Raw genomic sequence first — 57,671 nt, forward strand, 5'->3', positions numbered from 1 at the left:
ATCATAATTAATGACATGGGTAATATTATCAATATCAATTCCCCTTGCAGCAACGTCTGTCGCGATCAAATAGCGAAATTGGCCCTTTTTAAAATCATTCATAACTGCTAATCGATCGTCTTGTTCCATGCCGCCATGGATTTTATCACAGCTATAGTCTAAATCCGTTAATTCATCACACAACGTATCGACTCTATCTTTTGTTCGACAAAAGATAATGCAGCTATCTGGATTCTCAACAACCGTTATGTCTCTAAGCAAAGAGAGTTTATCCTTTTCAGGAACTTCATAAAGAAAATGTTCAATTTTATCCGTCGTCAGTCCCGTCGCTTTTATTTCAATATCAATTGGGTCTTTCATATAGTTATGCGCTAAGCTTTTCACTGCTTCAGGTAAGGTAGCAGAGAATAGCAGGGTTACTCTTTCTTTTGGTAACTTATTGATGATTGCTTCTACTTGTTCAATAAATCCCATATTTAACATCTCGTCCGCTTCATCAATGACAAGATAGCGAATCTTATCTAGCGCAAGTGTATCTCTCTCGATATGATCCATTACACGTCCAGGGGTTCCAACTACAACATGTGTTTTTTGTTTCAGTTCCGTTTTTTGAATGGCAATCGGCTGTTTCCCATAAACAGCGGTTGCTTTAATCCGTTTAAATCTCCCTATGTTAGTCAAGTCGTCCTTCACTTGAACAGCTAGTTCCCTCGTCGGAGTTAAAACCAATGCCTGTGGCTTGTTTTCCAGCCAATCAACCAGCTCACAAATTGGAATTCCATAAGAAGCTGTCTTCCCACTTCCTGTTTGCGATTTCGCTACAAGATCATGCTTCTGTAATACATACGGAATAACCTTACGTTGAACCTCTGTTGGCTGATCGTATCCTAATTCCTTTAATGCGTTTGCTATATCAGTACTTAATTTATAATCCGTGAAACGCTCTTGCGTCATATTTTAACCTCTTTTATATTATTTCTCTTTTTTATTTCTGATTCTATGCTATTTTAAAGCAGCTTTCTAAAGGTTGGGACTACGATTACTCGTCCCACCAACTAACTTTGCTTAGAAGAGCAATTGCTCTCAGGCCAGTCGCTCCGAAAATACACTTCGCTTTCCGCGGGGGGCTGGTGAGCCTTCTTGTGCTATCGCACTTCGAAGTCTCACCTAGGCCCTTCCTCCCGCAGGAGTCTTCGTGTACTTTCTCCGCTAGGATTGAGCAAAATCTATTATACGGGATTGGCTAATGCACTAACTATCGCCGTTGATTGCAGCGGAGGACAGGAGACTCCTGCGGGAACAGCTCGAGCCCTAAGGTGCGCGACTGTCCGAAGCGGAAATCAAATTTGCGCCTATTTCGCATTTTATCTATAATGTAACTAACGATTAAAAATCATCCTTATTTAAAGTTTAGTATAACATGAATGATACCTGACCATTCATTTTTCTCGGTGGGTATAAAAAAAGAAGCAGGTCGCACAAAAATGTAATTTTGTGCGACTGCTTTACTAATAAATTGATAATAATTGATTAGCTATTATGCTATGAAATTTTCTCATCATTGGAATTGTCATCTTTTTTCAGCTTATATCCATTAGCCCAAAAATCTGCATTCTTAATCCCAAGCTTCGTGGAATTGAAGGTCGGATCCAATCCCTGTCCTTTTTGGTGTTCATAATCCTTTAAAGCGATAATTGCTGGCTTCGCTAATAATAAAATTGCAATATAGTTCAGCCAAACCATTATACCAAGTCCAATATCACCAAATATCCATGCGAGCTGTGATTCCTTTACAGCCCCGTAAAAGGTTGCAGCAAGTAGTGCTATTTTTAAGATACTCGAAGCGATGCCACTGTATTTTCCCTTTATTAAATAAGCTAGATTTGTTTCGGCGATATAGTAATAGGACATGATAGTTGTAAAAGCAAAGAACAATAGCGCAATCGCAACAAACCCAGAGCCGAATCCAGGTAAAATAGTATTGACTGCTGCTTGCGTATAACCCGGTCCTTCCTCTACCCCGGAAATATTCTGAACGATATATTCTCCCGATTGCTCATCAATAGTATTAAACTGGCCTGTAAATAAAATCATAAATGCAGTAGCAGTACAGACTAAGAAAACATCTAAATAAATCGAGAATGACTGGACAAGCCCTTGCTTCACCGGATGCGATACTTCCGCAGCTGCCGCAGCATGTGCACCCGTACCCTGCCCTGCTTCACTTGCATAGAGCCCACGTTTCACACCCCAAGCAATTGCAGCCCCAAGAATACCGCCGAATACCGAGTCTCCCCCAAATGCGCTGGAGAAAATCAAGGTAAATACGGCCGGAATCTTCTCGAAATTCATTGCAATTGTCAAAATCGCTACCAATATGTATCCAATAGCCATAAACGGTACAATAAATTGCGCAACATTTACAATTCGTTTAATCCCACCAAAGATGATTAACCCAAGAATCGCGACAAGGATAATACCCGTTACAACTGTGCTCGCCCCAAATGCATTGTCAAGTGATATTGCAATTGAGTTCGATTGGACTCCAGGCATTAAGAGTGCCATCGCAATCAATGTTGCAACAGCAAAAATAATGGCATACCATTTTACGCCGAGTCCTTTTTCAATATAATAGGCTGGTCCACCACGATATTGTCCATCCTGCTTTTCTTTATATATTTGTGCAAGTGTAGATTCAACAAATGCTGATGCAGAGCCGAAAAAGGCAATGATCCACATCCAAAATACAGCTCCAGGTCCACCAAATGCGATTGCCGTTGCTGTACCCGATATATTTCCTACACCCATCCGACCAGATAATGCTAATGATAAAGCCTGGAAAGAGGAAACTCCTTCATCAGAGCTTTTTCCTTTAAATAATAGCCCAATCATATCTTTAATATGGCGGACTTGGAGAAATCTAGATTTTAATGTTAAGTAAAGCCCTACCAATACACAAAACGTAATTAGAATCGGACTCCATAAAAAATTATTAATATTATTAAATATTTGCTCTATCAAAGAAAACTCCTCCTCTTATTAGAGGACAGAAAAAAAGAACAAATCACGCTCTACCCATTCCTCTGTCCTTTTACCTGAAAGTTTCATCCTAAAAGATAGGATATTCCCCATTGGTGGCGTTCAATTAACTACGCGCTCTCCAGAGTTACGTCCGACTGTGATCCTTTTACCTGAGAGATTAATTTCAAGGGTTTTCTTGAATCTTGCTCCTTCGGTGGCTTTAATTCTTGCACTCTCTCACAGCTTTCATCCGCATATTCATTTAATTTTTGCTGAAAACGTCAATTTCTAGCTCCGCCCCTCCTTTATAAGCATAAAGAGCTAAGGGGTAGTATATCCCTTAGCTCTGCCCAGGCGAACGGCTATTCAACGAATGTGTTCCCTCACGGTGGTCCGTGTTCGCCAGTCACACATTGTCTTTTCTATTAATATTATCGTAGCAGAAATCCCATCATGCTTCAATCTTTTTTTCAATTAATTCCCATTATTGAACCATAAACGACGGCAGAATAATGCTTGCTAGTACAATTTATGCAACTTATAAGATGTGATTATTACAATATAGCGGATTTTGCCGAATATCAGCGCTTTTCCAATTATATCGGTATTTTCCAACCCAAAGCGTCAATTATTAGTTCTTCCATTACCTGTAAAAACGGAAACTTTTTACAAATACATCATTAAAAGAGATGAAATAGTAGCGTTTATAGTATAATAATGATACAACATGATTTAATAAGTAACGGAGGAAAATAAATGAAAAAAATTTTAGCAGCATTACTCGCAGTAACACTCGTATTCTCACCAATAGGCAACTTACTTTTGCAGGATGAGCCGACAAGTGTTGAGGCAAAAGGTTATAAATCCGGAAAGAAAAGCTTTAATAACAACAATAGTACTAATTCGAACAATAGTTCATTTTTCCAAAACAATAAGAAAGACTCTGTTTCAAATAATAAATCTACAACCAATACAACAAGTAATAAAGGTGGATTTATGTCAGGCGGTCTAATGAAAGGACTAATGCTTGGCGGTCTTGCTGGATTATTATTCGGCGGGCTATTTGGCAATATGGGTATGTTAGGTTCTATGCTAGGACTTGCAGTTAATATTCTTGCAATAGTCGCTATTATCGCGATCATAGGCAAAATCTTCTCCTTCTTTAAAAATAAGAAGAAAAAGGATACAAATCCATGGAGAAGCTAGTCATCCCTGAACAAGATATTATCAACGCGATTTGTGTATATATCGCTAGGAAAAAACAAGTTACACCAGAAGAGGTCGAAGTAGAACTCATGTATGATGATGATACTGGGTTCTCTGCAGAGGCTTTTGTTGCTGGTCGGAAGCAGGTTCTCATTACAGGGAATATGATTGAGGCGCTACGGATATGGCTAGAAGAGTTTTTGAATGAGGATCCATTTTCAGGAATCAAGCTCGAGCTTGATGATGAAGAAGGTATCATTGCCATTATTAGATAAGTAAAGCGGTCATAGGTTTAACGCCTATGACCGCCTTTTTTTATATTACTTCTTTAATTTGCTTCGTATAGAAATAACGGACGAAAAAGAAGTAGATAATCTGAATACTCAAGAATGTTCCTAGCACCATCACGGATTGTTTAAACATATTATAGTAGAACATATGAGATAATGCCGTTAGTGCAACTGCGCCATGAATGAGCGCAACAACAATCGGTGCGAAAAAGAGAATTGCTGTCTGTCTGTTAAGCACTCTTTTCAATTCTTTTTCTGTTAATCCCATTTTAGAAATGGATTTGAACTTTTGTTTGTCTTCGTCTAAATCAGCGTAAAGTCGGAAATAGAGAAAGCTTCCAGCAGAGACAAAGAAAACAACACCAATGAATAGTCCGACAAACAATATCATCCCATATGCTTTATTCACTTGATACACATTATATTCACCCGATGTAATTCCATATGGTGGGAGTTCCGCATATAGCTTCTCGGCAGCATCTAGCACATGCTCTTCTCCATCTGTTGCCTGCCATGCGTAAAAATTCCACTCATCATTTGCATGCGGTAGTGCCTCATAATCCTTATCTGAAACAACATAATACGAATCAAATGCTGGTAAAGCTCTAGAATAAATAACTTCCTTCGGGTGTGGTTCCAGCGTGACCCCTGTATTCAGCTCCACCGCTTGTGTCAATAACTCCTGTGTCTGTCCATACGGCAGCCCTTCAAACTCAACAACAGTCATCTGACCATCCTCAATATCAATCGTGTCCTCCCCAATTAACGCGGCAAATCGATTGAAATCCGATTCCTTTGCGATTAGAATACTCGGATCCTCACCTATTTGGAAATAGCGAAGCATCATCTGCTCCATATTTGCCTCTATGTTTTCATCCTGTAGTGTTTGATTGATTAAAGCAATATCCTCTGCTTTATCACCATCATATGCATCATATGTGAATGTATTCGGATTGGATATTTTCATCCCATCTGTAAGATAAGATTGAAACCCGAATAATGTGCCAATCGCACTAAATGCTACCGTTGAAATGATCGCGACCATAAAAAACGTCCGCGCATTATCCTTCATCCGGAAAGAAAGATCGGAGAAGAGAATCATATTGGTTTTATGCCAAAAGATGTTTTCCTTCTTCTTAAGTTTGCGAATGATGTAAACACTTAATTGCGTAAATAGGAGATAGCTACCAATAATAACAACCACGATTACAGGGATCATAACAGCGATTACTGTCACTCCTTCCACAAGCAGTGCAACTGCATATCCTGAACCGAGTAACAGCACAGCAATAATCGACAGGAAAATATTTGCTTTCGGTTCACCTTTTGATACCTTATTCGCTTTAATTAAATCGATAAGCTTCTTACTTCTCAACACATAAGCAACGAAAAGGGAAATAAAGAAAAACAAAATAATAAATGAAATAAAGGACAAACCAATTGCCTCTAATGGAAAATAAAAATTCAGTGCTCCGTCAATAACTAGCACGTTTTCTGCTATTAGTAAAATCCCTTTAGCAAACACGATTCCAAGAATAATACCACCTAGTGTTGCAAACAAACCAATTACCATGTTTTCTAAAAATACCATGGACCGAATTTGCCGCATTGACATACCTTGCATCATCAATAATCCGAATTCTTTCTTACGTGACTGAAGGAAGGAGCTCATCGAATATAAGACAAAGAAAAAAGAAAAGACATAAATAATTCCCCCAGCGACATACATCCCTTGCTGGACACTTCCATGTATATCATCGCCAGCCAATTCTGGATGGAAGGCGAAAATCACGAATGTGAAAAATACCATTACGGTAAACATACTGCTTAGAAAATATGCAGCATATAGTCGTTTATTACGGACGACATTATTAAACGCGAATTGACGAAAAGTCATTTGCATCGCCCCCTAATAATGAAAGTGTATCGATAATCTTCTGGAAAAAGGCTTGGCGATTATCCCCACGATGGATTTCCGAATAAAATTTTCCGTCACGGATGAAGACAACACGATTACAGTAGCTGGCAGCTTGCGGATCATGAGTTACAAGCATCATTGTTGCCTTGTCCCGCTGATTAATTTGCTCAAGCATGCCCATTACATCTTTAGACGCCTTAGAATCAAGGTTTCCCGTCGGTTCATCTGCCAGTAATAGCTTCGGCGTATGAATCATGGCTCTTGCTACTGCTGCACGCTGGGCTTGCCCACCAGATATTTCATACGTGCGTTTTTTCAAAATCTGTGTTATTCCTAGTCTTTCAGCAATTTCACCTACCTTCAGCTTCATCTCTTTCACACTTTTCCCGTCCAAGGTCAATGGCAGGACAATGTTTTCTTCAACCGTTAACGTGTGCAGTAAATTAAATTCCTGGAAGACAAAGCCTAATTCACGTCTGCGGAACTTCGCTAATTCCTCATTTTTAAGACGATTGGCATTTTTCCCGTTAATTAGGATTTCACCTGTTGTTGGTTCATCAATCGTTGCGATCATATTTAGCAACGTTGTTTTCCCACTTCCTGAAGGACCCATAATCCCAACAAATTCGCCATCTTCAATTGTTAAATTAATATCAGTTAATGCACGGTACGCAATTTTACCTTCATAAATTTTACTTACTTGCTTTACATTTAGCATCACAAGATCTCCTTTCAATTAATGTTTACTTTGATCTGTGATTAGTATAGCGCCTATCACTCTTCCTGAACTATCGATTCGCCTTTCAATTACCTTACAGTACTGTAAGGTTCTGTGTTTCTGAGAAGATAATTCGGATGCTTGTCCCTTGATTAACCTCTGATTCAAGCTCAATGTGATGACCTAAATGGTCCGCCGCTTCCTTCAGTAAATATAGCCCCATTCCCGTAGATTCTCGGTACTTCCTTCCGTTTTCCCCAGTATAAAAGGGATTGAAAATTCGTTTTTGATCCGTATTCGGAATACCAGCTCCAAAATCCTTTACTTCTAGCACGGCAGCTTTATCACGTTCGTAAATGGAAATCACAATGCTGCTGCTTTTACCTGCTGAATATTTTACTGCATTGCTAATAAGCTGTGAGAGCATAAAAAACAGCCACTTCTCATCGGTTTCCACCTTGATACCTTTCGTTTTCTCCTGCAGCTTAGGATAGACTTGGTTACGTATATAAAAGCGTTTATTCTCCCCATTTACTTCATTCACAATATCAGCTAAAGACACCTGCTTTATATGAAAATCCTGCTCAATCGTTCGGAGACGCGCCATATAAAGGATGGTGTTTAATCCGTTTTTCATTCGTTCTGTTTCTTCACGAATATTGGAGGATTCCGGCTCATCCAGATTTTGCGCGGAAAGTTCTATAACCGACAGTGGCGTCTTCATTTGATGTACCCACTGATCCATAAACTTCCGATGCTCCTCCTGCTCAGATTCTAAATGCTTGATTCCCTTTATGTAGTGACGATATTGATCCTTTAATAACGAATCGAGGGCTTTAGAAATAGGTGATAAATCTGTATCCTGGTAGGAATCGTCCAATTTTTCGAGTGGTTCACTAAGCCGCTGGTAGAATTTACGCCGACTATAGTAGTTATATAGGAGATAACAACTAAGAAAAAAGAGTACAAGGAAAATCGCATAAATTGCTGCGCTAATCTCATGATACCCATCAAGCCAGTAGATCGATGCAATAATGATAAACTGGAATACTTGCAGTACAATCAATGGTGCATGTTCATTGAAAAAGAGCTTCATTACTTGTCCTCCTTCGTCCAGGAAACATGTAGACGATAGCCTGCACCACGGACGGTTTCCACCGCATCCTCAATCCCAATCAATTGGAATTTCTTCCGTACTCTTGTAATATTCACGTTAAGCGTATTTTCATCGACATATGCTAGATCATCCCATAATTTTTCCAGTAAATCCTCACGTCCAGCCACCCGTGGATAACGATCCAGCAGACTTTCAATAATGTCTGCTTCCTTTTTAGATAGGGATGCAGCTTTTTCGGCAAAAGTAAGCTCTAATCTTTCCGGGAAGAATCGAAGTCCATCTCTTTCCAGTACCCTCTCTTCCACTTTTGCTGCATATTCCCCATATGCACGGCGGAGTTGGCTGCGAATCTTTGCCATCACAATTTCCGGATGAAATGGCTTTGTGATAAAATCATCGCCGCCATTCTCTATGGCCATCACCTGATCCATTTCACCAATCCTAGCTGAAATAAATATAACCGGACAAATCGATTCCTTACGAATTTGCCTGCACCAATAGTAGCCATCGAAGCTCGGAAGATTAATATCAAGCAATACAAGATCAGGCGAATATTGATGGAAATCCTCCATTACATGGTCAAAAACCATCACCTTCATTACCTCGAATTCATATTTTTGGATATGATTTCGCAAATGATCCGCAATCTTCGGATCATCCTCTACAATCATAATTTTATTCATTACGCCCACTCCCTATAGTTTTTTAAGGTGCCTGTTCCCCCGAAGTTTGTCGAAAATCGGCGGAAGCACGAGGGATATCAGCCACTTTTCATCATATATCAGCGTGTTCACCATATATATCAGCGTGTTCCCAATTATATCAGCATTTTCGAAATTATCACCCCAAATCAATAGAACTTATCGGAAAATTACATTATAATGATTGCAATGATCGAAGGGGGATTATAAGAAAATGCCAATAAAAATTCCGAAACAGTTACCTGCACGTGATATTTTGGAAAAAGAGAATGTATTCATCATGGATGAGAATCGAGCGAATACCCAAGACATCCGTCCGTTAAAAATTGTTATCGTTAACCTTATGCCCGAAAAGGAGCGAACGGAGACGCAATTAATGCGACTATTAGGTAATTCGCCGTTACAAGTCAATGTGACACTAATACACACCGCTTCCCATGATTCAAAAAATGTGAGCCAATCCCATTTGAACCAATTTTATGACACATTTGATAATATACGTGAAGCTCGATTTGATGGGATGATCATTACAGGTGCTCCCGTTGAGCAGCTACCATTCGAGGAAGTGGATTATTGGGAAGAACTGAAGGCAATTATGGATTGGTCGGAAACACATGTTACATCTGTTTTGCATATTTGTTGGGGGGCCCAGGCTGCTCTCTATCATCATTATGGAATTGGGAAATTTGAGTTGCCTCGCAAGTGCACTGGAGTGATTAATCATGCAATCTCAGACACGACTGTAAGACTTGTACGAGGATTCGACGATGAATTCTTAGCACCACATTCTCGTTACACAAGTCTCTCCATTGAGGAAATAAATGCTAATGAGAAACTGATTCCCCTTGCTCTAACGGAAGATGGCGAACCATTTCTTATGTTATCTAAGGATGAGAAGCATGTAATGGTAACCGGTCATTTAGAGTATGACAATAAAACCCTTGCAGATGAATATTATCGTGATATAAATAAAGGGCTAGAAACAGATATTCCGAAAAACTATTTTCCAAACGATAATCCAGAAGAGAAGCCATTGAATCGTTGGCGCTCACATGCCCATTTATTATTTTCCAATTGGCTTAATTACTATGTATATCAGGAAACACCGTATGAATGGAAATAGGTTTTTCATTACTAGCGCAGAGTACCTTGATTCAATTACAAGGTACTCTGCGCCTTTTTTTGCTTGTTGTTACATCCGTATATTTCCGTTAGAAAAATGCAGTTTGCACAGAAAAAACTTTATTAAAAAATACTAAGTAAAAACTTGACAAAACACAAAAAAGCTTGATGCTTTTTTGCTTCATTTGAGAATACATGTTATACTAATTTAGGTTGTTTTTTGTGAAGCAGAGCACAAAAAACATAAATATAACTTGTGAAATTATTAACAAAGAAGTGGAGATGATATTTATGAGATCTGTTGAATATACAGATCACGGAGTAGAGGATAATGGAAGTGACGATTATTCATTAGATAGGGTCCCTCGTGATAAGAGAAACATGGGCTGGCTAAGTATTACCAATATCACTTTTGGTATTGCAACAGCTATTTTTTATTTCCAAATGGGAAGTGTAATGGCACTTCAATTTGGTGCAATTAATGCAATTATTTCTGCCATTTATGCAATCATTGTTGCTGGTATATTAGGAACATTTATCGCTTACTTATCTGCAAAGTCAGGCATGAATGTTAATTTATTATCCAGAGGCGGTGGATTCGGCTATATTGGTGCATCATTAACCTCGCTTATTTACGCTACTAACTTTATTATGTACTGTGCGTTAGAAGGCATGATTTTAGTCACTGCCGTTCACGAATTTTTTCCAGTAATCCCACAATGGGCATTAATTATTGTCTTCGGTTCCATTGTTATTCCATTAAATTGGTTTGGAATTAAACAATTGGATAAACTGCAAAAGTGGTCATTGCCACTATTCTTCATTTTCCTAATAGCAGCTATCATTATGGCTACACGCATACCTTCTGCTTATGAAGGAAGCTTCTGGTCTTACATGCCAGAGGGCGTTCAAGTTGGCGGAAGCGCATTATTACTATGCATTGGCATGCAGCACGGTATTATGGGCTTAACACCATTACTTGCTTCTGACTATGCTCGTTTTCTTAAACCAAAAGATATGAAAATTGGCATATTCGCAATTGGATTCGTCCCACAAATCTTCTGTTTCGGAGTCATGGGAGGTCTAGGAATATGGTTTGGTGTTCGTTTAGGTGAGCCTAACCCAGGAATATATATTGTAATGCTTCTTGGTATTTGGGGAGCATTATTCACAATGATAACACAAGTAAGAATCAACATAACGAATATTTATAGTGGTTCACTATCACTATCAAACTTCTTTGAAAACATTTTCAAATTTAAACCAGGACGCCGTTTTTGGGTTGTTGTCACAGGCGTCGCATCGATAGTCTTAATGCTTGGCGGCATCGTCAATCACCTGGAAACAGTAATGACATTCCAAGGGGTATTTCTATTAACATGGGCAGCGATTCTCGTAACGGATGCTCTATTCGTTAAACGCATCCTGAAGATTGGGCCCGGCTATTACGAAGACCAACAACGGAATTTATATAAATGGAATCCGGTTGGTGTTGTTTCCCTGATTGTCGCAAGTGGATTAGGTACGATTGCCGCACTTGGTTTCTTAGGTACATTTTTGCAAAGTACTGCCGCATTCTTTGCAGCGATTCTTGCAGCGATTCTCACCGTTGTTATCGCAATCGCTACGAAGGGGAAATATTATATTAAAGCGGAAGACAGACACATTGAAAGAGAAGATTATATTGCGTAATATATAAATAGAAAGTGAAAAACGCTCAGAATATTATCTGGGCGTTTTTCACTTTCTATTATTTGCCATCACATTTAGCTACTCCAAAACCCTGCTTGCTTGTTATGAACGCAGTATATTTTCCAAGGTCTTCTTCCAATAGCTTTAAGAACAAAAGCTTATAGCTAGTTTGAGCCATGTACGGACTGCGCCTCACGGACATGAGGTAGGTTAGACGTTGCCACAGGACGAGGCGAACTTAGTCGAACTTCTCCTTGCCTTTTGAGATAAAGGAAACTCTTTGGGAGCGTAAGCGGTTGACTTAGTATACGGAGGTGAGGGAAGTCTCGCTACAGCTTTAGCGCTGGAGCTGGACGTGGCTGTTCTCGGTAATTTAGTTATCTACAGCGCCCGATTTTATAGTTTCCTAAGCTATTAGAAAGCTTCTATCAGCACCAAGATGTGATGCTACTTTTTTAACACCTTACATATTTACGTTTAAACCCAAGCTTCCCTCTATCAACTTCCTTTTGAATACTTTCATAAGCATTTAAGATACTGCTCTTTTTCTTCCCTCGTTTAACTTCTACTGTACCAACTTCCTTTGCGGTACCGACTGCCTTATCATGCAGTGGCAAATATGAAATCCCCACGGTGTAGAGAAAATTATTCATTGCAGCTTTCGTTCGTTCTGGCGCATCATAAATCGTATCTTTCACAATATCAAGCATATTGGAAATTTTGCTTTTGGAAAATTCGTTGTCAGGACGATTTCCTAAAAGCCAGCAGTAGCAACTCCATCCTCCCGACATTCTCAGCTCATCACCACTTGCAATCCATTTATCAGCAACATCTTGTGCAATACTTGACTCTGACAATGTTACTGCAACCACATAATCGGACAGCATATAAAAATACGCAGCATCCATCCAACGATCAAAATCCGACTCCGTCATGGCTTTTGGATCTGCAATAATGCCCGCAAAGTACATTGCATCATAGTTACCTGTATCATACAATTTTTCAGCTAAAGGTTGATCTACTTTTATTTTCTTTGCCATCGGTTTCATGGCACCTGTTGCCACGCCAAAGAGCGGTTCCACAGCACCATTGGATATGTACATTTTTTTCATTCGTTCCTTGTTTAGGGCTTCAAGCTCTTGCATCACTGTTTCGACATCCACCGCTTTGCACATCCTTCCTCATTTTAATACGCATTTCAATGTAATCAAATCATTATTTATTATTTGAGTCATCCGACTCAATTCGCCCAATAAACTCTTCCGCCGCACTATATCCCTGCTGCTTCAAATACCAATTATTTGCCGCAGCTTCAATCAAGCCTGCCACATCACGTCCTGGCTGGAGTTGAATTTCAATATGTGGAATCGGCACACCCATATACTCTGTATAGCTCGTTTCTAGCTCCAATTCATTGTTCAATGTATGCTTTTTCCACTCTGTTAGTTCAATATCGAGCGCAATCCTTGTCTCATCCTGAAAAGCCTTTCTCCCATATACACGTACCACATTCAATAGCCCGATACTTCTCAGCGCAAGAAACTCCTTATTCATCTGATTATGTGTACCAAGAATCGTTTTATGGCTGAGCTTCTTCAGAACAACCATATCATCAGCCACGAGCCGATGCCCTCTGCCGATTAACGTATGTGCCGTTTCACTCTTACCAATTCCAGACTCCCCGCGAAGTAAGATGCCAATCCCAAATACATTGAGACAAACACCATGCACCGCGATCTCTGGTGCTAAGGACCTTGTCAAATATGCATCGACTTTTGCAATAAAATCTGTCGTATCTTCCTTGGTTCGCAGCAGCGGAATTCCCTCTTCAATACAGAATTGCTTGAGGTACATCAATCCCTCCTGTTCTGCTGTTACAATAAAGCACGGGGGATGATAATGAACAACATTTCTAATCCGCAGCTGACGTTCGCTATGACTTAACTGATGCAAATATGTAATTTCCTTCAAACCGAGTATTTGAACCCGTTCCATTGGAAAGAAGTCGAAGTAACCAATAAATTCCAGACCCGGACGATGTGTCTGTGAAGTTGTAATCTTTCGGTCAATTTGATCTTCTCCTGCTAATATTTCTAGTGAAAACTCACGAACCAAATCCTTAACCACAATTGATTTCACTCCCGGTAACACTTCCTTTCCAATCTAACTATCTCTACTTATTATACTGTAAAATGAATCACTCTGTGAAAAATCACACTTATTGGCTTAGAATTGCCGAATCAAGTTGCTTTTGTCAACGTTCGTGAAGCAGTAATACCAATTATTTACGAATATCCGTTAAATAAGATTGAATTGAATTAGGCAATGATTTATAAAATAATCCTTTATATTTAATATCAAGTAGTCCAGCAATGAATATCAAAATGATTAATACTAAAGCTGGTCTCTTATTCGCTTTCAATGTTGTCTTCAATTGGCACTCCTCCTTGGAAAATCTACATTCTAGTCAGCGATTTAATGTTATATGGTTTGCTCTTCCCCTTCATATACTCCGCTTATTTCTCCCTAGAAATTTCAATCAAACTAACCTGACTTTGGTTTAGAAATCGGATTGGCGCCATACTTGTACCAAGTCCACTATCAATATAGAGAAACTGGTTTACACCAATTTCAAATATCCCTTTATCCATTTCAGGAAAAAATCCCTCATCTGGTGCAACTAAAGCACCAATCAATGGAAGCCTTACTTGCCCGCCATGAGTATGTCCACTGAGAATTAAGTCAGCTGGGATAGCCCTGTATCTATCCAAAATGCTTGGTGAATGGGAAAGCAATATCGTATAGCTTGCTTGATCTACATTAGCAAATGCTAGGTTGAGGTCCTCATGTTTCGTTGCAGCATCATCGACTCCTACTAGATTCAGTGTTACGTTTCCCACTGTAAGTTCAGTACTTTGATTGTTTAAAATCGTAACATTTCGCTGTTCAATACCCTCTATAAAGGCTTCAGTAGACGCATTTCCCCACTCATGATTACCAGAAACAAAAAATACATTCGGATTAATTGCGGTTATTCTCTCAACAAGTGAAAAAACATGACCAAAATCATTTGTACCTCTGTCAATCAAATCACCCGTCAGTACAATAATGTCCGCGTTTGCCTGCTTCACAGTGTCGATCAATGTTTCATTATCTACTCCAAAGACTTTGTTATGTAAGTCACTAAGCTGAAGAATGGTGAGCTTGGAATCCAATGGTATTTTGTTACTATAAAACTCAATTCGATTTACTTTAAAAATATTCGTATCGATATATGCCTTCGTTGATAATCCAATGACACATAGCATACCAAAGATCCACATATATCTTGTCTTCCCAAAATGTGCTACTTTATGTTTCTGCTTCTTTAATTTATTTGCCACAAAATCCCATCCCCTCAAAACCACCTAACTTCTAGTTTAATCGAAATGTCAGATAATCTCACTAAAATGCAGTTCTTTTTTAAAAATCTTTTTATTGCTCCAAAATGCTAATTTGCGACAAGTTAAATTACGGAAATATAAATTTGCAGAAACAAACTTCCATTTTCTACTTGCAAACCGCGATTTTGTGTTACAAACATAGGCTATATAGGATTTTGACTTATCCATCATCATGTTCTATTCTCTATTTATTGTTATTTTACAGAATAATACTGTAAAATAAAGGAGATGGTAACTAGATGAAAATACAAAGTCCACATGATAAGATGTTTAAAGAAACGTTTGGAAATGTCGAGGTAGCCCAGAGTTTTTTAGCACATTATTTACCTCATAATCTACTGAAAATAATTGATGTGACTACATTTGAGCTGCTAAAAGACAGCTTTATTAACAAGGAACTGGCAGAGGACTTTTCAGATTTACTCTTCCATGTCAATATTGAGGAGAAAGACGGATTTATATACTTTCTTTTTGAGCATAAAAGCTATAGCAGCAAGGATATCTCCTTTCAATTATTACGCTATATGATCTCTATTTGGGATGCTAAAATCAAGAAAGAGCAAATTACTGAACTACCCGTAATTTTGCCGTTGGTCATTTATCATGGAAAGGAAGACTGGAATAGCACGCTCACATTGGGGGAAATGATATTAGGATATCAGAGGCTTCCAAAAGAAATTCAAAAGTTTATTCCTGATTATGAATATTTACTGTATGATCTTTCAACATATACAGATGAAGAAATTAAGGGAATGGCACAATTGAGGATTGTCCTCACTTTGTTTCGGGATATAATGACAAAGGATGGAGAAGATCTCATAATGTCGATTGAACGAGCTATTTCCTACTTATACGAAATAGACGATTTGCAAACAGGGATGGATTATTTCCAGACGATGATGCGTTATATTTTTGGCGCTAAAACAAATTTCACTTCAGAGGAGGTAAAGACTATTATGGAAAGAATTGAAAAAGACTATCCTGAGGGGAGTGAGGTAATAATGAGTATCGCTGATCTTTTACGGGAGGAAGGCAGAGGAGAGGGTAGAGAAGAAGGCAGAGAGGAAGAAAAAGTTGAACTAATAATGAAGGCCATTAACGAGGGTCTAAATTTAGAACTGATTGCAAAAATAACAGGACTTTCAATCAAAGAAGTAGAAAAAATAGCGAATGAACGAAAAGATTAGCCCTTCAATTTCTGGCATCCACCTTACAACCTTATTGCCCCTAACTTTATTTTCTTTATATAATAATCCAAGAACGACAGAGAGCACATTGATTGTTTCTAATTTACAGTTGATATAACCATTTGCCAATTCTCCCCACTAATGGCTGGATTGCGGGAAAATATAATAAAGACACCCAGTTCCAAGAGATACGATCGACACGATTATTCCTGACGCTAAGAACCCTGAGCAAGTACGAAGCAATTTGAAAACACTTGATGTTACGTTAACAAATGATGAAACAAAAGCAATCGATCGCATCTTCCAATAATATTCTTCATCATTAAGAGGCCAAACCCGTACCACATGCCCCTTCAAATGATACAATAATAAAGTACAGAATCTAATTTAGACAAGGGGATTGTTAAACATGGAATTGAATAAAGATTGTATGTATTGTATGGAAGATGAACGACGAGACGACCTGATGATTGAAATTGGCAAGCTCGATGTTTCTACGGTTTTTCTGTTTAAAGAACAAACCTATGCTGGCAGATGTAATGTTGTATATAAGGACCATGTTAAGGAATTATTTGAACTTGATCAGGATGAGTTAGCAGCATTTATGAGCGATGTAAAGAAGGTTGCAGCAGCTGTGGACAAAGCATTCCATCCTGACAAAATCAATTACGGGGCATATGGAGATACATTGCATCATTTACATATGCATGTTGTTCCTAAGTATGAAGGCAAGGAAAATTGGGGATCTACCTTCGAAATGAACCTAGGCAAGACTTACTTATCAGATGGGGAATATGATGAAGTAATTAATAAGATTAAGGAAAACTTATAATAAGCAACAATAAAACTCGGCTGTGAACACAAATCGTTCACGTCGGGTTTTATTTTTTTATTGAGCAAAGTGAGTTGTGTTCCCACTAATTTCAGGGGATATTTGTCTTATAACCTAAAAAGGTCAAGATTGCTGTAATGGGTTATTTATAATTTTTCGCATGTTTCTCTTCGACTTAACTTAAGTCAATGACTCGCCCCACCATCTTCAATATAATGAAAATAAAGAATGGTATATTGGAGGGTAACTTATGACTATCACTGAAACAGAACAATCAGATCGGCGTAAAACTGCATTCATTATAGGTGTCTCGCTTATCATTATGGCAATTGTCTCAGGCTTTTCCTACGCATTTGTCCATGAAAGTCTTGTAGTGCAAAGTGATCCAAGCACAACATACCAAAATATCATGGCATCAAGGAATCTTTTTAAAGCCGAAATCTTTGGTTGGCTTATCATCCTAATTAGCGATATAGTGGTTGCCTGGGCTATTTATATATTCCTTGCGCCAATCAATAAAAGCCTTGCACTTCTCAGTGGGTGGCTCCGACTCATTTATTCAGCAATCTTGGGTATTGCCATTCTTAATTTAATATTTGTATTGGTGCTCTCAAGCTCAAACGTTATAGATTACTTATCACTACTCGAAACGGAACAAGTTCAAGCACTGATGATGATGTCTCTCGAAGGGTTTGAATTGATTTGGTCAATTGGAATAGTTATTTTCGGTGGGCATCTCTTAGTTGTAGGCTACGTGGCTTTAAAGTCAAATACCATTCCTAAGATTATCAGCATTTTATTATTGCTAGCTTCGATCGGCTATATTGTTATTCATCTGTCCGAAACGTTTCTTCCGCAGTATGATAGTTTCATTGCAATACTTAATTTTATATTTATTTTGCCGATGATTGTAGGAGAGCTGGGCTTTGGAATATGGCTGCTGATTAGAGGGGAAGAATCTAGACCCTTACTACCATAAAAAGAAGAAGCATAAAGGCCAAAATGGCAGTTTATCCCGAATTGCCTGGCTGTAAGACACTTAACGAAAAGAATCCGAGAACAATCAAGAATTGTAAGTGGGGAATCAACAGAAAGTCAAAATTCCGATTCTGTTCAACTAACATTAAGTGGGGGCGGATATTACCCCCACTTCACGAAGTTTCACTTTATGCTTCTTGTAATGTGTCTTTCTTCTGTTCTACTTGTTTCCCTTCCACATCTAACCCTAGCGCATGTGCTGTTGATGCATGGATTTCACGGATAAGCTCCGGGTTTTCCAATAATGACAGGCCGTATGAAGGAATCATTTCTTTGATTTTTGATTCCCATGCATTGATATATTGCGGGAAGCATTTCTGCATTATTTCAAGCATGATCGACACCGCCGTAGACGCACCCGGCGAAGCCCCAAGCAATGCAGCGATTGAACCATCGCTTGCAGTAACGACTTCGGTACCAAATTGAAGGGTTCCCTTACCACCGGCCTCGGTATCCTTAATTACCTGCACTCGTTGACCTGCTACCACGACATCCCAATCCTCGCTTTTTGCAGTTGGAATAAATTCACGCAATTCCTCTATACGCTTCTCACTCGACAGCATCACTTGTTGGATCAAGTATTTCGTCAATTTCATCTCTTTAGCACCTGCTGACAGCATCGTCAAGACGTTATTTGGCTTCACAGAACCAATTAAATCAAGATAGGAACCAGTCTTGAGGAACTTCGGCGAGAATCCGGCAAATGGACCAAATAGCACCGATTTTTTGCCATCAATATAGCGAGTATCCAAATGCGGAACAGACATCGGCGGCGCACCGACCTTCGCCTTTCCATAAACCTTTGCATGATGCTGCTCGACAATTTCTGGTTTATCGCTTACCAGAAATAGCCCACTTACAGGGAAACCACCGATATGTTTTGACTCAGGAATATCTGTTTTCTGAAGTAGTGGCAAACTTCCACCACCTGCGCCAATAAATACGAAATCCGCTGTATGGTATTCCAGTCTTCCACCACCCGTATCATGTACCTTTACTTCCCATGAACCGTCCACAGTGCGCTTCATATCCTCCACACTATGTCTATAGTTGACCTCAACACCATGATTGGTTAGATGATCAAATAACATACTGGTTAGTGCGCCAAAATTGACATCTGTGCCAGAATCTACCTTTGTCGCGGCAATTGGTTCACTCAATGTACGTTCTTTCATAATAAGGGGAATCCACTCCATCAGTTTTTCCGGATTATCGGAAAACTCCATTCCCTCAAATAATGGATTGTTTGATAGCGCTTCAAAACGCTTCTTTAAAAAAGCTACATCTTTTTTCCCCTGTACCAGGCTCATATGTGACAATGGCATGATAAAATCCTGTGGATTTTCGATTAGTTTATGATTTACTAGATATGACCAAAACTGTTTGGAAACCTGGAACTGCTCATTGATTGTTAATGCTTTGCTAGTATCGATTGATCCATCCGACATCTCCGGTGTGTAGTTTAGCTCACACAACGCGGAATGCCCCGTCCCCGCATTATTCCAGCCGTTTGAACTTTCCTCCCCAGGTGTTGAGAGTTTCTCGAACACTTTGATTTCCCACTCTGGTGCTAATTCCTTTAGTAAGGTGCCCAATGTCGCACTCATGACCCCGGCACCAATTAAGATAACGTTTGTTTTCTTCGGTTGTCTGCTCATTTATATCTCTTCCCTATCCCATGATATTTACAGAAAAGATGTAGCCACTTCCGTTTAAGCGTTTACATCAACATTTGAAGTGTAGCGCCTTTTCTGAATCAGTTATAATATTCTAACTTAAATTATATCACTAATATTGAAGTTTAGTATCTTTTTAGGCACTTTTAACATTAAAAGAAATGATGCATTGCAGTAAAGAAACAATCCTGGCAAAATTCATTGGGAATCGTTATGATAGAATATAGAAATCAATAGATGAAATGAGGAATAATGATGAATGAATATCCTAAAAAAACGTGCTCCATTGAACGGCTAGTCACGATACCAGCGGATATCCAAAAAGTATTAGACGGAAAGAAAACAGCTACACGCAGGAATGGTGTCTATGCATATCCAGGTGAAATTATGGAGTTGGATGGTAAAACGTTTGTCATTGATGCACTATATAGACAGACGCTTGGCGAGCTGACGGATGAACAAGCACAGCAAGAGGGTTATACAAATCTAGATGCATACAAAGAAACGATAACGTCCATGCATGCACACGCAAAAATGCCTTGGCTTCCGGAAATGAAGGTTTGGGTACACGAATATAGTCCCGTTGATAAATAATACTTTTTAATAGAGCAAGCCACAGGGACAACCTTGTCCCTGTGATCCTCAGATATATTAATTAATGAGAAGTTTGACCACCATCTACTGTAAATACTTGTGCATTTGTGAAGCTTGCCGCATCAGATGAGAGGAAAACAACCATCTCTGCGATTTCTTCTGGTTTTGCTGCACGTCTCATTGGGACATTTGATGTAACTTCTTTCCATTTATCTGCATCATCTTTCCAAACTTGTGTCATCGGCGTTTCAGTTAATCCAGGTGCAACCGCATTAACACGGATATTTTGGTCTGCATGATCGAAACCTGCTGACTTACTCATACCAACTACTGCATGTTTTGCAGTTACATATGGTCCCATATCAGGGTCAGCAATCAAACCAGCAACAGATGCTGTATTGACAATTGTCCCGCCGCCGTTTTTTAGCATATGTGTTAATTCATATTTCATGGAAAGAAATACTCCCTTAACATCTACCGCAATAACTTTGTCAAAATCATCTTCTGGAATATCGGCAAATTTATTAGGTTTGCTTAATACACCTGCATTGTTAAACGCATGATGTAGTCCGCCGAAGTGTTCGACAGTATTCGCAACTAATGCTTGCACTTCTTCAGAGTCAACTACATTTGTTTTGAAGAATACTGCTTCTCCGCCTTCTTCTTCAATGAATTGAACCGTTTCTGCTGCACGTTCATCAACATCACCAATAGCCACTTTAGCACCACGACGTGCAAAAGCAAGTGCTGTTGCTCTACCAATACCTGTAGCTGCCCCAGTAATTAAAACTACTTTGTTTTCGAAGTCTTTTACATTTGTCATTTCATTACCTCCAGTATAGATTGAAATAGAATTCTATCTCATCTATTATTTTAACTTTGTTATAGGATTTCCTCTAATGATAATATCAATCAGGGGTGAATATTCTAAAATAATTGAGTTGGATTATATAAAGTGAGACTTCAATCAACAGGGTTCTTACAGCCAGTTAATTCGGGATTAAAACATGCAAATAACAAAAGAGGCAATCATCAATAACACTAATGATCGCCTCTTTTCCTATAATATCTATGGCATTACAATCCCCTTGCCTTCTTTCTCGCAGATGCCTTTTTGCCATGGACAACATAGTAGACAAAGAGACAAATAAGGATAATAGCAGCCATACTTGCATATAATCCGCGGAATCCAATCAATGGCAGAATAAATCCTAGGAGAAATGGACCTACCCCTATCCCTGTGTCAAAGAACACAAAATAGGTTGAAGTAGCTAAACCGATTCGATGTCTTGGAGCCTCATTAATGGCAACCGTTTGAGCACTCGACTGGAACGTACCGATTCCAACTCCGATAATTGCCCCAGCTAGGAGTAATGTGATTCCAATACTTGCCTGACTTAGAGTGAACATTCCGATTCCAAACAGAAGAATCGACGGATAGATAACAGCATTTTCACCCAATCGATCAAACATTTGGCCAGTAAATGGTCTGGAAATCAGGAGAAATACTGCGTACATTACAAAGAAGAAGCTCGCTGCATCAACTAAGTTTATTTCCGCGGCATAAGCAGTAAAGAAGGATAGAATGCTGGAATATGAAAACCCAATGATAGCAACAAGAATACCAATCCCAATCGTGCTTTTCTCAAAGTAATCGCTTAGTCGGAAGCCCCTTTCAGCTTCGCTTTCATCTGGTACAAACGCAAGTTTTGGAACACGTAAAAAAAGCGTTGCAACTAAAGCAACAACAGAGAAAACCGTCGTGGAAATAAAGATCATATCATATTCAAAGTTTTGGCTAATATACAGCCCTAAGAATGGGCCAATTGCCATAGCCAAATTGGTACTTGTTGCAAAATACCCCATACCTTCCCCACGTCTTTCAGGTGGTATAAGATCTGCAACGATTGTTCCGGTTGCCGTTGTACTAATCCCAAAAGCAAATCCATGGATAAAGCGGATGAGTAATAATAGAGCCAAATTATTCACTGGAAAATAAAATAACATCATGACTAAGAATAAAATCAGACCAAAGAGCAGTAACTTCCTTTTACCAATCTTTTCGATTGTTTTCCCAGCAATCGGCCTTACGAGTACCGCCCCAATGACAAAAATACTCGATGCAAGACCTGCTTGACTTTGCGAGGCACTAAATTTCTCAATCGAGTATACAGCTAATGTCACCATTAACATATAAAATGATATAAACAGTAAAAAATTCGAAGCAGAGACCATGACAAAGTCTTTGGTCCATAATTTAGGTTTTTGTTTCATTTTTTCTCTCCTTACTAACATTAAAATAAATCCATACTTCTTCCCTGATAAGTATAATGATGGCAATCCACCTAAAAGCTTTGCGTTGTTTAAGTGATCTAAAGCTTTTCCTTTAATAATTGAATCGTTCGAAACGCTGTATCTATATCTGCTTCCGGTATCCCCGCAATTAATGACTTTTCGAATTCACTTACAATAAGGACGGCTTTCTCATATACTTCCAATCCTTTTTCAGTCAGCTGAACCACCCGCTCACGCTTGTCATTGCTTGGTACTTCTTCAATCAACCGCTGCTCTGCTAGTCGATTTACCGTACGTGATATCGTTGGCTTCTCCACGTCAAAATGATTACTTATCTCCACAAGTGTGACTGGGCCTATTTGTTTTAAACAATAAACAATACTCCACTGCGAATAATATAATCCTATCCCTACTAACTTTCCATTCAGTTTTTTCGTATATGACCTTGAAAACTGCAGGTTTCTTTGAAAAAACACAGATTCCTCCAATTCGAACCACCTCTTGAAAAAAATAGTTACCTAGGTAACTATACTGTATTCTTCAATAGAAGTCTATTGTCCGGCATATTTATATCACAAAACTGTAATTTTTACTGACTTACTTTTAAATTTTGGTTAAATGCTTCTGAGCCTTGGAAAAGGGATAGATGGTTAGGAGTTATCTCATTTATAGTTCATTTAAATACATCATATATTAATGCTGTTTTGCAATTTCTGTCACGATTTGTTATAATCATCTTACAAAATGACCAATTCGCTTATTCGGTCAGAATTAGAGGGGTGGAAAATGGCTGTCGATCGTAAAAAACTAATCATTGATGCTGCAACAAAGTCCTTTTCTTTATTTGGTTATAAAGCGACGACAATGGATCAAGTTGCCAAGATTGCCAACGTCGGCAAGGGCACTATTTATACGTATTATGCAAATAAAGAAGACTTATTTAAAGAAATCATAGGCAAAATGATTGAAGAGATGGAGAACGAAGCACTAGCTGCAATTAATCCAGAACTTTCATTCTCAGAGAATCTTCATCTTGTTCTCTACCAAGTGTTAGAATTTAGGCGTGAACATCAATTGATGGTTAAACTATTTCAAGAGGAACAGGAAATGAGAACACCGGCTGTAATAGAAATGTTGCAAGAAGTAGAAAACGCAATTATCGCTTTTATTTCTTGGAGACTAAAGATAGCAATCACCAAAGGGTATATCAAGGAATGTGATCCCCAGTTGACAGCGTTTATTATGCTTAAAATGTATATTAGTTTAATTGTTGATTGGGAAAGAACGCATAGACCTTTAGATAAAGAAGCGATTGCAGCGTTGTTTGAACTATATTTAATTAAGGGATTATCCCTATAGAAGGAAATAAAATATGGATAATCCTTATTTTATTCGTAAATTTGACCAATTGAACAAAACGGTCAATTCGAAATAAGGAGAGAAGTTATGTTTAAAAAAGAATGGAAATCCATTTTCAAAAATCCAAAATTGGTCATTTCAATTATTGGAATCCTATTTATTCCTGTCCTATACGGTGGAATGTTTATCTGGGCTTTCTTTGATCCATATGGTCATCTCGAAAATATGCCAGTAGCCGTCATTAATAATGACGACGGTGCAGAAATGAACGGAGAATCATTGGAACTCGGAGAGGAATTGGTCAACAATTTAAAGGAGAATAAAGAATTCAATTTTAAATTTGTCGACCATGAAACAGGATATAAGAACTTAGAGAATAAGGAATACTATATGCTCGTGGAAATTCCGGCATCATTTTCCGAAAACGCGATTACCTTACTCGATGACCAACCGAAGAAGCTTGAATTGAAATATGTGCCAAACGAGGGCTATAATTTCTTGTCATCTCAAATTGGAAATTCTGCCATGCAACGGATTCAAACTGCTATTCAGGAACAAGTGACACAAACCTATGCAAAGACAATGTTTGATAGCATTACAAAGATGGCTGATGGCTACCAAACAGCAGATGAGTCTTCTGGGGAATTGTTAGCAGGAGCCGAGGATTTAGATAATGGTGCAGCAACACTGAATGAAAATTTAGAAACCCTGGCAGAAAAACAAGTGGGATTTTCCCAAGGAGTGGATACTTTAGCAAGCGGGAGCAATGAGATACAAACAGGAGTACATTCCCTTGTAGACGGGCTCGGTCAACTTGCATCCGGACAAACGCAACTTATCGATGGTTCCACGCAAGCAGAAAGCGGCTCTGAGAGTTTACAAACAGGGATAGAGCAAGTGCATCAAGGACTCACAGCAGTTTTAGAAAAGATGGGAGAGGCTACAGCGGGTACCCAACAACTAAAGGAAGGTTCGGATGCCTTGGCTACCGGCCTTAATCAACTGCAAACGGGTGCAAATGATGCTACCCAAGGTGCAACAGATGTTAAAGATGGCATCGCTGCCTTAAAAGACCAATTAGCTTCAGTACTTGCAACATTGCCTGAGGAAAATCAGGCTCTACTTAATCAGGCGATAGACCAATTAGCATCAGGAATAGCTACACTTGAAGCAGGTAATCAAAGTATCGCTGCAGTTGCAGGAGAGCTTGCTTCCGGGTCAGAAGAGATATCCAGTAATCTTTCTGCCTTAAATCAAGGTCAACTTGCGATTCAAAGTGGGGTAGAAGAATTAAATGGTGGGGCAGCTGAATTAGAGGCAGGAGCAGGTAAGCTAGTTGATGGTCAACGCCAACTTACTTCAGGCCTTACAACATTTTCAAACAAATTAAATGAAGCCAAAGCTGGCGGTGATCAGCTCTTAGCAGGAACTGGAGCGTTAACTGGCAGTGTTGGTCAGTTGGAAGATGCTTCTAAAGCATTAGCAGATGGATCATCGCAATTAGCTGACGGGTCATTACAACTCGCTGATGGAACTTCAAAACTCAAAGACGGTACACAAGAATTTAATAACGAGTTACATGACGCTGCCTCAGAATCAGATGGGCTACACCCAACTGAGGATACGTATAATATGGTTGCAAGCCCAGTAAAAGTGGGAAAAGAGGAAATTAATGCCGTTCCAAACTATGGAACAGGATTCACACCTTACTTCTTGTCAATTGGGCTATTTGTTGGAGCACTAACACTAACCGTTATTTATCCACTGAGAGACCCAGTAGGTATTCCTAGATCTGGTTTCTCCTGGTTCTTAAGCAAATACAGTGTCTTCCTTATCGTAGGGATCATTCAATCACTCCTTGCTTCTGGTCTTATATTGCTTCTTTTAGATATCGAAGTATCGAGTGTCCCTTTATTTATCCTATTTACGATCATTACGAGTTTGGCGTTCATGGCACTCATTCAATTCTTGGTTACAACTATGGATAATCCTGGTCGCTATCTAGCGATTATCATCATGATATTGCAATTAACTTCAAGTGCTGGAACATTTCCAGTAGAGTTAATTCCAGAACCGTTACAAACTATTACCAACTATTTGCCCATGACATATGCAATCAGAGGATTTAAAGAGGTCATCTCAACTGGCAACTTTAGCTTAATGTGGGATAATGCTTTCGTATTGATAGGTTTTATGATTGTCTTCTTGCTCCTTACTTTTTTGTATTTTATAATCAAATACAAAAAAGATTACTCGCTTAATAAAAATGAAACAGAAGAAAATGATTCAGACCAAAAACCTGTTCTTTCATAAGAGATGTTTATAATTTGCTAGTTAAGTAATAAGTATTTAAGCCCAGAACCCTTCAACTACTAAATAGTTAAAGGGTTCTGGGCTTTTATTATATTACTAGTTAAGTAAGACTATCAATGAATCATGTATTAATTGATTTGATGCGACCAACGTATCATCACTTAAGCGAAATGATTCGCCTTCTCGATTGGTTACTGTTCCACCTGCTTCTTGAAGAATGATAACACCAGCTGCGTCATCCCAAGGATGGAGCCCATCGTGGAAGAATCCGGTAAGCTGCCCCGTAGCTACCATACATAAATCGAGGCTTGCTGCGCCGAAAATCCGAACACTTCTTGATTTCCCAATAAGATTACCAATTTGCTCCAATACAGCCGAGTCTGAATTCCATTCCGGAGCTTGAAACCCTGTTACAAGCAAAGCATCACTTATATTACTTTCACTACCAACTCGTATCGGCTCCCCGTTCAAATAAGCGTTTAATCTCTCAATGGCTACTTGAATTGTCCAAACACCACTTGAAATGAATCCGAGATTTACAACTCCTGTATTGAAAGCATCTTTACCAGGAGCAGCCGTTGCATCACTCACAATATAAACTTCGAAACCTTAAGATTATCAAAGGTTGAATGTTTACTACTAATTCTACACCCTTGGATGAATCAGATTATTTCACAGAAACGTTACCTTGGATTCCAATCTTAACATCTGCTTTTTTCAATAGATTTCCGACTTCGCACCCTTTATCTGCTGCTTCTGTCGCTCTGATTGCGGATTGGATTTGTTCTTCTGTTGCATCTTCTGATAAAACGATCTGAGGATAATGGATAATTTTAAATTCGTTATCAGATATAGTAGCCTCAGAATTCACTGTAAGTTCAGCAACAGGCAGTTTTCTGCTTTCAAGCACAAATGTAAGAGTTGCTGTATAACAAGTAGTTACTGAAGAAACGAGAACCTCTTTTGGACTTGCTCCATTACCACTACCACCTAATGATGTTGGAATAGCGATTTTTGTATCAAGAAACTCCGATTTAAGGGTTCCATTTCCTGTTACCCCACCATCCCAAACAGCATTCACATTTATTTTCATATCAGCCAAAATTAACACTCCTCCAAATAAATTAATTGTATTTCGCTTGCTTACTCACGTATGTTTTTACCTTACGTGAAAATATTAAAAAAGTAGTGCTATGATTCATCAGTACCTACCAGTCGGTACAAACCGCATGTTAACATACTCTATAAAAAATTGGCAAGTAAACTGTTTATATTTCCTAACAAAATTGTGCTACTTACAAATTACATCATCGACGTGATCATAAATTGGATACAGCTTGCTTTATCTTTAAAACGCATTTTTGGATTATCTTATATAAAAGGTATATTCTATCGTTAAGGGATTTGGACTCCCCCTCGGATCAAATTCGCTTTAAATAATAAACGACATTCTTCCGTTTATTATTTGCTGTGGGCTTTTTAATTGAAAACTGTTCACTGAATCCGAATAGTCAATTTTTAATTCATCGTCAAAGAATATTAGCTCTGATTTCTCCATATATACAGGACGATTATTAGTCTCAAATACAACGTCTTTGGTTTCATCTATTAATGGGACAAAATACAAAGTAGGTACCCCGGCCCCACAAGCAAGCCCTTCCGTTACATTTTTGACTTTAAGATATCCCTTTTGATCGCCAATCTTTTTGTTCAGTTCTTCAGCTGCACTTTTTGTGATAGTTACTGTCATTTGATAAACCTCCATTATTCTTTTCTATTGAATAATATACAAATAAATTAAAATATTTGTACCTACTGTTTGGTACAATTTTTATTATACGCTATACATTCACATACTGACAAGCAATTAGTTCTCATTTTTAGTCCTAATCCTAACCACTATTCAGAAAAGTCGTACCCAAGGTATTATTCTTGAAAAAAAGTGATATGCTCCCTAGCCTGTTTCATCGCACTAATAACCTTAAGTACATATTACCTATAAAGAGAAACTTCATTAAGTGGGGGTTTTACATCCAGTTAATGCGGGATAAAAAGCACCCCAAAAATTAAATCTTTTGAGGTGCCGTACACTAGTTATTCTCTTTAATTGTGTTTAATTAACAGATTGTTTACTACTTACTAACCCGTGCTCTTGGACGAAATCCTTTAATATATCACTTAAATTAGGACCATCTATTTCATCTAAATCATAATATACACGTGTCGTCGGTTTATTAATCGAAATGACGCGAGTTAAGTCGATTGGTGTGCCAATAATCACTGCATCACAGTCTGCATTATTAATTGTTTCCTCAAGATCCTTCAATTGCTGTTCGCCATATCCCATTGCTGGAAGGACGTTCTCAATATGCTGGTATTTGTTGAATGTATCGGTTAGTGTACCTACCGCGAATGGACGTGGGTCAATAACTTCCGCCGCACCTAAACGCTCCGCTGCAACTGTACCAGCGCCAAGCTTCATCTCTCCATGTGTAAGTGTCGGACCATCTTCAACGACTAACACACGTGCTCCTCCAATAAGCTCTGGATGATCAACTGTAATCTTTGATTCGGCTTTAATAATTATGCTGTTTGGACTTGCGAGTTTTATATTATTTTCTACAATTTGCACATTTTCCTCTGGTGCACTATCGACTTTATTAATGACCGCAACATCAGTCGTTCTTAGGCAAACTTCACCAGGATAGTATTTCAGCTCATGGCCTGGACGATGCGGGTCCAAGACCGTAACAGCTAAATCAGGCTCGTAGAAAGAGAAATCATTATTTCCTCGATCCCATAAAATTACGTCGCAGCCGTCTGGATCATTTTCAGCAGCTGCTAAAATGTCTGCATAATCAACACCTGCATACACAATATTTCCACGTGAAACATGTGGTTCATATTCTTCCATTTCCTCAATCGTACAATGATGTTTCTTCAAATCCTCCACCGTCGCAAAGCGCTGCACACGTTGTGCATTTAAGTCCCCGTAAGGCATTGGATGTCTCACAGCAATGACTTTTAAATCATCTGCTAGCAGTGATTCAATAATTTTACGGGATGTTTGGCTTTTCCCTGTCCCAGTTCTTACTGCACAAACGGAAATAACAGGCTTATTACTTTTTAGCATCGTACTGTTTGGACCGAGCAATGTGAAGTTAGCACCCGATGCATTTACAATCGCAGCTACGCCCATCACATCTTCATAATTAACATCACTATACGCAAAAACACATTCGTCGACTTGTAAATCCTTAATCAACGCTGGCAATTGATCCTGTGAAAAGGAGACACGGGGTCAGGCACTTTGTCCCACGGATAAGTAATGGGACGTGCCTATCCCTGCGTCCCTATTTATTTTGTTTTTTATCCAATATGGAGCGTAATTCCTTAATATCCTTTTCCGATAATGTATCATCCTGGATAAATTGAACAACCATCGATTTTAATGCCCCGCCATATACGCGTTTAATGAAGGACTGTGTTTCTGCCTTTCGACATTCATCCTGCGTATATAACGGGAAAAAGGTATAGACCCTCTGATCCGTATTTACACCAACCACCTGCTTTTTAGCCAGGCGATCCAAAAGCGTGCGTACGGTTTTTGGCTTCCAATCGGTATGCTTCTGGATTGAGGAAGTAACTTCATTGGCAGTTTGCGGTGCCTTCTCCCAGAGTACGTTCATCACTTCCCATTCCGCTTCTGAAATATCGGGTATTTTTTTCGGCACTGTTTATCCCTCCTGACGATCAATAAATTCCTTTATCCTTTAAAATTGATAAGGTTATTTCTGCTGCTCTGCTTCCTAGAGCATGATCCTTATGCTGTATGTTTGTTGCAAAGAAGTAAGTATTGTCTTTCTCCTCCACATAGCCTATGAACCAGCCGTTTATGCTGCGGCCATTTACGGTTCCAGTGCCAGTTTTTCCAGATAGCTGCAAATCATCATTATCTTCCAGCAGCAGGGTATCTTTTACAGTTTGAACATGTTTCTCCTTAAATCCAAATTTATTGCTATAAAAAGCTTCCAGCAATTGTACTTGTTCAACAGGAGAGATTTTAAGTGACGATTCCAGCCAATATTGTTCTATACCCCCGGAAACATCGTAATTACCATAGCCTATTTTTTTCAAATTTGACTGGATTGTACGTAATGGCATTTTCTCATCTAATTCCTGAAAGTACCAGGTTACCGAATCAGCCATCGCTGTATCTAAATCCTGATCCATATTCCAGGAAGCGTATGGATACTTTTCACCATTCCATCTCAAGGTGGAATTTCCGTCAGTTATAATATTAGATTCCAAGCCAAACAAAGCACTGTATATTTTATATGTTGAATTTGGTGAAACCCTTAATGTACTCTGATCTTCATTATAAATATGATACTTATCTGCTTGCTTATCGTATAATACAAAGCTTCCTTCATATTCATTGAAATAATCGCTAAGATCTTCATACGTAACCTTTCCGCCATCAAAATCATAACGATTATTAGCTTGGCCCATGGCAGAAACGAAGGGAATCTGGGAAACTAACAGCAAAACTCCTGCCATCATAAAGATTACTGCACTCTTAAGCTTTTGCAGCCTTAGATCCCTTTTAAAAGATGCAATTTTTTTGATGCGTTTTTCAACTTGTTTTTTGGAGCCATTCAGCTGATTAGCCAATGTAAAGTTTCGTTGCTTCGATGACCCATCAATAAAATTAAGAATCGTATGTCCATAATCGGTATAGCAATCCTCATCCAGTGCATGCAGCACAGCAGCATCACACGCTATTTCGCGGTCCAATCTCATTTCCTTAAAGGCAAACCAGACAAGTGGGTTAAACCAGTACAGGATTTGAAAAATGGCCGCTGCATAATTGATTAAAATATCTTTAGATTTATAGTGCGTTAACTCATGCAAAAAAATATACTTGATTTCCTCTTTTGAAAGCCATTCATCAAAACGTTCCGGCAGCACAATGTACGTCTTCAATAGACCGAACGTCATTGGTGAGTTAACAAGCGCTGATTCTCCAACAATCAACTTCCCAGAAATATCTAACTGCTGTTTGCACTGATTAAATATTATGAGAGCCTCTTCGTCTTTCAGTTTAGCCATTGTGCCTTTAATCCGTTTTAATTTCAAACCTGCATGCAGCATGACAACAGCCAGCACGATCATTCCGGAAATCCATATACTTGCTGCAGCGATATTCAATATTGCTGAACTGGAACGCTGGACAGATAAGGTAAAGTCTTCCATCCAATTTGCATTGTTTACAGCTGCCGTCTTCTCATCTTTAGCAGCAGTAATAGCAGACATATCATTCATATCCACTGAATGAAAGTGGGTATCGAAATGGATGGAATCATTAGGAAGAAATGGAAGCAGCAGCACAAGCAGCAACAGAAACCACAGATTGTATTGCCATTTTGCTGATAATTGCTTGTGAAAAACCTTCTTAATCAGCATAATAATCCCTACAGTAAGGGAAGATAGAATAAAATTTATTATAAAATCTGAAACGGACATGTAAATCGTCTCCATTTCTTAAGTGCAAATTATTAATTTATATATTTCCAAAGATTACACATGTAGTACCTAAATATTATCACTTTAGCTGTCTCATATCAAACGAACATATTGTTAACTTGTTTTGGGTTGACATTTTTTGACTACAGTTGTAATATTTGATTACACATGTAGTCGCATGTGCATAAATAATTATTTTACTGGAGGCTATGCTTTTGAAAAAATTAACTCACACCATATTACGTGCACGTAAACTTGAGATTACCATATTGCTATGTTTACTGGCGATAATTGCTTTAGCCGGATGTGCAGACAAAGGAGAAAAGGAACAAAGTGCATCCGAAGCGCCATCCAAGGCAGAAAACCACAAAACAGAGAGTTCGAGTGCAGATAATGAGTTCGCTAAGTTGGAGGAAACATTCGATGCACGGCTAGGTGTATATGCCATTGATACCGGGTCCGGACAAGTCATCTCCTATCAGGAAGATGAACGCTTCGCCTATACATCTACCTTTAAGGCACTAGCATCAGGTGCATTACTGCAAAAGAATGAAATAGAAGATTTAAATAAAGTCATTACTTACACAGAGGATGAGTTAATCACGTATTCTCCTGTTACAGAGAAACATGTCGATACAGGGATGACGCTTAGAGAAATAATCGAAGCGGCTGTCCGTTACAGTGATAATACTGCAGGAAATCTATTATTAAATGAACTTGGAGGTCCCGAGGGGTTTGAGGAAGCATTGAGAGAGATTGGTGATGAAGTTACAGAAGCTGACCGTTTTGAACCAACCTTAAACACAGCCGTACCTGGTGATTCACAGGATACAAGCACACCGAAGGCAGTGGCCACAAGTTTAAAGGAATTTGCAGTCAGTGATCTGCTCTCTGAAGAAAAGCGTGCAATCTTTAATGATTGGCTAAGCGGGAATGCCACTGGTGACAAACTGATTCGCGCTGGTGTGCCAGATGACTGGAAGGTCGGCGATAAGAGCGGCGCTGGCGGTTACGGCACACGAAATGATATTGCTGTCATTTGGCCGCCAGATAGAGAACCCATTGTTATCGCAATCCTTTCGAGTCGCGATACGGAAGATGCCACATATGATGATGCACTGATTGCAGAGGCAGCCAAAGTTGTAGTCAATGTACTGATGAAGTAAACCGGAAAACTAGATGGGTCAATTCTTTTTCCGGCAGATAAGGCCGTAGCTTAAGGGGCCTGGCTAAGCCTTGGAAATTATCATGTAGAATGGGCACATAAAAAAACGGGACAGTGCTGTCCCGTTTTAAAACTTTTCCTGCATCATTTTTTAACGTTTTTCCCCTTTCCAGGTTGTTTCTCTCCACCAACTTTCACAATCACCGCAGTTAGGGGATCGATCGTAATCGCATCTGGAGACAATTTAAATCCAGTTGGGTTTCTCACCTCTGTAATCCCTGCTTCATCACTGTCTACCATTATTTTTCCGTCGCTTAAGTCATAGTCAGTAAGCGTCAGTGTACGTGCTTTATCGTCCGCATTGATGAATACATAATATGCTTCTTTCCCCTCGGGCGCTTTGGCACGATAGCCAATAATCAAATCCTGCTCCTGTATTTCTGGAGCTTCGATTAGATTAACGTTGGTATTCACTTCATCCCTTGTACTCAATGTAAATGCATCGGTGGAACGACGCAGTTCAATGAGTCCTTCTGTATAGTTCTTTGTCTCTGTATGAACTGGATTGACTTTTGAATTTGTTGCCTTTTCCCAATCAAACTTATTCACCTCATCCGTTGAATCATAGGAATCATGAATAAAATATGGATACTCAAATGGATTACCCTCTACATCAGTCATGAACGTTGATTTATATGGTGGATTAGCTACCGATCCCTTGTAATCCTCGTGCCGGAATTGTTTTGTCCGACCATATTCCTGACCGGAATGCAGGAAGGCTGTTCCCTGGGATGTCAATACAAGTGTATTCCCAAGCCGAATGCGTTTATGAATTTCTTCTTCATGGTCTTTTGGATCTTTCTTAATCGACTGTGCGATAACGTCATGAAGGGTCAAATTGTCATGTGCAGCAATATAGGATACGACATCACCAGGATCATCTGCCAGGAAATTATGCGGATTAGCTGTAACGTTATCGAAAATCTGCTGAATATTCCTTGCCCCACCGGTTAGAAAACGAGGTTCACCTTCCGAGCCGAAACCAGACTTCAGTTCATTTCTTATTTCATCGGAAAACGACGCAACGCTATCCGTATGCTGCATCCAATCCTGATCTGCCGGCATCACATCTCCGCCATTTTCATCACCTGCATACGTTCTCCATCCCTCTCCAATCATAAGGATGTTTGGATTCAGTTCTTTTGCTTTGTCATACGCCATTTGGATTGTTTCGGCATCATGGTCCCCCATCATGTCAAAGCGGAATCCATCCACTTTAAACTCATCGACCCAGTATGTGATCGAGTCAACAAGGACTTTCCTAGTCATTTCATGTGTCGTACCTAAACGTCCGCCGCCAAAACTCTCCCTTGGCGTACCATCTGCATCCATGAAATGATAGTAATTTGGCTCCAGATTTTCAAAAATATCCACTTTTGCTGTATGGTTGTAAACCACATCAAGGACGACACCCATATCACGTTTATGAATTTCCTTAATTAAGAATTTAAATTCCTTAATCCGCTCCTCGGCGTCATCCGGATCTTCCGAATACATGCCTGTCAATGAAAAATAACTATGTGGGTCATAACCCCAGTTATAATTGTTGTCACTGGATGAATAATCGAGCAGTCGTTCACGATCAAATTCATTTACATTGTAATAGTTCATCACCGGAAGCAGTTGAATATGGGTCACTCCTAATTCTTCCAGATAATCTAGCTTCTCAATGAATGCAGCAAACGTTCCAAAGTCGGAATTCAAATCATCTGCAATACTCGGATCTGATGTAAAGTCACGGACATGCGCCTCATAAATGATGGCATCCTCTCGTTCTTCAAACCCGTCAATATCTGCGTAACGGAGTGTCGGACCAATTTTCGCTGGATCGACAATAGCTGCTTTTCCAACCGGAATTTCATCTACCTCTTCTACGTTCCATGTTGCCATTGATTTTGCATACGGATCCAGGGCGAGCACTTTTTCCCCATCGCGCTCAATTTCATAATGATAATAATACCCAGTAAGATTAGGAACACCGGTATTGCCTTTATTTAATGTAACCTCCCAGACGCCACCTTCATCTTTTTTCATTGGAACAGGTTCGCCAACAACTTTATCCTGATCTTTTTTATCGTATAAAATAACTGAAACATTATCCGCACTTGGCGACCAGACCTTTAACGTCGCAGATTTGTTTTTGTTTAATGTTGCTCCCAGGTCATCGCCATCATAACTGAATAACTCATCGGTAAGCTTATAGCTCTTATTCACCTGTACCGACTGATTCATAAAAGTAGCAAGATACGGTGCAAGTTCCGCACTAAAAGAGCCTTTCAAATGAACGGTCTTGCCATCTTCATTCTTTGTAACCGAGCTTATTTTCACATCATTGCCGTCTTTGTCCTTTAATTCAATACCTTCGAAAAGTTCCTGCTCAGAGAAATCAACTGTTGATGTAAAACTCAGGTCAATCTGGTCGAGTGCAACCAGTTCGCCATATTTGATTCCTTCTTCAAAAACATAATACGGATTGGTATAAACAGTTTCATCGCCCTCTTTTAGGAAAATTTGGTGATGAGCGTCAAGCTCGGAGAAGGACATATCTCCAGTTTGATTGCCCCCGTCTTGTCTCTCCACCAACAGGAAGCCGATTTCTTTAGCATCTTCAACGAGATCAACATCCACATAAGCACCGTATTTTCCTACTTGCTCATTTGAAAATGCATGTGCACCCATCGGCCAGTTCACGTTAGGTTCCAATACATCGCCCCATGTCCATACTCCCCATGGTTCATAGGCTTCGTCCTCACTTAAATAATTAATCCGCAGTGTATTCGGATCGAGGTTAGCTGGTTCATATAGCGATACGTATCCATCTTCGGATAGCCAAATCTCGTTCATTTCAGGTGACAGGATGTCGACAGAAATATCAGGTGTCACATTGGAACCATTGGAATTATTTACAAGCATCCCGACTGTCTCTGCAGCCTCCGTTAGCTTGATATCGACATAGGCACCATAGTCGGTTAGACGATTATCCGTAAATGGCGAAGCTCCACCAGGCCAGCTCCCATTTTGTTCCGATGGTGTTTCTACATCTCCCCAGAACCATAGTCCAAGTCCTGCAAAATCAATGTCTGATCGTTCATAATGGACCCTTAGTGTATCCTCAGGGATTTCTTCATCCTCTAGATTTCCTTCCTCGATTATTGTCCCATACGCTGCAGTCAGCAGCACTGTTCCACCATCAGCCAGTGATGGCAGCGTGATAGATATCGTTTGATCACCATCTGCCCTATACACGTTACCCGAATAATGATCCGTCACAACAGTTTCTCCTGAGTCCACAGCTAACTTTACTTCTTTTTCATCATTTGAGACATTCAAGCCTACATACACTGAATCTTCCTTATGCGTCCGTTCAACGAGCAGAAATTGTTCCGCATCCGATCCCGCAATATCATCTCGTGAACCACGGGAAAGCGTCTCAGAAAATTCTTCCCGGAAATCTAGTACCTTTTCATAATGGGCCAAGATGGCATTATCTTTGGCAAGTTCAAAGTCCATATTGTACCTGTTATCCTGAATTGGATAGTTATTAGCCCCGCTCAAGCCAAGCTCTTCACCATAATAGATCACTGGCTGCCCCTTCGCTGTGAGCTGCAGTGTTGCTGCTGCCTTTAACTTTCCTTCATCATTACCAACGGAATATAAAAATCCATCTTCATCATGGCTGCCAAGGAATTGCCCGAGAGTTGCCGTATTGGATAAACCGCTATTTCTGCTTTCAAGGAGTTGATTCGCATCTTCCACATTGCCATTAACAAAATCTCTGGCAATATTCTTGAACTCAAAATCGAGCAGTGAATCCATTTCCCCTTTCTCTAAAAAGCCAAAGTCTTCATGCTGACTTGCTCCCCAAGCTTCGCCAATCATTTTGAAAGAAGGATCTTCAGATGTCAGTGCATTCTTAAATGCTTTCCATGTGATGTGATCGACATGCTTTACCGTATCGACACGGAAATAGGAAATCGCATTGCCATTTTCTGTTCGGGATTTTTCAATCCAGTCTTTTTGCCAATCGATTACCTGGTCACGAACCTCTGGATTCTCTGTTGTAAAGTCCGGAAGACCAGCAAGTTCCCCAGTCACCTCATCATTGCCAACATCACTTCCCTGTCTTAGCAGAGAATTGTAAACGGATCGCTCTTCATCCGTCGGGTACCCTAAAGGTTGTTCAGCTTCAGGAAGTTCACCATCAATTTCCTTCAATCCATATCCGACATGATTAAGGACAACATCGACCATAATTTTCATATCGCGGGCTGCTGCTTCATCGATCAGCTCATGCAAGTCTCCGATATCCCCAAAGTGCGGATTCAAGTTCTCAAAGTCACTTCCCCAGTACCCGTGGTATCCATAAAAAGGCTGATCCGGGTAGGCATCCTGGGAATTGTACCTTACATCATATTTGATATTTTCTACAATGGGACTGATCCAAATCGTATTGACTCCAAGGTTATCGAGATAATCCAATTTTTCCGTAATACCTTTTAAATCTCCACCGTGGTATGTTCCCGGCTTGCTCGTATCATAATTTAAACCATAGGGGTCATTATTCGATTCATCCCCGTCAAAAAATCTGTCGGTTAAAAGAAAGTAAATAACTGCTTCGTCCCAGTCAAAGTCTTCTCCCTCAGCAAACTCACGTGTTTTTACTTCAACAGTTGTTGTCCCGTTATGTGCCTTGCCGAATTCATCTACAATAGTCAGCGGGATTTCTTTCACACCAGCAGGTACATCCTCTTTGACAGCGATTGTCACTTCATTTAGTTCAGAATTAATTTCTAATTTTTCTGGTCCACCGAGTGATGACATATCAGCAAAAATTTCCCGAATACCAGCACCGCTTTCATTTTCGATATTCAGTGAAAGAACTGCATTTTCATTGTAATTAATGCTTTCCGGAGTTATCGTTGCGGATACAGCCATATCCACAATCAGATTTTCAATGATAGACTCTTCATAATATGGATTGGTTACTTCTTCCGTTTGGCCGTCTTCCGTTACCAGAAATGAATAGGGATAGGTTCCTTCTGGAAAATCCGCATATATATATTCATAGCGTTCGTTTGCTTCATCATACGCCATCTCAAATGTATCGCCTGCAACCTTCAGTTCTACTTTTTCCAAGCTATCCATCGCATCATTTAGATACAAATCAGAATCACGATAATAGAAAGTTGCGTTCCCATTGTTAATCTGTGCCTTTGGAATTTCGGGAACGATATGAACATCTTTATTCCCCTGCTGTACAGATACTTTGGTGACTGTTTCCTGCTGATTAATCTGGATGAACCGGTCGATATGCTGCCCATTCGGTTCACGATCTCCCCAGTCTTTTTTACGAATAATAAATCCTATTTCCTTTGTGGTTGGGGCAACCTCAATAAAAGCAGTAGCTAGTCCATTTTCAAATCCCGTAAAATCAATATTATCGTCTTGGACTCCCGTATTCCAAACCCAAACATCCCAGCTATCATAATTCCCATCCTCCCGTTCATACGTCAGACGAACAGTACGGTTATCGGTATTCGAATCCGCATGTACCTGCTGAATTGAAACGAACGGAAGTGTAGCACTTAATATCATCATGAAAATCATGATTAGTGCAGTAAACCGACGCCCTAAACTTTTGCGCATGGCATTTTTCTCTCCTTCCTATTTGATTAGTTTCGGTAGCTAAAAGCACAAATGAAAACGTTTGCATAAATAGGTGAAAAAAGCAGATTAATAGCTTTATCATGGGGATTTAACCGATGCGAACGCTTTCTTGTATTATGACATAACCAAGTACTATTTTCAATATGATTTCATGCGCTTTGTTATTGTCTTGATGAATTTCTCATCCCATATTTTTCATGGCTAAGCCTAGTGGATAAACAGACTAATTCTGGAATGTCAGAAAACTAAGATTTAACCAAGCCTTTGGGTGACAGCCTTAATTGCACTTATTCGTTAAGAAAGTTGTTAGAATTTCTTATCTATCAAAAAGACACAACCCGATTAAAGTTGTGCCCAAATGTCCTCTACCGATTAAAATTAATCCTCTCTGCTTCATCCATCATAATCGTTGCCTCACTCGGCTTTGTCTCCGCAATAATCTTGCCATTCCTAAATGAATATCTTACGGTTGCTTGCTTGCGGATTGCTTCATATTCATTTTCTGCAGATAGGACAATGAAATTCGCTGCTTTGCCTTCTTCAATTCCATAATTATCTTCAATATTTAGTGTCCTTGCGCTGTTTTTTGTGATTAAATCAATCGAGTTTACAATTTGCTCATAGCCCATTAATTGCGATGCATGGATTCCCATATGCAATACTTGGAGCATATTGCCTGTGCCGAGCGGATACCATGGATCAAAGATGTCATCATGGCCAAAGCAGACGTTTAATCCTGCTTCCTGCAGCTCTTTTACCCGTGTTAGACCTCTTCGTTTAGGATACGTATCAAATCTTCCTTGAAGGTGAATATTCACAAGCGGATTTGAAACAAAATTAATATTTGAAAGCTTTAATAGACGAAACAGTTTATACGTATATGCATCATTATAAGAACCCATTGCTGTCGTATGGCTCGCTGTTGTGCGCGTACCTAAACCGCGTTTGTAAGCTTCTGCAGCAACAACCTCCACAAAGCGGGACTGCTCATCATCAATTTCATCACAATGGATGTCCACTAATCGATCGTATTTTTCAGCTAGGTCAAAAGCAATTTTTAATGAATCTACTCCATATTCTCTTGTAAATTCAAAATGGGGAATTCCACCAACTACATCTGCGCCCATTTTCATTGATTCCTCAAGCAGCTCTGCTCCATTAGGGTAGGAGTTAATCCCTTCTTGCGGGAAAGCAACAAGCTGAATATCAACATAGGCCGCCATCTCTTCTTTCACTTCGAGCATTGCTTTTAAGGCTGTTAAGTCTGGGTCTGTTACATCCACATGTGTACGGACATGCTGGATTCCTTGAGCAATTTGCCATTTTAAAGCTGTTTTTGATCTTGTTTTAACATCCTCTGCTGTCAGTGTTTCTTTCCTCTGGGACCATCTTTGAATTCCTTCAAATAATGTACCGCTTTGGTTCCATTCCGGTTCACCTGCTGTTAAAGTAGTATCTAAATGGATATGCGGCTCAATAAAAGGTGGAAGGACAATCGCTCCTTTGACATCAATAACTTCCTCGCCTTCCACATTCTCCAATACTTGGGTAATTTTATGAAACTTACCGTCCTCTATTATTAAGTGCCAAAGCCCATCTTTTCCTCGAAGTGTTGCGTTTTTAATAATCACTGATAACTTCACCCTTCTCTTTTATTTGATTTAATGATACTTGTCGTTGTGGCGAGAACTTCATTCCAACTACATAAATAATTGCTGTACCTAAAAGGGCATTGATTGGCGGGATACCTGGTGCAAAATTAGCGATTGCGACGCCACCTGCCCAAGCTGCGATTGCGATCCAGTTTATTGCTTTAAACTTCATCGTTTCGAACGGCTGGTATTTACCGCGGTTTAAGATGAAGTAGTCTGCAAGTATGATTGCGCCAATTGATGGCAGTGCAGTTCCTAAAACGGTTAGAAATCCAACAAAATTGTTATATAGCCACATTGCGGCGATTGTTCCTAATATTCCATTGAAAACAACTACCTTATGTTTTGGCAGTTTCGTAATATTTGAGAATCCGAGTCCGGAAGCATATAATGCACTATCATTTGTTGTCCAGATATTCAAGCCAAGAACGATGATAGCTGGAATCATTAACCCTTGCAGAAACATGACATCTGATATATCCGCTTTACCGAATGCCATCGCACCAACCGCACCGAATAAAAACATGAGTGAATTTCCTAGGAAGAATGCGATAATATTTGCACTTACTGCAGATTTCGTTGTCTTTGCGAAACGGGCAAAGTCCGGTGTCAGCGTACCAGCGCTAATGAACGATCCGATACAAATCGTTAATGCTGCTGCAAGGCTGATTGCCTGTGCTGGCTCATATGCGAATAATCCTTGAAGCCCTCCAGCAAATTCTGCTGCATCAACCATCGAGTAACTGCCGAAGATTGCGATCGCAGGAACTGCCACAAATCCTAAAATCGTTAACATCCGCATTCCAAAAATTGACGACACCGTCATCAGCGAGCCAAAGATTATAATTAATGCATACACATTGATGCCAGTTGCCTTTGCTACCGGCACTGCAAACATCGCAAGACCGACACCAAACCAGCCAACCTGTGTGGAAGCAAGTAAAAATGAAGCGATATAAGAACCTTTTTCACCAAACGCATAGCGCGTTAATAAATGCGTTGAAAGTCCTGTTTTTGCTGCAATAAATGCCAATGCACCTGTATAAAGTCCAAGCAGTAAATTACCTGCTAACACAATCCAAATAAATTGCACAAACGTAAGTCCAGTTCCGAGTGTTCCCCCTGACAGCATGCTTGCTGAAAAGAAGCTTAATGAGAGCATCACCGCAAGAATCTTCCAGAAAGCCTTTCTATTCGGTTGCGGTACTGCTTGTAACGAGAATTCTTTATCAATTTTTGACATCCCAATTCCTCCAATAAGTTAGTTGTATAGAAACTGGTACCGAAGAAAGCTTCGATTTATTCTAGGAGTTTAGGGATAAAAAAAAAGCTTCTTGCCATTTCTGACAAGAAGCTCTTCTCATAATACACATACGTATAAGAAGTCCATAATTATAGACTACCCCACACGATGCGCATTATTTCCGTTGTCCTTGTCAGCCTCACGGGACTGAATTAAAGGTACCAGTATTTAATTAAGTATCATTATTACAGGAAAAGATGGGGTTGTCAACTGTTTTTTGAAAGGAGAAACAGAGCGCCAGGTCCCGCTCCTTTGTCGAATATCATCGTGGTTGCTAAATATATCAGTGTCTTTTCAGGTATATCGGTATTTACAATTAATCTCTCCTTTTGGGACAAACCTGTCCCTCCGTCCCATTGAAATCTGGATAAAATTATGATATAGTTATCTTCGTTAACCATTTAGTTACCAAGGGTAACCATTTGAGGAGGAATTTATTTTGGAAGGTTATCTCCAACGCTTTTTAACTTTATATCGACCAATGATTACAAGGTTAAATGAGCTGCTAGCCTCGTATGACATCACATATTCACTATGGATGGTCATGTACCATTTGAAACATCGCGGTGCTTCTACATTGGTCGAAATTGCATCCCATTATGAGGTGGAAAAACCAACTATTACAAGACGTGTCCAGAAATTAATGGAGCTTGGAATTGTTGAGCAAATTTCAGGTAAAGATAAACGGGAGAAAATCATTCAATTAACGGATTCAGGCTTCAGCATCTATAACAAGGTACGCAAAGACATCACAGCGCTTGAATTCCGGCTTATGGATAACATTCCAGAGCAGGAGCGTAACATTGCTTATGAAATTTTCCCAAAAATATATAATAATCTCAAGCAAGAAAGGGAGCTTCAATAAATGAATCAAACAAAATTATGGACGAAGGATTTCATTATCGTCTCACTGATTAATTTCCTTCTTACATTAGTTTTCTATCTACTCGTTGTAACCATCGCTACATTTGCGATTGGCGAATATGATGCAACGGTTAGTCAAGCTGGTCTTGTCAGCGGAATTTTCATCATCGGTGCACTGATTGGCCGCTTCGTCTGCGGTAGTATTATCGAGATAGTCGGACGCAAGCGGCTATTAATTATGGGCGCCGTTTTATTTATTGTAATGACAGCACTATATTTCGTGCATCTCAGCATCGGTTTATTAATTGTACTGCGCCTGCTGCACGGAATTACACATGGGATGGCAAGTACAGCTGCCGGTACAGTCGTTGCACAAATTATCCCTGGACCCCGTAAAGCGGAAGGGATCAGCTACTACAGTATGAGCACAACGCTTGCTACAGCGCTTGGACCATTTATCGGTTTATTTATGCTGCAGCATACAACCTTCCAAGTTATCTTTATGTTATGCCTTATTCTCGCTGTTATTAGTTTCATTATCAGTATCTTATTGAAAGTGCCTGCTGCTATTGATGCACCTGTACAACAAAAAGGGAAAAAGTCAGGCATCTCCATTAAAAACTTTATTGAACCAAAAGCAGTACCAATTGGAATTATCATCTTATTTCTAGGCTTTGGATATTCAAGTGTATTAACATACATTAACTTTTACGCTACGGAACTTAATCTTGTAACAGCTGCAAGTTTCTTCTTCCTTGTATATTCCATCGTAGCGCTTGTTTCGCGTCCATTCTCCGGGCCTTTAATGGATAAGAAAGGCGCAAATATGATCATGTATCCGGCATTTATTTTGTATGCAATCAGCATGTTTATGTTAAGTACGGTAAGCAGCGGCTGGGTGCTTCTTCTTGCCGGTGCTGTTATGGGTCTCGGCTACGGCAACATGCAATCTGCCACACAAGCGATCGCCATTAAAGAAACAGAGCCTGCACGCATGGGACTCGCAACGTCCACATACTTCATCTTTTATGATGCAGGACTTGGACTGTCACCATATTTACTTGGCTATATTACGCCATATACAGGTTACGGAAAAATGTATGCTGTTATGGCCGCTGTCATTCTTGTCACTGGCGTCCTTTATTTCTTCCTTCATGGCTTGAAAGAAACCAAGCGCCAGAGATTCGCTCATTAGTACATGAAAAAACACCCTTCTATCATTTGAGATCGGTTTCGGTTTCGGAGTGCAAGATGTAAAATAACAGACCTTTAAGCAGTCCAATTAATATATAAATTGGACTGCTTACTTTTATTGATTTAACAATGTTAATACAAGAAATAATAGAAAACTAGCACCATAATTAGGAGGTGTTTTAGCATGACGACAATTGGGTTGTTAGAACGCCCTCCAATTATGCTGCTCTATTCGATGCAAAATACTGGAAAAATGGATGTTTAGGTTAAAGTAATGGCCGATAGTGAAACTAGAAAATTTGGCTATTTAGACGACAAAAGATATTATATTACCGAATAGGATTGCAAATAATTGAACTTAAACTGGTGCTTTAACACAACAAGGAGTTATGTACTAATGAAAAATATTTTTGATCATATGTATACAGCAGAAGTTTTAAAGCGTATTGACAAATTGAGTTCAAATTCACAACCTGAATGGGGAAAAATGGATGTTGCCCAAATGCTAGCGCATTGTTCAGCTTTCCAAGACATTGCAATGGGAAATTCTTTTCCACCAAGGAGTTGGTTAGGAATAATAGTAGGGAGGTTTGCAAGGAAAATCGTTTACAATGACAAGACATTGCCCCATAATATGTCTACTATTCCAACCATTTTAATTGCAGATGATAGAGAATTTGACACAGAAAAAGAAAAGCTTAAACAAAAGATTATCACATTCCAAAATAATGGACCAGAGAAGTGTACAACTCATCCGCATCCCTTTTTTGGAAAACTTACTTCTGAACAATGGGGGAAGGGAATATACAAGCACCTTGACCATCATCTTAGGCAATTTGGGGGTTAAATAAACATTGAAGAAATAAAAAAACGCTCAAGATTTAAAATCTCTGAGCGTTTTTCTGCCAGTAATATTGTGATTTTGCAATCCAAAACAGAACGGTTTAGTAACTTAAGAACTGCTTCAAATGAAAGAAAGTTGTTTTGTTCCTTATTCTAAAAAAATCTATTTAGCATTTTCATCCGGCTGATGAATTCCAAATACATTTCCCTCGGTATCATGATAGTATCCCTGCCACGCCATTCCAGGAAGTGCATATTTTGGCATCGCGACTGTACCGCCATTATTGAGGATCTGTTCTTCCGCTGTGTCGTAATCTTCAACACCAATTGTGCAGGCAAAAGCATTGAGAGCCTGATTTGCTTCTGGCGGCGCACTTTGACGCTGCATTAAAGCACCATTAATTCCCATTTCATTTTCATCGCCAGTCACTGCTCCAAAATAAGGCATTCCGGCATAATCAGTCCAGTCCTGAAATGTCCATCCGAATACCTCGCCATAAAACTTCTTAGCCCTTTCCATGTCATCCACATGAATCTCGAAATGAATTAATCTTCCCATCATGATTCCCTCCTGATTTTATTTCCTTCTATCAACATTATAAGTATTGACAGCTAACCGTCCTGATACACTTTCTATTTTATTATAATAGATATCAGAATTTATTCAATTGAAGTATATCATAAACTTAATCTTTTTTTGTCTGGGAAACAATCAACCTGCTATCATCTCTTCTTCCCTATCTGATTCATTATTTCCCAAGTATACTTTATCAGGCTTCACAACGAATATACTAATTAAAGCCGCAACAATGAATAAGCCCATAATGACATACAGCACCATTTCATAGGACTGTGTCTTTTCCAGCACAAAAGCACTTAGTTGATTACCTGTTAGCCCTGCCAATGCCCAGGCAGATAAGGCTAATCCATGTACAGTAGAAATATTCTCTAAACCAAAGCGATCCGATAACAGTGGTGGCAAAGAAGAGAACCCTCCGCCATAGCCTGCATTTACCGCACAAAGCAGGATGATTATAAGAATTGCGATGGAATTATGAATGCTATCAAGCACAATCGTTAATAAAATGGCTGTAATAGATAATAGAAAAATAACTTTATAGATTGAATTACGATCTTTTAAGCGATCAGCCCATGAGGAAAAAACTAAGCGTCCGCCCGCATTGAAAGTAGCTGTTAGCGAACTGACCATACCAATCGCACCGAAGCCAATGTAAGCTAAGATGCCCTTTTCTTGTGAAATTAAGGCTAGCCCACATGTAATATTAAGGTAGAACATAAGCCAGATACCAATAAATGATTTATTTTTTAATACCTTTAGATAACTGAAGCTCCCCGTTTGTACATTTTCTTCTTCATATCCGGCTGGCTTCTTTAAAGCTAAATGTCCAATAAACATCATCACTAAATAAATACCTGCTAAAATATAAAACATCGTATATATATTTGCAGCATTTACTAAAGTCCCCTCCACGTTTCTTTCCCCAAGCAGTTTTTCAATTAAAGGACTTGCAATTACCTTTGCTAAGCCAAAACCTGCAACAGCGAGGCCTGTTGCTAATCCCTTTTGATTCCGGAACCAGAGCATTAATGTTTTTACAGGTGTCAAATAACCGATTCCAAGTCCGATTCCCATGACAACCCCATACGAAAAATAAATACCTATCAATGATTTTTGATAAATGAAGAAACCTGTTCCAGCCATCCCAACGACAAAAAACAATGCCGACAAAAGGGACGACTTATGTATATCCTTTTCCACAAGCTTTCCACCAAATGCTGCAGACATGCCAAGGACAAATATTGCTAAACTAAATGCCCATTCGACTTCAGCAACAGGCTTTTCAATGTATGCTGCAATGTCCCCCTTGAACAATGACCAGCAGTACACGGTACCAATACTGCAGTGTATGAATAAAGCTGGCAGTACAGCACGAATCCACTTATTATCTAATTTACTCATGTTGATGATAACCCCTTCGTTTTTATTCGAACCAATAATTACCGAACGTTATTTATATATTTTAATGTTTAGTTCGACTTTTAACTAATTATAATACAATTCAAGTTATATTCAAGATGAATTCAGCCTCGTTTACGAAAGTTTATTAAGATGCCACTCATCGCTTTAACGTTAAAAGCAGCAACCCATACAAAATATCTAAATCCTTTAGATAGGCTTGAAGCAGCCAATCGTTCCCCACCAATGAATATTAAGGGTCATATGACACCGGCCTTTTCGTCCACTTTCATATATATTATTGCAATTTCTCTTTAAAACTATTTTTCTATGCCTTGCAGCAGGCGTCATTGGCCTGCTCTCAGGCCACGGATTTGCTGAATGGTGGAATTAACCTAAGGGGGCATAGCAAAGAAATGTTTCTTACCCTTAATAACTTTATTGGGTATTTTAAGATTGGACATCTATAAGAAAACATAAGTAAAAATGGACTGCCTTGTAACATGCAGTCCATTTTCCATACGATCCACTTAGTATTCACCCATCTTACTGAAAAGGGAGGAATCAGATGGTTTCCCTCTCACTATATTATAAAATACTGCTTATTATTTTTTATTCAAAATAAAGATAGCGCCGCCATACCCTAAGATGCACCATATAAATAGATTAAGATAATTCCATGTACTTGCTTCAAAGGTAGAGGCTGCTAATGAAGCACGCATCACTTCTGCCATTGAATAGATTGGCAGAAATTCATGAAGTGTTTGAAGCCATTCCGGAAGTCGATCCATTGGAAAGTTAACTGGTGAAAACATAAGCGCACCAAATACAACCACTTGAGAAATACCTAGCGATGCCGTTGGTGATAAGAGATAAGAAAATCCGTAGCCAACACCAATCGATGTTAAAGCAATCATTAAAAGTGCCGGAATAATTGTCCAGGAGATATCGTATCCAGGGCTATACATGAGATGTGCAACAAAGGAGGAAACAACAATTCCTGGAACGGTGATTAATAGCCATATCGTTGTTTCGGCTCCCAGAATAACGGAGCGATTAACCGGCCATGTACGCATAAATTCCATATACCCATCCGCTTTTGCGGTACCGACTTGTTGAGGCAAAATCACCAATCCTGTCATAATTAAAATGATGGTTGGTGCACCTGTTGCTAAAAACAGGATGGTGCTTGTATCGGGATCAGGAATCAGATAAGTAAATCCAATCACGATGCCAATCGATATCAAGATTTGAATCAGTGCCATGAATACTAAGAACCCTGCGTTTCTAAGAAATTGCATTTGAAAGACATACTTATAGTGACTTAACAGGTCCATCATGATTCAATCACCTCCCTTGAAGTTAGTTCAATATACGCATCCTCAATGGTAGTCGGAGACAAGGAATAATCAATCACAAGTCCTTTGTCTTCTTGAGCTTTTGCCCAATCAAGGCTTGATGATACATACGAGGGATCCACGGAGAACAATAAACGTGCTCCATTTCGATGGGCTGAAAGTACCCAGCTTGGCATCTCAATATCTGCCAATTCCTCTGATAAGCTAAGCTCCATACGCATTTGATTGCTTACCGAACGTTTTATTTCTGAGGGTGACCCCTCGGCTAATAATCTTCCTTGATTTATAATAGCAACGCGATCAACGACCTTCTCAGCCTCCATCACATTATGCGTTACCAAAATAACAGAGGTTCCGTCATCTGTCAGATTACGTATGACTTGCCAAAGCAACCGTCTGCGAACTGGATCAACATCATTGGTAGGCTCATCAAGGATAACTAATTTACCAGGAACAACTACTGCCATACAGAAGGCTGTTAATCTTCTTGCACCACCTGATAGTTTCTCACCTTCTCTATTTGCCCACTCGCCCATATCGAGCGCCTCAAAAAGCATCTCTACTCGCTTCGGATCAAATGTCTTTCCAGCTCTCATCTTTCCAATAAGTGTCACTGCTTGCTTAGGCGTTAGAAACCCCAGCGGCACTTGAGACTGCGGCTGGACGGAACAAATGGATCGTGCTCTTGCCGGTGACTCAAGTATAGATTTACCAAGCAAATGAATATCACCGCTGTCAGGAGTTAATACACCTAAAATTTGGTTTACCAATGTTGTCTTTCCTGCGCCATTTTGGCCTAGCAGCCCAAATATTTCTCCTTTATTAATACGAAATGATAGATTATCATTTGCGACAGTCTTGGATTTACCTTTACCAGTGAAAGTTTTCGTTACATTTTCTACATTAAGAATCATCATTTTAACTCCTCCTTTGCAATGAAAACACGCTCAAGGAAATCAATGACATCTTTATCCATAGGGTAAAAGGCAACCCCTTCTTTTAAGTTTTGAAGTGCTTCCCGCATATCCTCAAGCAATGCTTCGTCATTCCCAAACATTTTCTCCACTTGGCTAAGCCAGCTTTCAGCGAGTTGTACAGCCTTTTCCGAAACTGGGTCGATATCAAGATTATGTTTGATATCACCTATAACCTTCAGCCATTCCTTTATATCTTCTTCCGTCATTTGTGCGTCCATATCGATAATTTTGTTTATTTCTTCCTCATTTAAATAATCGTCATATTGCTGAAAGAGATCTTCCTGATCCTGTTGAAACAATTGAGTAATACCAAATATGAGGGACCAATTAACCTCTCTCTCAAATTCTAGGGAATGCGATACACCAAGAAGTGCCTTTTCTAACATACTTAAACGTTTCTGTTCCCGCTTAACCAACTCTAATTGCTGCTGGATTGACTCATACCAGGTCGTAGTTGCGCCTTTCAATATCTCCTTAATCTGTTCCAATGTGAATCCCATGTATTTTAATGCTAGAATGCGTTCTAACCGCATGACATCCTCATCGTTATACAAACGATGCCCCCCATCTGTCTTGGATGATGGTTTGATCAACCCAATTTCATCATAATAATCTAAAGTCCTAACCGTTACTCCCGTTTTCTTTGACAATTTACCGATTGTGTACAATTCGCCACCCCTTTTCTAATTCATTTCCTTAAGTATAAATCAACACGTTACGTGCGGTTCAATAGTTAAATGCAAAAAAGTTAAATTTTTTTGAAAATATAAATAGGATAAGAAAGCTGAAACTCTCTTATCCTGCTCTGACTTGAAAATACCGATATAATTGAAATTACGCTGATATATTTGGCAAACCCACCGATATTCGACAAAAATCGGGAAGTGACAGGCACCTCCTAAAACAGGCACCCATCACCGCTAATCCATCAGCCCTTGCTGGAATGCATAGCTTGTCAGCTGCACGCGATTATCTAGATGAAGTTTGCTTAAGATGTTTTTGAGATGACTTTTAACCGTATGTTCCGAGATAAAGAGGCTTTCCGAAATTTCTCTATTTGACAAACCTTTAGCTACCAATTGCAACACTTCTAATTCTCGGGTAGATAAGGGTGTTTTCTCTTTCGCTATTGTTTTACTTTGCGGGAATTCCTTTAAAATTTGAAAGGCGATTTCCTTTGACATTGGTACTTCATCTAAGGCAAAGGCTCTTAAGTGGTCGACCCATGCTTCCGATTGGATATTTTTTAATAAATAGCCTTGTGCCCCTTTCTTTAATGCATCGAATAAATCGGTAATATCATCGGATACCGTAATCATTACAATTTTTACGTAGGGGAACTTAAGTTTGATTCTTTTTGTTGCTTCGAGTCCGTTCATTACAGGCATTTGAATATCCATCAGAATAATATCAGGCATTAATTCTTCGGTTAGTTTGATCGCTTCTTCTCCATTCTTCCCTTCACCAATAATAAGAAAATCCTCGTATTCTTCTAAAATTTCCCGAATCCCTTCTCTTGCATGTGCATGATCATCAACGATTAGTATGCGAAAAGGCTGCATTTACTTTCCCTCCTTTTTTAACTCCATGATCGTTTCATTGGCTGTATGCTTCATTGAAAATTCCCATCCCATATCACTTGCTCGGTCTTTAATAATCTGCAGTCCATACCCCTTGCCGGACTCAATCGCCTCATTTGTAATACCAATTCCCTGATCCTTAACTTGGCAAATCCACCCATTATCTATTTGCTCTGAAAAAATCCACACTGTATTTGTCTTCGCATGTTTAATAACATTCATCACAGCCTCTTTAATACAGGCAAACAGCTCTACTTTCTCCTTCGATGATAATGTATTCTCCTGAATGGCCCATTCCAGCTGAACATCCATGAAATGATGATTCTTAAGTTCTGTTACATACTGAAAGATCGTTTCTGTCCAACTAAATGTATCTTCATTGGGTAAGTACTTCAAATTTGTAATTGCCTGACGAGTGTCTTCATGGACATGCTGTAATGTCTGTTTAATTTTTTCAAAATCGGGATCATGCTCCAAATGGTTCTTTCTCCCGAACTTATTCATCTTTACTGATAAAAGAAATAAGGATTGAGCAATTCCGTCATGCAGCTCTCTTGCCAGCTTTTCTCGCTCAATAAGTGCGGCTTTCCTGGCCTTTGACCGCCTAAGCTCTTCCTGTATCCTTTCTAAAATGGAAAACAAGTGCCGTAAAAAGACGAGTGTAACGATAAAGACCAAGATAGGAGAAAGAAAGTTCCCCACCTCCATTGAAATATAAGAAAGGAGAAATTCATGCCGAATATATTCCCATACAGCAATTGTAATTGTTGGGATAAATAAAATGAGCCATTTAATTTGTTTATATTTCAAGTCTGCACCGCTTTTCTATATATAATTGTGTCTATATTTTATCATCTATCCGAACTTTTTTAGCAAATTTGCATGTAAATCACTCTTTAGAGGTATTATGAAATAATTACATTGTATTTATAATATTTATAAGCAACTAATTGTTGCCCGGACTTATAAGGAGGAATTATTTTGAAACGTATATTTATTGCCGCAGCAGCATTCTTGCTAGTAACTTGTTTTGCCGCTCCTGCGTTTGCACACTCGCATTTACATGGATCAAATCCAGCAGATGGTGATGTTGTAACAGAGCCATTGAATGAAATTGTTCTTGAATTTGATGGCCAAATTGAAGAAGGCAGCTTTATAGATATAACAACAACTGAGGGGCAAGCTGTTGAACTTCAAGATACTATTATTGGTGAGGGTACATTAACAGGTACTGTTGCTGAACCGCTTGCAAATGATGAATATCAAGTGAACTGGAGTATTATCAGTACTGATGGTCATCCGATGGAAGGCGAATTCTCATTCATGGTCGATGCACCCGCTGCTGAATTTGACGAAGAAGCTGCAAATTCATCTGAAACAGATGTGAATGAAGATTCAACGGATTCTGCTGACCAAGTGGCTGAATCAGGAGAAACAGCTAATTCTGCAGAGGAAGAATCCTCTTCTTCAATGACAGTCATTCTAATTGTTGTTTTAGTTGTCATTGTAATCGCTGGTATCTTCTTCATTTCGAAAAGAAAGAAATAATCAATGGAACTGCTCGTAATTATTAGTCAGGTGTTTTTATATGTATGCTTCTCGGTTTTAGCAGGGAGTTTTCTTCTTCTGTTAATTCCGGAAAGCCAACGTCCTGATGTGAAAATTCCAAAGTACTTATTGCTTGCCAGCGCTGTTGCGCTGCCAATTTTTGCTTTTGTTCCTGTACTTGATATTACATTATTTATCGCTCCACGCTTAGGTTTATTTGAATCATTTAAAATTGTTCTGACAACCTATACCGTTGGAACGGCATGGAGCTTTACTCATATTGGATCTATTCTGCTAGTACTTGTAGTTGGCATGATGCGTCCTAATGAAAAGCGTATTGCTGCTTTTTTAGGGATATTGCTGACATTTGGATTAATGTTATCCATTGCTTGGTCAAGTCATGCAGGGTCAATGGTTCCTCTCAAAGGGATTACAGGCCATTTTATCCACTTATCGGCTGTCAGCATTTGGGTTGGTGTTGTCCTTATCGTTGGCTGGTTCGCTGTGAATCATAATCATTGGCTGGAATTTTTAAACTGGTTTTCGAAAGTCGCGATTGGCTGTTTAGCTGCTACAGCGATTAGCGGAATAGTATTAATGAATATCATGGTTGATGGATATACGGATTCTTGGATGGTTTCATACGGACAAGGGCTATTGATCAAGCATTTATTCCTGCTGCCACTTATTTTCTATGCATTGATAAATGGTGTCATTGTGAAATATCAATTATCAAAGAATGCTGCATTCAATCCAATTCCTTGGATACGTCTGGAGAGTTTGATTTTACTTGTTATTTTTACGATTACAGCCTTTTTTACACAGCAAGCCCCAGCCCATGACAATTACCTAACCAATGATGCAGTATCATCTTTATTCCGTCTATTTCACGACGGGGTTATTGATCCCAGCAGTACCGTTGGCTTTGCCGTGAACTTGCCTGTGGTTTATTTCTTTTTACCATCTATTTTATTTATAGGACTAATGCTGCTATCCATTTACAAAAAAGCATCTCTATTACTGCCATTTCTTTTCAGCTGTTTATTTGTTGGCTGTATATACTGTATGTTAATGATATCTGTAGTCGTTCGCTAAGTTAAATATGGTGCGGAAACTACGAGATACATTAAGGTCATGTTTTGAAGATTTTTTCAAAACATGACCTTTTTTTATATTAGGTGCTAATAGGCCCTATTTCAACTCATGTTTTTTCGAAAAAAAGACATGCTAATAAAGAGGCATGATTCAAATTTTCCGGCTCATTGATTTTATCTATGTTTGGAGGGAGCATTTGTTTTGAAATTATATCAAGCAAGAAAAGGACAATTCGTGTATTACAATAACGAGCTACATAAGATTTATGGAGTAAAGGCAATGTATAAGGAATCCATCCACCTTATCAAGCTGAGGGACTTATCACAGCATTTAACGAAGGCATCTGAAATAGAAAGATATAAAGCCCAGGTCCTGGACAGCTTTGTCTTCAATCAAAAGGCATATACGCTCAAAAGTAGAAAAGCTGAAGAAGGGGATTTTATTCTAATTCACAATCCAAGACCGGATTCCTTGGATACGTATGTTTTAAATGAAATCGAATTAGTGGAGGCGGCTGATAACAAAGGAATAACTACTACCAATTCTCATGGTGTTAAGCATAATGAGTATCTTTTAATGGAACCTGGTCGCGACCAGGACAGCCACCGAATTGACTTTAAAGATATCGAAACTGCTGACCCTATAAGCTTGCAGGAAACGGAAGCACTAGACCTTCGTAATCCGAACAATGCATTGCTCCCATCAATCGGGGACATTTATAGGCGAATCAACGAGAATGAAATATTTGAAGCAATGGTTGTTGCAGTGAAGGCTCAAATGGTTTATCTCGGAGATGGTTCTGTAATGTCGCCACTGGAGCTGCTGAATGCCGATGAGTGGGAATATCTTTATAATCTTCAGGACGATGATTCGTAATTTCATCGATACGTCCTATGCTTTTATTATATTAGGAGGTTTCTATGGCTAGAAAAAGTCAAACAGGAAATAGTGTTTTTATCATTTCTGTATTACTTACACTCATTTTTATTATTTGGGGAGTATTTTTTACAGACAACCTCGCATATGTGACTGGTAATATCTATAATGGATCCATTGATTATCTTGGATGGCTATACCTTGGTGCCACTCTATTCTTTGTCGTTTTCTCTATTTTTTTGCTGTTTTCCAAATACGGAAATATTCGGCTCGGCAAAAAAACAGACCGGCCTGATTTCAATACGGCTTCTTGGCTTGCGATGCTGTTCGGTGCGGGGATGGGGGTAGGGATTGTATATTGGGCTGTTGCCGAACCAGTTACTCATTTTACCAATCCTCCTTATGGGGAAGCCTATACGATTGAAGCAGCCAATACTGCTATGAAATTTACCTTTTTCCATTGGGGCTTGGACCCATGGGCAATTTATACGATGGTCGGACTAGCACTTGCCTTCTTTCAATATAACAAAAGACTTCCCGCAGCCGTTAGTTCCGCATTCTATCCAATACTTGGCGATAAAGTTTTCGGACCCATCGGAAAAACGATTGATATACTGTCTATATTTGCAACCGTTTTTGGCATTGCTACATCATTAGGCCTTGGCGCAATGCAGGTTACAGCTGGTATGCATCACATATTCGGCATTCCTAATGAGTTATTCGTCCAGCTGATTGTCATCGCAGTTGCGACTGTCATCTTTATCATCTCAATTAATACAGGTCTTGAGAGAGGAATCCAGTACTTATCCAATGCAGCGATGATTTTATCTTTTGTGATTATGCTGGTAGTTCTGGTTGTTGGTCCAACGCTAACGATTATAAAAGTCTTTTTTAATACGACAGGTCTCTATGTTAGCGACTTTATTCAAATGAGTTTAAGGCTGATCCCCTTTGGAGAAGGGGCTGAATGGATTGCATCTTGGACTTTATTTTATTGGGCATGGTGGATTGCCTGGGCACCATTCGTTGGAATGTTTATTGCCCGGGTCTCGAAGGGCAGAACAATAAGAGAATTTGTTATTGGCGTGTTGATTGTTCCTACGCTCGGAACATGTCTTTGGATGTCCATATTCGGCGGGTCGGCCTTAGAGCTTGTTCAAGCGGCAGGAAATGAAGGTCTGGCGGTCTTTATTTCCGAGAATGTATCATTGTCGATTTTTACCTTCTTTGAGCATCTCCCATTTAGTTCATTATTAAGTATTTTGGGATTTGCTGTCGTGGCTATCTACTATGTAACTGTGGCTGATACTGCTACCTTTGTACTTGGCATGCTAAGTGAAGGTGGAACATTAAATCCTTCTACAAAAATAAAAGTAACATGGGGTATTATTCAATCAGCACTAGCAGCAGTATTGCTCTTAGCTGGAGGCTTGGAAGTATTACAAACCGCTTCCATTGCAGCAGCCCTTCCGTTTACTATCATCCTGATAATCATGTGCTTCTCATTACTGAAAGGTTTAAAGAGTGAAGTGGAAGTGCAAAGAGGGGGTAAGAGGATCACGCGATTGTGAGTATCAAAGGCTTGCTGGTAGATGCTTTGGAGGTTATGTGATGGTCCAAAGTGTGAGGGCAGAACGCAATGCTTAAATAAGAATGATTCACATTGGTGCGAGGTTCCGGGAAATCATGTGGCAATTCATCGCGGATTGCTATCTAATTTTTACCCTTTATTTAGAAACAAAAATGATAGCGTTTTATAATAAGGCGTTCTCTTTTATATCATAAAGAACAAAAGCGCAAGCGCCCGTTTAGCGACGTACGGACTGGACTGAACCGTAGTAGATAAAGGAAACACGATGAGCGTAAGCGGTTGACTTAGATTACGGAGGTGAGGGAAGTCGCGCTACAGCTTTAGCGCTGGAGCTGGACGTGGCTATTCTCGGTAATTTAGTTATCCACAGCGTCGAATTTTATAGTTTCCTAAGCTAGTACAGAAAAAGGATAACCCATTCATCTATCGAATAGGTTATCCTTTTTAAGTTACTTCTCAAAAGATACTCACATCTCGCCAATATAATTCTTAAGAACCATACCTTTAGAACCCTTTTTTATTAAAAGACCAATCCTTTCTTCCGATTTATTGCATTTATTATTATACTTATTAAAAAGACTAAAGATTATTTCAATTCCTAATTAGATGCTATTGGAGGCTGGATTGTGAAGTATTGGGTACATCTGACATTATTCATATTAATACTATTACTAGGAGGCTGCCAAGTGAGCAATGAAGACCAAACGAAGAAGCCCTCAGAAATGAATCCAGATGAATTGCCTGACGTAAGGGCATTCGAGGATGAATTTACTCGTGGATTCTTACAATCTACGGAAGAATCAAGACCTGGCTATTATCCCTTTTTGTCAGGGACGGGGAAGTATGTGATGGACTTTCCCGCTGGAGGCGTTGTTGGAGAAGATAGTTATGCCATAAAAGAAGAAGATTACGAAGGACTATCCATTGGAGTTGATAATGATAATGGAACAGGATCTTATTTTAAACTTAATTATGATTCATTAGATGAAAAGGGGCAAGAAGATACGATCTTAGATATGATTAATCATCAATTTAATGGGGAACTTGAATTTGATAAATTCACTTCCGGAAATAGCACCTTATATCTTTCTTATTTTGAAGATGATGAAACCTATTATGGTTATGCAGGCTTTTTACAAAATGAAGTAGCGAATGGCGGAATAAGAATTATATATGAAACGGAATGTATTGGTGGAAAAGAAGCATGCGAGGGAATAAATGCTGAAAATAAAGATATTATGAAGCAACTAATTGAGTCGATTCATTTTACTTTAGAATCCAATGAAAGTGATAGAGCATTCAATGAGTGAAAATATTATATCTACTAATGAAATGAGATTACGCATGATTGATTTGGAATATAAAGATCTCGCAGAACAAAATTTTAAAAGTAAATTAAAGCAAATATATATCGAAGAATTTGGAATTGAAATTGATGCAAATATAGAAGTATTTCAATCATCGGATTCTGACAATCCGAAAATAAAAGAATCTGGTTATGATGGGACAGCAGTTCACTTTTATTCTGAAAAAGAAGGTATTAATGAAGTTTATGTCATTTCTCAAGGAACCCAAGATACTAAGGATTGGGAATATAATATTAAGGCAATGTTTGCAGGTTTAGACTACTCTCAAGCAGAAGCAACTTACTTATTTACTGAAGAAGTGATTAATCGTGTTGAAACTAAAAGTGACTTAAGTGTCATTGGTCTTTCTCATTCTTTAGCTCATAATAATAATACAACTGCACATCTAGCTTATGATACTTTTGATAAGATTTACAGTGTAAATGGAGCACAAACAAATTATTATCAATTATTTGAAATGGATAGACATTTTCGTAGAGAACTACGTAACAAATTTAATATAACC

50 protein-coding genes and 3 riboswitches (2 of these 53 only partly in view) are annotated in these 57,671 nt (G+C 39.1%); of the genes, 20 read left to right on the plus strand and 30 right to left on the minus strand.

Going from position 1 to position 57,671, the window contains the following annotated elements; translation table 11 throughout:
• A protein-coding gene (locus tag CWR48_RS18935) for a DEAD/DEAH box helicase (RefSeq protein ID WP_115774848.1) crosses the window boundary here: on the minus strand, positions 1–954 show its 5' portion. It extends 495 nt beyond the left edge of the window; the window shows 954 of its 1,449 coding nt (coding positions 1–954); the start codon lies at positions 952–954; its stop codon lies off the left edge, out of view.
• A 588-nt stretch (positions 955–1,542) separates the two neighbouring features.
• Complete coding sequence (locus CWR48_RS18940) at positions 1,543–3,021, minus strand: alanine/glycine:cation symporter family protein (RefSeq protein WP_211316783.1); 1,479 nt, start codon at positions 3,019–3,021, stop codon at positions 1,543–1,545.
• Positions 3,022–3,081: 60 nt separating this feature from the next.
• A riboswitch (glycine riboswitch) is annotated at positions 3,082–3,166 on the minus strand.
• A 3-nt stretch (positions 3,167–3,169) separates the two neighbouring features.
• Positions 3,170–3,271, minus strand: a riboswitch (glycine riboswitch).
• A 91-nt stretch (positions 3,272–3,362) separates the two neighbouring features.
• Positions 3,363–3,441: riboswitch (ZMP/ZTP riboswitch) on the minus strand.
• A gap of 336 nt (positions 3,442–3,777) precedes the next feature.
• Here CWR48_RS18940 and CWR48_RS18945 point away from each other — a divergent pair.
• Complete coding sequence (locus tag CWR48_RS18945) at positions 3,778–4,227, plus strand: hypothetical protein (protein ID WP_115774849.1); 450 nt, start codon at positions 3,778–3,780, stop codon at positions 4,225–4,227.
• Complete coding sequence (locus CWR48_RS18950; protein ID WP_115774850.1) at positions 4,215–4,502, plus strand: YxcD family protein; 288 nt, start codon at positions 4,215–4,217, stop codon at positions 4,500–4,502. The genes CWR48_RS18945 and CWR48_RS18950 overlap by 13 nt, the downstream gene beginning before the upstream one ends.
• Positions 4,503–4,542: 40 nt before the next feature.
• Here the strand turns inward: CWR48_RS18950 and CWR48_RS18955 are convergent, their stop codons facing one another.
• The 4 genes from CWR48_RS18955 to CWR48_RS18970 all read right to left on the minus strand — a co-directional run bounded on the left by CWR48_RS18955 (position 4,543) and on the right by CWR48_RS18970 (position 8,953).
• Positions 4,543–6,414 (minus strand): ABC transporter permease, encoded by a 1,872-nt coding sequence (locus CWR48_RS18955; protein WP_115774851.1) that lies wholly within the window; start codon positions 6,412–6,414, stop codon positions 4,543–4,545.
• Complete coding sequence (locus CWR48_RS18960) at positions 6,389–7,153, minus strand: ABC transporter ATP-binding protein (RefSeq protein ID WP_115774852.1); 765 nt, start codon at positions 7,151–7,153, stop codon at positions 6,389–6,391. The genes CWR48_RS18955 and CWR48_RS18960 overlap by 26 nt, the downstream gene beginning before the upstream one ends.
• A gap of 94 nt (positions 7,154–7,247) precedes the next feature.
• Positions 7,248–8,249 (minus strand): sensor histidine kinase, encoded by a 1,002-nt coding sequence (locus CWR48_RS18965; RefSeq protein WP_115774853.1) that lies wholly within the window; start codon positions 8,247–8,249, stop codon positions 7,248–7,250.
• Positions 8,249–8,953, minus strand: a complete 705-nt coding sequence (locus CWR48_RS18970; RefSeq protein ID WP_115774854.1) for a response regulator transcription factor — start codon at positions 8,951–8,953, stop codon at positions 8,249–8,251. The genes CWR48_RS18965 and CWR48_RS18970 overlap by 1 nt, the downstream gene beginning before the upstream one ends.
• Positions 8,954–9,185: 232 nt before the next feature.
• Between CWR48_RS18970 and metA the strand changes: the two genes are divergently transcribed.
• Positions 9,186–10,094 carry a homoserine O-acetyltransferase MetA gene (metA, locus tag CWR48_RS18975; RefSeq protein WP_115774855.1) on the plus strand — a complete coding sequence of 303 codons (909 nt, stop codon included), beginning with the start codon at positions 9,186–9,188 and terminating at the stop codon, positions 10,092–10,094.
• 290 nt (positions 10,095–10,384) lie between these two features.
• Entirely contained in the window at positions 10,385–11,785 is a 1,401-nt protein-coding gene (locus CWR48_RS18980; RefSeq protein ID WP_115774856.1) for a purine-cytosine permease family protein, read from the plus strand.
• Positions 11,786–12,240: 455 nt separating this feature from the next.
• Here CWR48_RS18980 and CWR48_RS18985 read toward each other — a convergent pair whose 3' ends face one another.
• From CWR48_RS18985 to CWR48_RS18995, 4 genes are all read right to left on the minus strand, one after another.
• Positions 12,241–12,948 (minus strand): DNA alkylation repair protein, encoded by a 708-nt coding sequence (locus tag CWR48_RS18985; RefSeq protein ID WP_115774857.1) that lies wholly within the window; start codon positions 12,946–12,948, stop codon positions 12,241–12,243.
• A gap of 52 nt (positions 12,949–13,000) precedes the next feature.
• A complete protein-coding gene (gene hprK, locus CWR48_RS18990; protein ID WP_115774858.1) occupies positions 13,001–13,924 on the minus strand; it encodes an HPr(Ser) kinase/phosphatase in 924 nt (307 codons plus the stop codon).
• Positions 13,925–14,066: 142 nt separating this feature from the next.
• Entirely contained in the window at positions 14,067–14,219 is a 153-nt protein-coding gene (locus CWR48_RS20555) for a hypothetical protein (RefSeq protein WP_170140813.1), read from the minus strand.
• Between the two features lie 82 nt (positions 14,220–14,301).
• Entirely contained in the window at positions 14,302–15,168 is an 867-nt protein-coding gene (locus tag CWR48_RS18995) for a metallophosphoesterase (RefSeq protein ID WP_245976865.1), read from the minus strand.
• Positions 15,169–15,467: 299 nt separating this feature from the next.
• Here CWR48_RS18995 and CWR48_RS19000 point away from each other — a divergent pair, with 299 nt between their 5' ends.
• The 3 genes from CWR48_RS19000 (at position 15,468) to CWR48_RS19015 (ending at position 18,226) form a co-directional block, all read left to right on the plus strand.
• Entirely contained in the window at positions 15,468–16,415 is a 948-nt protein-coding gene (locus CWR48_RS19000) for an Rpn family recombination-promoting nuclease/putative transposase (RefSeq protein WP_115774859.1), read from the plus strand.
• 409 nt (positions 16,416–16,824) lie between these two features.
• A complete protein-coding gene (locus CWR48_RS19010; protein WP_115774860.1) occupies positions 16,825–17,247 on the plus strand; it encodes an HIT family protein in 423 nt (140 codons plus the stop codon).
• Between the two features lie 250 nt (positions 17,248–17,497).
• The gene (locus CWR48_RS19015; RefSeq protein ID WP_115774861.1) at positions 17,498–18,226 is read left to right on the plus strand and encodes a DUF4386 domain-containing protein; all 729 of its coding nucleotides are present in this window, start codon (positions 17,498–17,500) and stop codon (positions 18,224–18,226) included.
• A 187-nt stretch (positions 18,227–18,413) separates the two neighbouring features.
• On the opposite strand, the gene mqo is transcribed toward CWR48_RS19015, so the two are convergent.
• Positions 18,414–19,943, minus strand: coding sequence for a malate dehydrogenase (quinone) (gene mqo, locus CWR48_RS19020; RefSeq protein WP_115774862.1), 1,530 nt, complete (start codon positions 19,941–19,943; stop codon positions 18,414–18,416).
• Positions 19,944–20,216: 273 nt separating this feature from the next.
• Between mqo and CWR48_RS19025 the strand changes: the two genes are divergently transcribed.
• On the plus strand, positions 20,217–20,555 hold the full coding sequence (locus CWR48_RS19025; protein WP_425453919.1) for an ASCH domain-containing protein: 339 nt from the start codon (positions 20,217–20,219) through the stop codon (positions 20,553–20,555).
• A gap of 61 nt (positions 20,556–20,616) precedes the next feature.
• On the opposite strand, the gene CWR48_RS19030 is transcribed toward CWR48_RS19025, so the two are convergent.
• The 3 genes from CWR48_RS19030 to CWR48_RS19040 form a co-directional block, all read right to left on the minus strand.
• Positions 20,617–21,378: an SDR family NAD(P)-dependent oxidoreductase gene (locus CWR48_RS19030; RefSeq protein WP_115774864.1), complete on the minus strand. Its 762-nt coding sequence runs from the start codon at positions 21,376–21,378 to the stop codon at positions 20,617–20,619.
• A gap of 254 nt (positions 21,379–21,632) precedes the next feature.
• Positions 21,633–22,829: an MFS transporter gene (locus tag CWR48_RS19035; protein ID WP_115774865.1), complete on the minus strand. Its 1,197-nt coding sequence runs from the start codon at positions 22,827–22,829 to the stop codon at positions 21,633–21,635.
• A 98-nt stretch (positions 22,830–22,927) separates the two neighbouring features.
• Positions 22,928–23,326, minus strand: a complete 399-nt coding sequence (locus tag CWR48_RS19040; RefSeq protein WP_170140814.1) for a MarR family winged helix-turn-helix transcriptional regulator — start codon at positions 23,324–23,326, stop codon at positions 22,928–22,930.
• Positions 23,327–23,636: 310 nt separating this feature from the next.
• On the opposite strand from CWR48_RS19040, the gene CWR48_RS19045 reads away from it, so the two are divergent.
• Positions 23,637–24,209 (plus strand): TetR/AcrR family transcriptional regulator, encoded by a 573-nt coding sequence (locus CWR48_RS19045; RefSeq protein ID WP_115774867.1) that lies wholly within the window; start codon positions 23,637–23,639, stop codon positions 24,207–24,209.
• A gap of 87 nt (positions 24,210–24,296) precedes the next feature.
• The gene (locus CWR48_RS19050) at positions 24,297–26,522 is read left to right on the plus strand and encodes a YhgE/Pip domain-containing protein (protein ID WP_115774868.1); all 2,226 of its coding nucleotides are present in this window, start codon (positions 24,297–24,299) and stop codon (positions 26,520–26,522) included.
• A 96-nt stretch (positions 26,523–26,618) separates the two neighbouring features.
• Here CWR48_RS19050 and CWR48_RS19055 read toward each other — a convergent pair whose 3' ends face one another.
• From CWR48_RS19055 to CWR48_RS19080, 6 genes are all read right to left on the minus strand, one after another.
• Complete coding sequence (locus CWR48_RS19055) at positions 26,619–27,113, minus strand: inositol monophosphatase family protein (protein ID WP_170140815.1); 495 nt, start codon at positions 27,111–27,113, stop codon at positions 26,619–26,621.
• Positions 27,114–27,189: 76 nt separating this feature from the next.
• Complete coding sequence (locus tag CWR48_RS19060) at positions 27,190–27,615, minus strand: OsmC family protein (RefSeq protein ID WP_245976869.1); 426 nt, start codon at positions 27,613–27,615, stop codon at positions 27,190–27,192.
• A 339-nt stretch (positions 27,616–27,954) separates the two neighbouring features.
• Positions 27,955–28,272: an iron-sulfur cluster biosynthesis family protein gene (locus tag CWR48_RS19065; RefSeq protein ID WP_115774871.1), complete on the minus strand. Its 318-nt coding sequence runs from the start codon at positions 28,270–28,272 to the stop codon at positions 27,955–27,957.
• Between the two features lie 363 nt (positions 28,273–28,635).
• Positions 28,636–29,787, minus strand: a complete 1,152-nt coding sequence (locus CWR48_RS19070) for a GTPase (RefSeq protein WP_245976866.1) — start codon at positions 29,785–29,787, stop codon at positions 28,636–28,638.
• A gap of 88 nt (positions 29,788–29,875) precedes the next feature.
• Positions 29,876–30,256 (minus strand): penicillinase repressor BlaI, encoded by a 381-nt coding sequence (gene blaI / locus CWR48_RS19075; RefSeq protein WP_115774872.1) that lies wholly within the window; start codon positions 30,254–30,256, stop codon positions 29,876–29,878.
• 19 nt (positions 30,257–30,275) lie between these two features.
• Positions 30,276–32,048: a BlaR1 family beta-lactam sensor/signal transducer gene (locus tag CWR48_RS19080; protein WP_115774873.1), complete on the minus strand. Its 1,773-nt coding sequence runs from the start codon at positions 32,046–32,048 to the stop codon at positions 30,276–30,278.
• Positions 32,049–32,263: 215 nt separating this feature from the next.
• On the opposite strand from CWR48_RS19080, the gene bla reads away from it, so the two are divergent.
• Positions 32,264–33,214 carry a class A beta-lactamase gene (bla, locus tag CWR48_RS19085; RefSeq protein WP_115774874.1) on the plus strand — a complete coding sequence of 317 codons (951 nt, stop codon included), beginning with the start codon at positions 32,264–32,266 and terminating at the stop codon, positions 33,212–33,214.
• Positions 33,215–33,357: 143 nt separating this feature from the next.
• On the opposite strand, the gene CWR48_RS19090 is transcribed toward bla, so the two are convergent.
• From CWR48_RS19090 to codB, 3 genes are all read right to left on the minus strand, one after another.
• Positions 33,358–38,919, minus strand: coding sequence for a pullulanase (locus CWR48_RS19090; protein ID WP_115774875.1), 5,562 nt, complete (start codon positions 38,917–38,919; stop codon positions 33,358–33,360).
• A 386-nt stretch (positions 38,920–39,305) separates the two neighbouring features.
• Positions 39,306–40,571, minus strand: coding sequence for a cytosine deaminase (locus CWR48_RS19095; RefSeq protein WP_115774876.1), 1,266 nt, complete (start codon positions 40,569–40,571; stop codon positions 39,306–39,308).
• Positions 40,561–41,835 (minus strand): cytosine permease, encoded by a 1,275-nt coding sequence (codB, locus tag CWR48_RS19100; RefSeq protein WP_115774877.1) that lies wholly within the window; start codon positions 41,833–41,835, stop codon positions 40,561–40,563. Before codB ends, CWR48_RS19095 begins: the two co-directional genes overlap by 11 nt.
• A 499-nt stretch (positions 41,836–42,334) precedes the next feature.
• Between codB and CWR48_RS19105 the strand changes: the two genes are divergently transcribed.
• The 3 genes from CWR48_RS19105 to CWR48_RS19115 all read left to right on the plus strand — a co-directional run bounded on the left by CWR48_RS19105 (position 42,335) and on the right by CWR48_RS19115 (position 44,800).
• Positions 42,335–42,760, plus strand: a complete 426-nt coding sequence (locus CWR48_RS19105; RefSeq protein WP_115774878.1) for a MarR family winged helix-turn-helix transcriptional regulator — start codon at positions 42,335–42,337, stop codon at positions 42,758–42,760.
• On the plus strand, positions 42,761–43,954 hold the full coding sequence (locus CWR48_RS19110) for an MFS transporter (protein ID WP_115774879.1): 1,194 nt from the start codon (positions 42,761–42,763) through the stop codon (positions 43,952–43,954).
• Between the two features lie 396 nt (positions 43,955–44,350).
• Positions 44,351–44,800, plus strand: coding sequence for a DUF1569 domain-containing protein (locus CWR48_RS19115; protein WP_115774880.1), 450 nt, complete (start codon positions 44,351–44,353; stop codon positions 44,798–44,800).
• Positions 44,801–44,959: 159 nt separating this feature from the next.
• On the opposite strand, the gene CWR48_RS19120 is transcribed toward CWR48_RS19115, so the two are convergent.
• The 7 genes from CWR48_RS19120 to CWR48_RS19150 form a co-directional block, all read right to left on the minus strand.
• Positions 44,960–45,355 carry a VOC family protein gene (locus CWR48_RS19120; protein WP_115774881.1) on the minus strand — a complete coding sequence of 132 codons (396 nt, stop codon included), beginning with the start codon at positions 45,353–45,355 and terminating at the stop codon, positions 44,960–44,962.
• A gap of 153 nt (positions 45,356–45,508) precedes the next feature.
• A complete protein-coding gene (locus CWR48_RS19125) occupies positions 45,509–46,777 on the minus strand; it encodes an OFA family MFS transporter (RefSeq protein ID WP_115774882.1) in 1,269 nt (422 codons plus the stop codon).
• A 602-nt stretch (positions 46,778–47,379) separates the two neighbouring features.
• Complete coding sequence (locus CWR48_RS19130) at positions 47,380–48,114, minus strand: ABC transporter permease (RefSeq protein ID WP_245976867.1); 735 nt, start codon at positions 48,112–48,114, stop codon at positions 47,380–47,382.
• On the minus strand, positions 48,111–49,049 hold the full coding sequence (locus CWR48_RS19135; protein ID WP_245976868.1) for an ABC transporter ATP-binding protein: 939 nt from the start codon (positions 49,047–49,049) through the stop codon (positions 48,111–48,113). Before CWR48_RS19135 ends, CWR48_RS19130 begins: the two co-directional genes overlap by 4 nt.
• Complete coding sequence (locus tag CWR48_RS19140) at positions 49,046–49,777, minus strand: MerR family transcriptional regulator (RefSeq protein WP_115774883.1); 732 nt, start codon at positions 49,775–49,777, stop codon at positions 49,046–49,048. The genes CWR48_RS19135 and CWR48_RS19140 overlap by 4 nt, the downstream gene beginning before the upstream one ends.
• A 252-nt stretch (positions 49,778–50,029) precedes the next feature.
• A complete protein-coding gene (locus tag CWR48_RS19145; RefSeq protein ID WP_115774884.1) occupies positions 50,030–50,671 on the minus strand; it encodes a response regulator in 642 nt (213 codons plus the stop codon).
• Positions 50,672–51,499 (minus strand): sensor histidine kinase, encoded by an 828-nt coding sequence (locus tag CWR48_RS19150; RefSeq protein WP_115774885.1) that lies wholly within the window; start codon positions 51,497–51,499, stop codon positions 50,672–50,674. It abuts the gene before it with no gap.
• A gap of 171 nt (positions 51,500–51,670) precedes the next feature.
• On the opposite strand from CWR48_RS19150, the gene CWR48_RS19155 reads away from it, so the two are divergent.
• From CWR48_RS19155 to CWR48_RS19180, 6 genes are all read left to right on the plus strand, one after another.
• Positions 51,671–52,237, plus strand: a complete 567-nt coding sequence (locus CWR48_RS19155) for a copper resistance CopC family protein (protein WP_170140816.1) — start codon at positions 51,671–51,673, stop codon at positions 52,235–52,237.
• A 3-nt stretch (positions 52,238–52,240) separates the two neighbouring features.
• Positions 52,241–53,332: a copper resistance D family protein gene (locus CWR48_RS19160; protein WP_115774887.1), complete on the plus strand. Its 1,092-nt coding sequence runs from the start codon at positions 52,241–52,243 to the stop codon at positions 53,330–53,332.
• Positions 53,333–53,533: 201 nt separating this feature from the next.
• On the plus strand, positions 53,534–54,208 hold the full coding sequence (locus tag CWR48_RS19165; RefSeq protein WP_115774888.1) for a hypothetical protein: 675 nt from the start codon (positions 53,534–53,536) through the stop codon (positions 54,206–54,208).
• A 44-nt stretch (positions 54,209–54,252) separates the two neighbouring features.
• Entirely contained in the window at positions 54,253–55,779 is a 1,527-nt protein-coding gene (locus CWR48_RS19170) for a BCCT family transporter (RefSeq protein ID WP_115774889.1), read from the plus strand.
• A 706-nt stretch (positions 55,780–56,485) separates the two neighbouring features.
• Positions 56,486–57,109 carry a hypothetical protein gene (locus CWR48_RS19175; RefSeq protein ID WP_115774890.1) on the plus strand — a complete coding sequence of 208 codons (624 nt, stop codon included), beginning with the start codon at positions 56,486–56,488 and terminating at the stop codon, positions 57,107–57,109.
• Positions 57,102–57,671: the beginning of a DUF6792 domain-containing protein gene (locus tag CWR48_RS19180; RefSeq protein WP_115774891.1), read on the plus strand. 1,278 nt of this gene lie beyond the right edge of the window; 570 of the gene's 1,848 nt are visible here — the first part of the coding sequence; it begins with the start codon at positions 57,102–57,104; the stop codon falls past the right edge of the window. The genes CWR48_RS19175 and CWR48_RS19180 overlap by 8 nt, the downstream gene beginning before the upstream one ends.

Source organism: Oceanobacillus arenosus, from assembly GCF_003369575.1.
GTDB classification, from domain to species: domain Bacteria; phylum Bacillota; class Bacilli; order Bacillales; family Amphibacillaceae; genus Oceanobacillus; species Oceanobacillus arenosus.

Excerpts from the sequence above, each read along its gene's own strand:
- CWR48_RS18945 (WP_115774849.1), top strand. The coding sequence starts at position 3,778 with ATGAAAAAAATTTTAGCAGCATTACTCGCAGTAACACTCGTATTCTCA.
- CWR48_RS19045 (WP_115774867.1), top strand. The coding sequence starts at position 23,637 with ATGGCTGTCGATCGTAAAAAACTAATCATTGATGCTGCAACAAAGTCC.
- CWR48_RS19090 (WP_115774875.1), bottom strand. The coding sequence starts at position 38,919 with ATGCGCAAAAGTTTAGGGCGTCGGTTTACTGCACTAATCATGATTTTC.
- CWR48_RS18960 (WP_115774852.1), bottom strand. The coding sequence starts at position 7,153 with ATGCTAAATGTAAAGCAAGTAAGTAAAATTTATGAAGGTAAAATTGCG.
- CWR48_RS19160 (WP_115774887.1), top strand. The coding sequence starts at position 52,241 with ATGGAACTGCTCGTAATTATTAGTCAGGTGTTTTTATATGTATGCTTC.
- codB (WP_115774877.1), bottom strand. The coding sequence starts at position 41,835 with ATGTCAAAAATTGATAAAGAATTCTCGTTACAAGCAGTACCGCAACCG.
- CWR48_RS19030 (WP_115774864.1), bottom strand. The coding sequence starts at position 21,378 with ATGACAAATGTAAAAGACTTCGAAAACAAAGTAGTTTTAATTACTGGG.
- metA (WP_115774855.1), top strand. The coding sequence starts at position 9,186 with ATGCCAATAAAAATTCCGAAACAGTTACCTGCACGTGATATTTTGGAA.
- mqo (WP_115774862.1), bottom strand. The coding sequence starts at position 19,943 with ATGAGCAGACAACCGAAGAAAACAAACGTTATCTTAATTGGTGCCGGG.
- CWR48_RS19060 (WP_245976869.1), bottom strand. The coding sequence starts at position 27,615 with ATGAAAATAAATGTGAATGCTGTTTGGGATGGTGGGGTAACAGGAAAT.
- CWR48_RS19035 (WP_115774865.1), bottom strand. The coding sequence starts at position 22,829 with ATGAAACAAAAACCTAAATTATGGACCAAAGACTTTGTCATGGTCTCT.
- CWR48_RS18950 (WP_115774850.1), top strand. The coding sequence starts at position 4,215 with ATGGAGAAGCTAGTCATCCCTGAACAAGATATTATCAACGCGATTTGT.
- CWR48_RS19000 (WP_115774859.1), top strand. The coding sequence starts at position 15,468 with ATGAAAATACAAAGTCCACATGATAAGATGTTTAAAGAAACGTTTGGA.
- CWR48_RS19015 (WP_115774861.1), top strand. The coding sequence starts at position 17,498 with ATGACTATCACTGAAACAGAACAATCAGATCGGCGTAAAACTGCATTC.
- CWR48_RS18955 (WP_115774851.1), bottom strand. The coding sequence starts at position 6,414 with ATGACTTTTCGTCAATTCGCGTTTAATAATGTCGTCCGTAATAAACGA.
- CWR48_RS19115 (WP_115774880.1), top strand. The coding sequence starts at position 44,351 with ATGAAAAATATTTTTGATCATATGTATACAGCAGAAGTTTTAAAGCGT.
- CWR48_RS19145 (WP_115774884.1), bottom strand. The coding sequence starts at position 50,671 with ATGCAGCCTTTTCGCATACTAATCGTTGATGATCATGCACATGCAAGA.
- CWR48_RS19125 (WP_115774882.1), bottom strand. The coding sequence starts at position 46,777 with ATGAGTAAATTAGATAATAAGTGGATTCGTGCTGTACTGCCAGCTTTA.
- CWR48_RS19135 (WP_245976868.1), bottom strand. The coding sequence starts at position 49,049 with ATGATGATTCTTAATGTAGAAAATGTAACGAAAACTTTCACTGGTAAA.
- CWR48_RS18970 (WP_115774854.1), bottom strand. The coding sequence starts at position 8,953 with ATGAATAAAATTATGATTGTAGAGGATGATCCGAAGATTGCGGATCAT.
- CWR48_RS19170 (WP_115774889.1), top strand. The coding sequence starts at position 54,253 with ATGGCTAGAAAAAGTCAAACAGGAAATAGTGTTTTTATCATTTCTGTA.
- CWR48_RS19110 (WP_115774879.1), top strand. The coding sequence starts at position 42,761 with ATGAATCAAACAAAATTATGGACGAAGGATTTCATTATCGTCTCACTG.
- CWR48_RS18965 (WP_115774853.1), bottom strand. The coding sequence starts at position 8,249 with ATGAAGCTCTTTTTCAATGAACATGCACCATTGATTGTACTGCAAGTA.
- CWR48_RS19080 (WP_115774873.1), bottom strand. The coding sequence starts at position 32,048 with ATGTCCGTTTCAGATTTTATAATAAATTTTATTCTATCTTCCCTTACT.
- CWR48_RS19065 (WP_115774871.1), bottom strand. The coding sequence starts at position 28,272 with ATGACAGTAACTATCACAAAAAGTGCAGCTGAAGAACTGAACAAAAAG.
- CWR48_RS18980 (WP_115774856.1), top strand. The coding sequence starts at position 10,385 with ATGAGATCTGTTGAATATACAGATCACGGAGTAGAGGATAATGGAAGT.
- CWR48_RS19025 (WP_425453919.1), top strand. The coding sequence starts at position 20,217 with ATGAATGAATATCCTAAAAAAACGTGCTCCATTGAACGGCTAGTCACG.
- CWR48_RS19010 (WP_115774860.1), top strand. The coding sequence starts at position 16,825 with ATGGAATTGAATAAAGATTGTATGTATTGTATGGAAGATGAACGACGA.
- CWR48_RS19050 (WP_115774868.1), top strand. The coding sequence starts at position 24,297 with ATGTTTAAAAAAGAATGGAAATCCATTTTCAAAAATCCAAAATTGGTC.
- CWR48_RS19120 (WP_115774881.1), bottom strand. The coding sequence starts at position 45,355 with ATGGGAAGATTAATTCATTTCGAGATTCATGTGGATGACATGGAAAGG.
- CWR48_RS19130 (WP_245976867.1), bottom strand. The coding sequence starts at position 48,114 with ATGATGGACCTGTTAAGTCACTATAAGTATGTCTTTCAAATGCAATTT.